Annotated in this window: 54 protein-coding genes (1 of these 54 only partly in view); 29 read left to right on the forward strand and 25 right to left on the reverse strand. The window is 65.3% G+C overall.

The genetic code is table 11. The annotated features are described in order from the left end of the window. The first annotated feature begins 478 nt into the window (after positions 1-478). The gene (locus ABZW16_RS10040) at positions 479-1549 is read left to right on the forward strand and encodes an acyl-CoA desaturase (protein WP_354954216.1); all 1071 of its coding nucleotides are present in this window, start codon (positions 479-481) and stop codon (positions 1547-1549) included. A 390-nt stretch (positions 1550-1939) separates the two neighbouring features. Here the strand turns inward: ABZW16_RS10040 and ABZW16_RS10045 are convergent, their stop codons facing one another. Continuing rightward, entirely contained in the window at positions 1940-3118 is a 1179-nt protein-coding gene (locus ABZW16_RS10045; RefSeq protein ID WP_354954218.1) for a GDSL-type esterase/lipase family protein, read from the reverse strand. A gap of 805 nt (positions 3119-3923) precedes the next feature. Here ABZW16_RS10045 and ABZW16_RS10050 point away from each other — a divergent pair. After that, positions 3924-4904: a hypothetical protein gene (locus tag ABZW16_RS10050; RefSeq protein ID WP_354954220.1), complete on the forward strand. Its 981-nt coding sequence runs from the start codon at positions 3924-3926 to the stop codon at positions 4902-4904. 169 nt (positions 4905-5073) lie between these two features. Here ABZW16_RS10050 and ABZW16_RS10055 read toward each other — a convergent pair whose 3' ends face one another. After that, the gene (locus ABZW16_RS10055) at positions 5074-5673 is read right to left on the reverse strand and encodes an ABATE domain-containing protein (protein WP_354954222.1); all 600 of its coding nucleotides are present in this window, start codon (positions 5671-5673) and stop codon (positions 5074-5076) included. A gap of 89 nt (positions 5674-5762) precedes the next feature. On the opposite strand from ABZW16_RS10055, the gene ABZW16_RS10060 reads away from it, so the two are divergent. Further along, positions 5763-6551 carry an MBL fold metallo-hydrolase gene (locus ABZW16_RS10060; protein ID WP_354954224.1) on the forward strand — a complete coding sequence of 263 codons (789 nt, stop codon included), beginning with the start codon at positions 5763-5765 and terminating at the stop codon, positions 6549-6551. 7 nt (positions 6552-6558) lie between these two features. Then, on the forward strand, positions 6559-7848 hold the full coding sequence (locus ABZW16_RS10065; protein WP_354954226.1) for an MFS transporter: 1290 nt from the start codon (positions 6559-6561) through the stop codon (positions 7846-7848). 118 nt (positions 7849-7966) lie between these two features. Here ABZW16_RS10065 and ABZW16_RS10070 read toward each other — a convergent pair whose 3' ends face one another. From ABZW16_RS10070 to ABZW16_RS10095, 6 genes are all read right to left on the reverse strand, one after another. Beyond that, positions 7967-8740: a methyltransferase domain-containing protein gene (locus ABZW16_RS10070; RefSeq protein WP_354954228.1), complete on the reverse strand. Its 774-nt coding sequence runs from the start codon at positions 8738-8740 to the stop codon at positions 7967-7969. Between the two features lie 337 nt (positions 8741-9077). Next, positions 9078-9293, reverse strand: coding sequence for a hypothetical protein (locus ABZW16_RS10075; RefSeq protein ID WP_354954230.1), 216 nt, complete (start codon positions 9291-9293; stop codon positions 9078-9080). 329 nt (positions 9294-9622) lie between these two features. After that, positions 9623-10066 carry a hypothetical protein gene (locus ABZW16_RS10080; RefSeq protein WP_354954232.1) on the reverse strand — a complete coding sequence of 148 codons (444 nt, stop codon included), beginning with the start codon at positions 10064-10066 and terminating at the stop codon, positions 9623-9625. 107 nt (positions 10067-10173) lie between these two features. Then, positions 10174-11067: a hypothetical protein gene (locus ABZW16_RS10085; protein ID WP_354954234.1), complete on the reverse strand. Its 894-nt coding sequence runs from the start codon at positions 11065-11067 to the stop codon at positions 10174-10176. Then, positions 10997-11374, reverse strand: a complete 378-nt coding sequence (locus ABZW16_RS10090) for a hypothetical protein (protein WP_354954236.1) — start codon at positions 11372-11374, stop codon at positions 10997-10999. Before ABZW16_RS10090 ends, ABZW16_RS10085 begins: the two co-directional genes overlap by 71 nt. Beyond that, positions 11364-11717 carry a hypothetical protein gene (locus tag ABZW16_RS10095; protein WP_354954238.1) on the reverse strand — a complete coding sequence of 118 codons (354 nt, stop codon included), beginning with the start codon at positions 11715-11717 and terminating at the stop codon, positions 11364-11366. The genes ABZW16_RS10090 and ABZW16_RS10095 overlap by 11 nt, the downstream gene beginning before the upstream one ends. A 1018-nt stretch (positions 11718-12735) precedes the next feature. On the opposite strand from ABZW16_RS10095, the gene ABZW16_RS10100 reads away from it, so the two are divergent. Beyond that, a complete protein-coding gene (locus ABZW16_RS10100; RefSeq protein ID WP_354954240.1) occupies positions 12736-13662 on the forward strand; it encodes an LppP/LprE family lipoprotein in 927 nt (308 codons plus the stop codon). Between the two features lie 123 nt (positions 13663-13785). On the opposite strand, the gene ABZW16_RS10105 is transcribed toward ABZW16_RS10100, so the two are convergent. Next, complete coding sequence (locus ABZW16_RS10105; protein ID WP_354954242.1) at positions 13786-14241, reverse strand: nuclear transport factor 2 family protein; 456 nt, start codon at positions 14239-14241, stop codon at positions 13786-13788. Further along, entirely contained in the window at positions 14238-15089 is an 852-nt protein-coding gene (locus ABZW16_RS10110; RefSeq protein ID WP_354954244.1) for an NAD(P)H-binding protein, read from the reverse strand. The genes ABZW16_RS10105 and ABZW16_RS10110 overlap by 4 nt, the downstream gene beginning before the upstream one ends. A gap of 75 nt (positions 15090-15164) precedes the next feature. On the opposite strand from ABZW16_RS10110, the gene ABZW16_RS10115 reads away from it, so the two are divergent. The 3 genes from ABZW16_RS10115 to ABZW16_RS10125 all read left to right on the forward strand — a co-directional run bounded on the left by ABZW16_RS10115 (position 15165) and on the right by ABZW16_RS10125 (position 17022). After that, complete coding sequence (locus ABZW16_RS10115) at positions 15165-16091, forward strand: AraC family transcriptional regulator (protein WP_354954246.1); 927 nt, start codon at positions 15165-15167, stop codon at positions 16089-16091. A gap of 140 nt (positions 16092-16231) precedes the next feature. Then, positions 16232-16639 carry a VOC family protein gene (locus tag ABZW16_RS10120; RefSeq protein WP_354954248.1) on the forward strand — a complete coding sequence of 136 codons (408 nt, stop codon included), beginning with the start codon at positions 16232-16234 and terminating at the stop codon, positions 16637-16639. Beyond that, positions 16636-17022 carry a hypothetical protein gene (locus ABZW16_RS10125; RefSeq protein WP_354954250.1) on the forward strand — a complete coding sequence of 129 codons (387 nt, stop codon included), beginning with the start codon at positions 16636-16638 and terminating at the stop codon, positions 17020-17022. The genes ABZW16_RS10120 and ABZW16_RS10125 overlap by 4 nt, the downstream gene beginning before the upstream one ends. Before the next feature lie 358 nt (positions 17023-17380). Here ABZW16_RS10125 and ABZW16_RS10130 read toward each other — a convergent pair whose 3' ends face one another. Beyond that, complete coding sequence (locus tag ABZW16_RS10130; protein ID WP_354954252.1) at positions 17381-17722, reverse strand: glycine zipper domain-containing protein; 342 nt, start codon at positions 17720-17722, stop codon at positions 17381-17383. Between the two features lie 793 nt (positions 17723-18515). Here ABZW16_RS10130 and ABZW16_RS10135 point away from each other — a divergent pair. Beyond that, positions 18516-19217 (forward strand): MarR family transcriptional regulator, encoded by a 702-nt coding sequence (locus ABZW16_RS10135; protein WP_354954254.1) that lies wholly within the window; start codon positions 18516-18518, stop codon positions 19215-19217. Here the strand turns inward: ABZW16_RS10135 and ABZW16_RS10140 are convergent. The 3 genes from ABZW16_RS10140 to ABZW16_RS10150 form a co-directional block, all read right to left on the reverse strand. After that, complete coding sequence (locus ABZW16_RS10140) at positions 19204-19368, reverse strand: hypothetical protein (protein ID WP_354954256.1); 165 nt, start codon at positions 19366-19368, stop codon at positions 19204-19206. The genes ABZW16_RS10135 and ABZW16_RS10140 overlap by 14 nt on opposite strands. Positions 19369-19418: 50 nt before the next feature. Further along, positions 19419-20234, reverse strand: a complete 816-nt coding sequence (locus ABZW16_RS10145) for a class I SAM-dependent methyltransferase (RefSeq protein ID WP_354954258.1) — start codon at positions 20232-20234, stop codon at positions 19419-19421. A gap of 132 nt (positions 20235-20366) precedes the next feature. Continuing rightward, positions 20367-21275, reverse strand: a complete 909-nt coding sequence (locus ABZW16_RS10150; RefSeq protein ID WP_354954260.1) for a sigma-70 family RNA polymerase sigma factor — start codon at positions 21273-21275, stop codon at positions 20367-20369. A gap of 118 nt (positions 21276-21393) precedes the next feature. Between ABZW16_RS10150 and ABZW16_RS10155 the strand changes: the two genes are divergently transcribed. The 3 genes from ABZW16_RS10155 (at position 21394) to ABZW16_RS10165 (ending at position 25055) form a co-directional block, all read left to right on the forward strand. Continuing rightward, positions 21394-22272, forward strand: coding sequence for a hypothetical protein (locus ABZW16_RS10155; RefSeq protein ID WP_354954262.1), 879 nt, complete (start codon positions 21394-21396; stop codon positions 22270-22272). 426 nt (positions 22273-22698) lie between these two features. Next, positions 22699-24174: a serine hydrolase domain-containing protein gene (locus tag ABZW16_RS10160; protein ID WP_354954264.1), complete on the forward strand. Its 1476-nt coding sequence runs from the start codon at positions 22699-22701 to the stop codon at positions 24172-24174. Positions 24175-24617: 443 nt separating this feature from the next. After that, positions 24618-25055 carry a GtrA family protein gene (locus ABZW16_RS10165; RefSeq protein ID WP_354954360.1) on the forward strand — a complete coding sequence of 146 codons (438 nt, stop codon included), beginning with the start codon at positions 24618-24620 and terminating at the stop codon, positions 25053-25055. 216 nt (positions 25056-25271) lie between these two features. Here ABZW16_RS10165 and ABZW16_RS10170 read toward each other — a convergent pair whose 3' ends face one another. The 4 genes from ABZW16_RS10170 to ABZW16_RS10185 all read right to left on the reverse strand — a co-directional run bounded on the left by ABZW16_RS10170 (position 25272) and on the right by ABZW16_RS10185 (position 30242). After that, the gene (locus tag ABZW16_RS10170) at positions 25272-26906 is read right to left on the reverse strand and encodes a serine/threonine-protein kinase (RefSeq protein ID WP_354954266.1); all 1635 of its coding nucleotides are present in this window, start codon (positions 26904-26906) and stop codon (positions 25272-25274) included. An 868-nt stretch (positions 26907-27774) separates the two neighbouring features. Further along, complete coding sequence (locus ABZW16_RS10175; protein WP_354954268.1) at positions 27775-28098, reverse strand: hemophore-related protein; 324 nt, start codon at positions 28096-28098, stop codon at positions 27775-27777. Positions 28099-28180: 82 nt separating this feature from the next. Next, on the reverse strand, positions 28181-29503 hold the full coding sequence (locus ABZW16_RS10180) for a HAMP domain-containing sensor histidine kinase (protein ID WP_354954270.1): 1323 nt from the start codon (positions 29501-29503) through the stop codon (positions 28181-28183). 55 nt (positions 29504-29558) lie between these two features. Beyond that, on the reverse strand, positions 29559-30242 hold the full coding sequence (locus tag ABZW16_RS10185) for a response regulator transcription factor (RefSeq protein ID WP_354954272.1): 684 nt from the start codon (positions 30240-30242) through the stop codon (positions 29559-29561). Between the two features lie 83 nt (positions 30243-30325). Here ABZW16_RS10185 and ABZW16_RS10190 point away from each other — a divergent pair, with 83 nt between their 5' ends. Both ABZW16_RS10190 and ABZW16_RS10195 read left to right on the forward strand, forming a co-directional pair. Beyond that, the gene (locus ABZW16_RS10190; protein ID WP_354954274.1) at positions 30326-31642 is read left to right on the forward strand and encodes a DUF1800 domain-containing protein; all 1317 of its coding nucleotides are present in this window, start codon (positions 30326-30328) and stop codon (positions 31640-31642) included. Between the two features lie 18 nt (positions 31643-31660). Beyond that, positions 31661-32854 (forward strand): DUF1501 domain-containing protein, encoded by a 1194-nt coding sequence (locus ABZW16_RS10195; protein ID WP_354954276.1) that lies wholly within the window; start codon positions 31661-31663, stop codon positions 32852-32854. A 268-nt stretch (positions 32855-33122) separates the two neighbouring features. Here the strand turns inward: ABZW16_RS10195 and ABZW16_RS10200 are convergent, their stop codons facing one another. Continuing rightward, positions 33123-33995 (reverse strand): aldo/keto reductase family oxidoreductase, encoded by an 873-nt coding sequence (locus ABZW16_RS10200; RefSeq protein ID WP_354954278.1) that lies wholly within the window; start codon positions 33993-33995, stop codon positions 33123-33125. A gap of 129 nt (positions 33996-34124) precedes the next feature. Between ABZW16_RS10200 and ABZW16_RS10205 the strand changes: the two genes are divergently transcribed. Further along, the gene (locus ABZW16_RS10205) at positions 34125-34568 is read left to right on the forward strand and encodes a helix-turn-helix domain-containing protein (RefSeq protein WP_354954280.1); all 444 of its coding nucleotides are present in this window, start codon (positions 34125-34127) and stop codon (positions 34566-34568) included. A 341-nt stretch (positions 34569-34909) separates the two neighbouring features. Here ABZW16_RS10205 and ABZW16_RS10210 read toward each other — a convergent pair whose 3' ends face one another. Next, complete coding sequence (locus tag ABZW16_RS10210; protein WP_354954282.1) at positions 34910-36022, reverse strand: acyl-CoA thioesterase domain-containing protein; 1113 nt, start codon at positions 36020-36022, stop codon at positions 34910-34912. A gap of 24 nt (positions 36023-36046) precedes the next feature. Between ABZW16_RS10210 and ABZW16_RS10215 the strand changes: the two genes are divergently transcribed. Together ABZW16_RS10215 and ABZW16_RS10220 are read left to right on the forward strand one after the other, a co-directional pair. Further along, positions 36047-36337 (forward strand): hypothetical protein, encoded by a 291-nt coding sequence (locus tag ABZW16_RS10215; RefSeq protein ID WP_354954284.1) that lies wholly within the window; start codon positions 36047-36049, stop codon positions 36335-36337. 134 nt (positions 36338-36471) lie between these two features. After that, entirely contained in the window at positions 36472-36999 is a 528-nt protein-coding gene (locus tag ABZW16_RS10220) for a DoxX family protein (RefSeq protein WP_354954286.1), read from the forward strand. A 46-nt stretch (positions 37000-37045) separates the two neighbouring features. Here ABZW16_RS10220 and ABZW16_RS10225 read toward each other — a convergent pair whose 3' ends face one another. After that, positions 37046-37423, reverse strand: a complete 378-nt coding sequence (locus ABZW16_RS10225; protein ID WP_354954288.1) for a DUF488 family protein — start codon at positions 37421-37423, stop codon at positions 37046-37048. A 151-nt stretch (positions 37424-37574) separates the two neighbouring features. Here ABZW16_RS10225 and ABZW16_RS10230 point away from each other — a divergent pair, with 151 nt between their 5' ends. The 3 genes from ABZW16_RS10230 (at position 37575) to ABZW16_RS10240 (ending at position 41283) form a co-directional block, all read left to right on the forward strand. Continuing rightward, complete coding sequence (locus tag ABZW16_RS10230) at positions 37575-38156, forward strand: TetR/AcrR family transcriptional regulator (RefSeq protein ID WP_354954290.1); 582 nt, start codon at positions 37575-37577, stop codon at positions 38154-38156. After that, the gene (locus ABZW16_RS10235) at positions 38153-39340 is read left to right on the forward strand and encodes an NADH:flavin oxidoreductase (protein WP_354954292.1); all 1188 of its coding nucleotides are present in this window, start codon (positions 38153-38155) and stop codon (positions 39338-39340) included. Before ABZW16_RS10230 ends, ABZW16_RS10235 begins: the two co-directional genes overlap by 4 nt. Before the next feature lie 86 nt (positions 39341-39426). After that, positions 39427-41283, forward strand: a complete 1857-nt coding sequence (locus ABZW16_RS10240; RefSeq protein WP_354954294.1) for an ABC transporter ATP-binding protein/permease — start codon at positions 39427-39429, stop codon at positions 41281-41283. Positions 41284-41288: 5 nt separating this feature from the next. Here ABZW16_RS10240 and ABZW16_RS10245 read toward each other — a convergent pair whose 3' ends face one another. Next, on the reverse strand, positions 41289-41771 hold the full coding sequence (locus ABZW16_RS10245; RefSeq protein ID WP_354954296.1) for an adenosine-specific kinase: 483 nt from the start codon (positions 41769-41771) through the stop codon (positions 41289-41291). A gap of 496 nt (positions 41772-42267) precedes the next feature. Here ABZW16_RS10245 and ABZW16_RS10250 point away from each other — a divergent pair, with 496 nt between their 5' ends. The 6 genes from ABZW16_RS10250 (at position 42268) to gatB (ending at position 49882) form a co-directional block, all read left to right on the forward strand. Continuing rightward, complete coding sequence (locus ABZW16_RS10250) at positions 42268-43152, forward strand: hypothetical protein (protein WP_354954298.1); 885 nt, start codon at positions 42268-42270, stop codon at positions 43150-43152. 175 nt (positions 43153-43327) lie between these two features. Continuing rightward, positions 43328-45193 carry a protein kinase gene (locus tag ABZW16_RS10255; protein ID WP_354954300.1) on the forward strand — a complete coding sequence of 622 codons (1866 nt, stop codon included), beginning with the start codon at positions 43328-43330 and terminating at the stop codon, positions 45191-45193. A 71-nt stretch (positions 45194-45264) separates the two neighbouring features. Beyond that, on the forward strand, positions 45265-46299 hold the full coding sequence (locus ABZW16_RS10260) for an ATP-dependent 6-phosphofructokinase (RefSeq protein ID WP_354954302.1): 1035 nt from the start codon (positions 45265-45267) through the stop codon (positions 46297-46299). 55 nt (positions 46300-46354) lie between these two features. Continuing rightward, positions 46355-46798 carry a hypothetical protein gene (locus ABZW16_RS10265; protein ID WP_354954304.1) on the forward strand — a complete coding sequence of 148 codons (444 nt, stop codon included), beginning with the start codon at positions 46355-46357 and terminating at the stop codon, positions 46796-46798. 66 nt (positions 46799-46864) lie between these two features. Beyond that, complete coding sequence (locus ABZW16_RS10270; RefSeq protein WP_354954306.1) at positions 46865-48247, forward strand: alpha/beta fold hydrolase; 1383 nt, start codon at positions 46865-46867, stop codon at positions 48245-48247. Between the two features lie 129 nt (positions 48248-48376). Further along, a complete protein-coding gene (gatB, locus tag ABZW16_RS10275; protein ID WP_354954308.1) occupies positions 48377-49882 on the forward strand; it encodes an Asp-tRNA(Asn)/Glu-tRNA(Gln) amidotransferase subunit GatB in 1506 nt (501 codons plus the stop codon). A 65-nt stretch (positions 49883-49947) separates the two neighbouring features. Here the strand turns inward: gatB and ABZW16_RS10280 are convergent, their stop codons facing one another. Further along, positions 49948-51054 (reverse strand): PQQ-dependent sugar dehydrogenase, encoded by a 1107-nt coding sequence (locus ABZW16_RS10280; RefSeq protein WP_354954310.1) that lies wholly within the window; start codon positions 51052-51054, stop codon positions 49948-49950. Between the two features lie 111 nt (positions 51055-51165). Between ABZW16_RS10280 and ABZW16_RS10285 the strand changes: the two genes are divergently transcribed. Next, complete coding sequence (locus ABZW16_RS10285) at positions 51166-52062, forward strand: DoxX family protein (protein WP_354954312.1); 897 nt, start codon at positions 51166-51168, stop codon at positions 52060-52062. A 203-nt stretch (positions 52063-52265) separates the two neighbouring features. On the opposite strand, the gene ilvD is transcribed toward ABZW16_RS10285, so the two are convergent. Next, positions 52266-54107, reverse strand: a complete 1842-nt coding sequence (gene ilvD / locus ABZW16_RS10290; RefSeq protein WP_354954314.1) for a dihydroxy-acid dehydratase — start codon at positions 54105-54107, stop codon at positions 52266-52268. 336 nt (positions 54108-54443) lie between these two features. Further along, positions 54444-55070, reverse strand: a complete 627-nt coding sequence (locus ABZW16_RS10295; RefSeq protein WP_354954316.1) for a PH domain-containing protein — start codon at positions 55068-55070, stop codon at positions 54444-54446. Positions 55071-55402: 332 nt separating this feature from the next. On the opposite strand from ABZW16_RS10295, the gene ABZW16_RS10300 reads away from it, so the two are divergent. Together ABZW16_RS10300 and ilvN are read left to right on the forward strand one after the other, a co-directional pair. Further along, positions 55403-57331: an acetolactate synthase large subunit gene (locus tag ABZW16_RS10300; protein ID WP_354954318.1), complete on the forward strand. Its 1929-nt coding sequence runs from the start codon at positions 55403-55405 to the stop codon at positions 57329-57331. Then, positions 57328-57465, forward strand: partial view of an acetolactate synthase small subunit gene (gene ilvN, locus ABZW16_RS10305; protein WP_040693551.1) — the 5' portion only. 366 nt of this gene lie beyond the right edge of the window; 138 of the gene's 504 nt are visible here — the first part of the coding sequence; its start codon is at positions 57328-57330; the stop codon falls past the right edge of the window. The genes ABZW16_RS10300 and ilvN overlap by 4 nt, the downstream gene beginning before the upstream one ends.

Raw genomic sequence — 57465 nt, forward strand, 5'->3', positions numbered from 1 at the left:
GCTGCCTGACGGGTGCGGGGTCGGCGCAGCTGGTGGCGGGGTCCTGTCCGGACCCTGCGACTGGGCCACCGACCGTCGAACCTCAGGGTCCGGCCGCATGGCCGTTGGGAAACGCGCGCCCAGCGGCACTACCGCTCACTCGCGCAGACCATTGCCAGGGTGGTGCGTTCGACCGGACCGCGCTCGATCCCGGGGCTCGTCTTCGGCCATGCCGTCGTGGACGGGGCCGTCGGCTACGAGGTCCGGATCTGCGCCCCGGACCCTCGGTCCGCGTCCGCTATCACACCGCAGTCCGATTCCATGTCATACCAAGGGGTTACATCGAACGAGAATCCGGCCGATAGTTTCGAATCGGCACCTCCGCCCCGACACGCCGAGCAGTTCTCGCTGAAATCAAATCTTCGATCGACGTCGACCGGCCGGCCGGCATCGAGGACGGGCGGAGGTGGTACATCCGACCCAGCTCTCAGGAAGATCTATGACGACACCGGCCTTGGTCCCAGAGTCATTTCCACGATCATCGCGGCGCGGCGGCGCCGACGGTGATTACGCCCGTCTGTTGCGCCGGATCTCCGACGCGGGACTGATGAACCAGCGTCCCCGCTACTACGCGGTCCGGCTCAGCCTCGTCGGGATCGCGTTCGCGGCCGGCTGGGTGGCGTTCGTCCTCGTCGGGGACTCGTGGTGGACGCTTATGGTCGCGGCGTTCATGGCCGTGACGTGCGCTCAGGTCGCTCTCGTCATGCACGATGTCGCGCACCGCCAAGTCTTCCGGCTGCGGCGGCCGACGGAGATCGTGGGCCGACTCGTCGGCAACGCCGGCATAGGCCTGGCGTACGGCTGGTGGCAGGACAAGCACACCCGGCATCACGCCAACCCGAACCACGAGGAACTCGACCCCGATGTCGCGCCCGACATTCTGGTCTGGTCACAACGGCAGGCGCGGGCGAGCCGCGGCCTGCCTCGTCTCATCGGGAGGGCGCAGGCATTCCTGTTCTTCCCCCTACTGATGCTGGAGGGCCTGAACCTCCATGTGGCCGGCGCCCGTGCGCTCAGAAATCGATCGGTCAAACACCGCGGATTGGAGGGCGCGCTGCTCTTCGGCCACTTCGCCGCCTATCTGGCCGCACTGTTCGCGGTTCTGCCCGCCGACAAAGCCTTCGCGTTCCTCGCTGTCCACCAAGCGCTGTTCGGCCTGTACATGGGCTGCATCTTCGCCCCGAACCACAAGGGCATGCCAACTCTGATCGGCGACGACCGCCCCGACTACTTACGCCGGCAGGTGCTGACCTCCCGCAACGTGCGGGGTGGCGTGCTGACCGACCTCGCTCTCGGCGGGCTCAACTATCAGATCGAGCACCATTTGTTCCCGAGCATGCCGACGCCGAATCTGCGTCCCGCCCAGGTGATCGTCCGCGACTACTGCGCCGAAATCGGCGTGCCATACCACGAGACCGGGCTGATCTCCTCTTACCACGAGGCGCTGAAGCACATGCACCACGTCGGCGCGCCGCTGCGCACCACCGACCGACACCAGGATGCCGGATGAACCCTTCCCCGACCGGGCTGCGGCGACACAAGAGCGCCGGGCCCGAGAGTTGGGTGTGGACAAGGACACTCGCGGATACTCGAGATAAGGCTCGACGCCTTGGCCGGCATTGCCCGCAATGTCGTTGCCGCGGGTGTTGTCGATACGCCCGCGGCCCGCTTGGATCTTCGCTGATGACGACGTGCGTAAGGCCGCCAAAGCCGCTGCGTCACAACCGCGGCAGTGAGGTCGTCCGCTCGCGAGCAACCCGATCGCTGTCGGTGCCGCACTCGAAGTTCTCCGCTGGTGCCGGTGACCTCACCGGACCGAGCAGGGGCTCGTGGCCGCTCCCACCCAGCGCCCCGACGGCACCTGCCCCGAAATCACGTGGCCGGGTGACTGCGGCCGGTGTCAGGCGCAGCGGGGCGTGAAGATATCGAGGTTGATCGCTTCGGCCATGGCCTGGTAGCCCGCGGCGTTGGGGTGGAGGTTGTCCGGGCTCGCATAGTGAGGGTCGAGGACGGTGGGGTCGGCGGGATCGCGCAGGGCCGCATCGAAATCGATGACGGTGTCGGCCAGCTGCTGGTCGCGGATCCAGGCGTTGATCCGCTGGCGGACCGGCTCGGCGGTGGGGAGAGTGAGGATGCCGTCGGCGAGGGCGTTGCTCGCGGGCATGAGGGTGCCCAGGTGTACGCGCAGCCCGGCGGTGTGCAGGCGTTCGATCACCGTGGTGTATGCGGCGATGACCTGCTCGTAGCCGGCGCCGACGGGTATGCCGAGGTCGTTGATGCCTTCGGCGACGATCACATCGGTGACCCCCGCCTTGTCGATCGCGTCGGCCCGGATCCGGGCGACGGCGTCGGGCCCGAACTGCGGGATGAGACCGTCACGGCTGACCCGGTTTCCGGAGATACCGGCATTGAGCACAGTGAACGGCTTGCCCGCCGCGTCGAGGCGGCGCTGCAGGAAGTCGGTGTAGCGCACGTTGCGGTCCACCACCGACATGTGTTGCTGGTAACCCAGATAGTTCGAGTCGACGTACCCGTCGGTGATCGAATCCCCGACCGCGACAATCGCCCCGACGTCACCGGGCGCCACTACATCGAGCCCTGAAACCAGCGGAATCGCGGTGGTGCGCAACGACAATGCCGCACCGGACGGGTCGGCGGCCTGGTCGCCGGCGAACGGCGGGCTGTAGAAGCTGGTGGCGTTCGCGACGAAATGCTCGGTCGGCAGCACCGCGGTGCCGGGCACGTACACCCCGATCGACAACGGCTCGAATGCATTGAAGGACAGCTCGATCGGATCGCTGACCAGGTCACCCCATGCAGGGATCGTCACACCGCGACCGCCGCCGAACGTCACTTCCCGCAGCGAATCCGGGTGCACGGCAGCATCGTCGGCTTGCGCGCCGATGGTCACGTGCCCGATCTCGATGGGTGACGGCCGGGTGCGGTTGGTCAGGTGCACGCGCATTGCCGAGCCGCCCAGGTGCGGGGTGACCACCAGTCGGAAAGTTTGATCGCCGGCCGACAACTGCGGCGCCAGAGACGGATCGATGACACCGAACGAATCCGATGGTGCGGCCATCCAGCTACCAACCCACTGAGTACCGTCACAATCAGCCGGGCCCGCAGTCTCGGCGCCAGCCATCGGCGAGCAGCCCAGCATCAGCATCAGCACCGCACTGGCCCTGGGCATCCACTTCTTCACAGCAACAAACTCCTGACATTCGTTTCGACACTCGAATTCACGGACCGGGGCCGGTCGGACAGCTTCGGCCACGGGGGACGCGCCTGGAAGTGCAGTGGCCCTTGCTTCTTCGGGCCGGGCCGCTCACTGCACACGTGGCGACCCCGCAAGCGCAACCACTCGGCCGTCGGCGGAAACGCCGCCCACAGCGACCGAGTGCGGCGGGGCAGCGGGATGGCGGCGATCGACCGCGAGATCAGTACGAACGAACGATCCAGACGCGAAGCCGACAGATCTGCTGATCGGCATAAAGACCTCCTTGACGGCGATGTCAGTGAGCTACGTCACTCAATTTCATGGCGCTGCACCACTTTAGGAGCCATTCGGGCACCTCGGCTATTGCATATCGCCACTGTTCGACCGTCGGCCTGATGCGAATTGTTCAACCTTCTTGACTGCGACCGAGCGGTTCGAGCAGGTTGCTCATCCGCTCGGCCAACCGCCGAAAACCTCTCCTGCATTGAGATTCCCCAGCTTTCTCGGAGAGGTCTGCGATTGTCAGTGGTGGGAAGTTGGTCGAGGCTCGGATGCCTAGTCTCGGGATGGGACCATGCCAGCCCCATCGTCATCGAATCGAACATCTCCGGGTACGTCGAGAGGCTGTTGTATGACTCGTTTTACGCCGCCACGTCCGGTTGATCTCGTGACCGTCTTTCCCGAGTTGGCGCCGCTGGTCCGCACCGCGACTCGCCTGCATCCGCGTCCGGGAACACCATCGGTACACGACAGTTCGATCGGCGGGCCTTTGTTGTGGCCGGCCAGCGAGCCATGGCCGCACTGCCACGCTGAGGACCACGACGCAGAACGTTTCCCGTCGATCTCTTTGGCGGACGCCAGGCTGGAGCGGCGGATGCGCGCGGCCAGAAGCAGTGCGGGCAGGGAATACACCGCGGAGGAAAGGGAAATCCTCGACCGGATGGAGGAGCGCCCGGCGGCCGACGGTCCGATAGCGATGCTACCGGTCGCGCAGTTGTACGTCCGTGACGTGCCCGGTCTGCATCCGCCCGAGGGAGCAGATCTGCTGCAAGTGTTGTGGTGCCCCTACGAGCACGACGACGATGGCATGCCCAAGACCGCACTGTTCTGGCGGTCCGCGGCGGCGATCACTGACGTTCTGGTGGATCCTCCGGAACCGGCGGAGTACGAGGAGGACCTCGTGCCCGAACCGTGCATGATCGATCCGGAACAAGTGATCGAATACCCGCACTCGGGGGAGCTCGAGGGGGAGCTTCGGCAACGAGTGGACCAGTGGACCATGGCCCAGATTCCCGGCGTCGAGTTCGGCGGTCTCGAGGACCGTGATCAGCCGTACAACTTCTTGTGTATCGCGCCCGGCTGGAAGATCGGCGGCTTTATCAAATGGGGCATGCAAGATCCTTATCCGAACCCCTGCCCCACCTGTGGCACCCCGACCGAGCCGCTGCTGACGATCGCCAGTGACGAGTGGCAATCTGATGTCCACCACTGGGTCCCGTACGAGGACCAGGCCGCCAATATCTCATGGGGCGCCGTACAAGGCGGCCCGAGCGAGCCGACCCAGATCTGTGTCTCCGACCGCAACAACCAGATCATCCGAGTCTGCCCGGCTTCACATGAACATCCGCACATCCAGTTGATGCAATAACCAATTGGTGAGAGCCGGACCCCAAACGACGGCGCTGGAGCCGTGGGGTACTGCCCAAGGCGCTTGATTGCGCGCCGGAAACCGCTCACTCGTCGGCATTATCGTGCGTTGAAATGTCGTGTGGCCGAAGCCATGTGGGCCGCGAGGACTGTTCGGTTCAATGGCATGGTCAGTCCACCTTCGACTTGGCGCGGGCGTAGGCGCGGGCTGCCCGAGCGCGGTCGCCGCAGCGCGTTGAGCACCAGTGACGGCGGCCGTGGCGGATCAGGTACCGATTGCACGGGGCGGAGTAGCAGATGGTCAGGAAATCGGCATCGGAGCCGGTGAGCAGGTCGGCCGTATCTGCGGCGAGCGTCGCGAGCGCGCGGTCGAGGATCTCGTTGGGCGGACACAGCGCAGCGCGGTAGGGGCCTTTCTTCTCGTCCCATTGCAGCAGGGCGGCCGTTGGGGTCCGGCTCAGCGCGTCGTTGACGGCGGACAGCGCTGCAGGCAATGCCGGTTGCCGCGCGACGCGGGCGGCGAATAGTGCCCTGATATGTTCTCGCAGCACGCGCAGCTGCGTCGCGCACATCTCCTGCACTCCGGCATCGGCAGGCGCGAGGCCGCGTTCGGCGAGCCACCGATTCGTCGATTCGGGGGTGCCGAGCAGGTCGATGAAGTGTCCGCCGGGCAGCGCATACGCGCTGTCGGCAAAGTCGAGAGCGAGGTACTGCTCGGCCCCGGGTGTGGGCGGTAATGCGGCGGTCGAGGTCTCTCGCACGACTCTCATAACTCTCATGTTACGACTTGCTTTTATCCGTGAGAACAACCTACCGTATCTCACGGATATGTGGAGTTTCATCCGTGAGGAGTTTGCTAGTGACTTCTGCAGGCACAACCGATCAGCAGGTCTGCGTCCGGGTATTCGGCGGCCCGACCGCCCTCTTCGAATACGGCGGGCTCAGGTTCCTCACCGACCCGACCTTCGACGCGCCCCGCGACTACCAGCAGTCCGGCGGCCTGCTGACCAAGACCGCGCCGGCCGCCGCTGCGCCGGCCGACCTCGGCCGCGTCGACGTGGTTCTGCTCTCGCACGATGAGCACCCCGACAACCTCGACGACTCCGGCCGTGCCCTACTCGCCGACGTGCCACTCACCCTCACCACGCCGGGTGGCGGGCAACGCCTCGGGAACGGGGCCAAAGGCCTGGTCGACTGGGAGTCGATCGAGCTGGATCGCCCAGGCGGCGGCACGATCACCGTGACGGGCGTGCCTGCGATCCACGGGCCGGGCGCACGCGAGGAGGTCGAACCGATCACCGGCCAGGTTGTCGGATTCGTACTGACCGGGGAAGGCCTGCCCACCGTCTATGTCAGCGGCGACAATGCCTCACTCGCCGCGGTCAAGGAGATCGCCGAGCGTTTCGCACCGGTGGATACCGCCATCCTCTTCGCCGGAGCGCCCCGCTTCTCCGTTCTCTTCGACGGTGCGCCGATCGTCCTCGACAGTACCCAGACCGCCGAGGCCGCCGAGCTCCTCGGCGCACGTCGAGTGGTTCCCGTTCATTACGAGGGTTGGGCCCACTTCACCGAGGGCCGCGCCGAATTGGTCGCGGCTTTCACTGCTGCCGGCCTCCGCGACCGCCTTGACCTGGGCGAGCTGGGCTGACTCTGTCGTGGCGACTTCAGTATCTGCCCGGATCGATGACCTCTCCGGCTCCCAGGCCCAGCGCCGTACCCTGTTCGTCCTGGTTGCCGCTCAGGCGCTGAGCGGTGCGGGGCTGGCGGCGGGCGTGACCGTAGGTGCACTGCTCGCGCAGGACATGCTCAGCTCAACCAGCCTTGCCGGTCTGCCCAGTGCGCTCGGCACCGCAGGCTCCGCGCTGGCGGCCGTTGCCGTCGGACGAATTTCGCAAGCCCGCGGCCGCCGCCCCGGCCTGGTCGCCGGGTATCTGACCGGTGCCATCGGCAGCGTTGGAGTCATTGCGGCCGCTGTCGCGGGCAATCCGATCCTGCTGTTCGTTGCGTTGTTCGTCTACGGCGCTGGCACCTCCACCAATCTGCAAGCGCGGTATGCCGGAGCCGATTTGGCCGGTCCGGCGCATCGCGCCCGTGCCGTGTCCACCGTGCTGGTCGCCACCACACTCGGCGGCGTGGTCGGCCCCAACCTCACCGCGCCGACCAGCAACCTCGCACACACACTTGGCATCCCCTACCTGGCCGGTCCGTTCCTGCTCGCTGGCGCCGCCTACGCGTCGGCAGCCGTGGTGCTGGCCATCTGGCTGCGCCCCGATCCGCTACTACTTGCCCGCACGCTCGAGGCCGGACGCATCGCCGCGCAGCCTGATGATGCCGACGGCCTGCCGCGCCGTGCGGTCGAAAGGCGCGGCTCCGGTGTGCTGGTCGGTGCGGTAGTTATGGTGCTGACCCAGTTCGTGATGGTCGCGATCATGACCATGACGCCCGTCCACATGCGCGACCACGGCCACGGCACCGCCGCCGCCGGCCTCGTCATCGCCATCCACATCGGCGCGATGTACTTGCCATCGCCGCTGACCGGCTGGCTCGTAGATCGCTATGGCCGCTTCACCATCGCCGCCGTCTCCGGGCTGACCCTGCTCGGCGCCGGAATCGTCGCCGCCTGTGCCCCCGGCGACTCCGTCGCCCTGTTGACGGCGGCACTCGCGCTGCTCGGTCTCGGCTGGAACTTCGGCCTCGTCGCAGGCACCGCGATCATCACCGACGCCGTGCCGCTGGCTACCCGTGCCAAAACTCAGGGCCTGGTCGACGTCACCATCGCCATCGCAGGTGCTGCCGGCGGCATGGCCTCAGGGCTGGTCGTCGCCGCTGCCGGCTACCCCAGGCTGGCCATCGGCGGCGGCATCCTGGCACTGGCCATCGTGCCCGCCGTCGCCGCCGCCGCACGCAAATCCCCACTTGGCTGGGCGGTGTTTCATAAGCAGTGAGGATGTGGGCCCGCCCTGTCGTAGCCATTGCGATCAGGCCAACGGTGGCGGCGAGATCTGTGGGTGCGCTCGAGAATGTCAGCCGTGGCAAGCTTCCTGCGCGGGGCGGACGAAAATATCAGTGTCCTGAACGGGGGAAACGGCCCACCAACAAATCAACCAAGTAGGTCTCTTCGACGGTGCCATCCGGGAAAGCAGTGCTCAGCAACCTGTGTTCCTCGGCAAGAAAGGCACGCCGTCGGCTTTCGTCGAGAACGAGGAACGCCGAGCGGCTACCGATGTTGGCCAGATGCGTGTCCAGAGAGACCGTGCGGGACCAGCGCATCTGGCGGCGCGCGACTCGCAGACCTGTCAGGCCCGCAAGTCGGATGGCTTCGGCGTCGTCGGGGCGCGCAGCGGGCCTGGGTTTCGTCCCGCTGTGGTGGGCGATGCGCAGGTGCTGCGCGTGGATCCACGGCACGTCGAAGGCCGTGGTGTTCCACCAGATCGCCAGTGCACCGTCGTTACGCAATACACGCAGCGCCTCGGGTACAGAGACCGCTGGGTCGGTCCATTGCCAAGACTGCGCGTAGGTGACGAAGTCGTGGGAAGTGTTGGCCAGTGGGAGAGCATTGCCGTCTCCGCGCACGACGAGCACGCCCGGAACCTCCCTACGACACTCAGCGGCCATCTCCGCACCAGGCTCGACCGCGGTGACCTCGGCTCCCCGCCCACGCAGTAGCGCCGTGGCAATCCCGGTGCCCGCGCCGATATCGGCAACGCGAGCACCCATCAAACTGTGACCGGCGAGTTCCTCGATCGCGTCGAAAAGCTCAGGTGGATAAGAAGGCCGGCTGGCCGCATACTCGGCGGCGGCCATATTGAAAGACTGGGCACGCGATCTGGTGGTCATTTACCCATCATCGACCCCACGCAGCGACGTCAGAGCGCCGAGTCCTACTGACAATTTCGTGCGATTCAGCCGCTGGCAATTTCGTGCGGTCTCGCAATTCCTACGACGTTCGGGGGGCATCGCGGGTCAGTCGTCGGATGAACCCGTTATCTTCTTCGCGCCGACCGATCGCGGTGCGGTGGACCGCGAAGTCCAGCCGGACACGGTCAACAGAGGTCAATTCGAGGCGTTCCACTGGTCAGCTCCCGTTCACTTGGCCTCTGGCGTCGATCACAGGCTGTCCATCGTTTAGTGCGACATCGCCGCGCTCAGCTCCCTCGCTGACGCAAAGCCATGTTCACAATCGTGCGTCGCCCGCGTGGATCGGATGGACAACCAGAGGGATTCTGCTGCGACCGCCGACCGCAGCTGAGCAGGCATCAGCGGCGACACCGCGACCGTAGCCGGTGTGCTCGAACTCCTGGCGCGCCATCGCGGTCTCCGAATCATCAGGCAGTTTCGGAACGACGCGCCCGGCCATCTCGCTCTCCGGCCACACCCATCGCTGATCCACTCGAGGCCCCTCCCACACGATTGGTAGTCGCATATCTGCCGCCACGCGCATCAACCCACCGGGCTCCCCGCGGCGTGATCGCTGAGTATGGTCGCTCGGGTAGGGATACTTCCTGGCTATCCGACAGGCGGTCGTCGACTCTTGGCCGGCCGGGTACATCCCCCTGATTCTCCGGCCGGACGAGACTCACCTGATCAACCTGGACGCCCTCGGCCGGTCGTTCAGCCCTTTCCGGCACGGTCATTCTCACCAGCACCTGCGCACCAGGTTGTTTTTCGCGTTCTACACGTTGGCCCTACGAGATTTCGAGCTCACCGGATCGCTATCGGTCAGCCAGCCAGTTTAGTTGTCAGCTCGGCAAGGAATTGGACGGCTTTGCGCTTGTCCTCATCGGTCAGGTGCAGTGTGCCGTTGGCTGTTCGAGTCTCGGTGTCCTGGACCTCGAGAACGGCGTTCCAGTTGTTGACGCGGGTAGCGAACCGAACTGTGTTCGAGGGGTTCCCTTTGTCTGTTCTCATGTCGTAAACCCACACGGCAACGCCGAGCTCTGGCGCCTTCGCGTACCCACGGCGACCCTCAGTCGGGTCCGAGTCGTTCGGCGCATTTCGCGCCATGTAGTTGCCAGCCGGGCTTTGCCCCTGAGCGACTTCGCATATTCCGCTGCCCGCAAGAGCGGTATCTGCGGAGATGACCGGGATGGTCCGCACTTCGACGGCGTGCAACTCGGTGGTAAAGAAGTTCATCACCACATTGCACAGCTCTCCCTGCGTCATCGCCGGTCGAGCCTGAGTCGACGTGGGTGTTCCAGATGGCGGCGACGAGGAACATCCAGTCGGCAGAATCAGGGCAGCAGCGGCGACCATCGTTGACAAGCCAATCCTCATTGACCCACCGTCCAGTCGGACTTGTCTCCGTCTTTCGTCGACGCATCACCGATCGCCGCCCGAATTCCTTCGATTCCTGGCCCATAGGATGCCTTGACACCGCTAGGCCACTTGTTATCAGGTAGACCTTTTTGAATCGACACAATCTGGGAGATCTTGTTTCCCTCGATCATATTATTCTTCGCGGAATCTGCCATGCTCCGTACGGTGGCCAGTATGAACGTGTTCACGGCCTCGCAGGCCGTCGTGAGCGCCTTTATCTGAGCGACTGCACCTCCGAGTGAAAAAATGTCCAGCAAAGCCTTGAGGTAATCGACCGTGGTTTCTTCAACCTTCGTTATAAGCTCCTGCGCCTTTGTCGCAAGATCGCCGTATAGTGTCAACTCGGATGAGGCAAGGGTCTCCAGGCTCACGGCGATCTTCTCGAATTCTAGCGGCAGACTGTCCAACGCATCTTTTTGTCTCGTGCGCATTTCTGCGTACCTGTTCGCTGCATCGCCTTGCCATTCGCCACTGAGAGCGGTTTCAAGGAAGTCGTTTCCCGCCGCAATCACGTTTCCTTTAAGGGTGCGCCACTCGTTCGCGACGTCGATGAACTTGACAGGAACCTCGAGGTCGGGATCTAGCTCCTTGAGCTTGTCCCAGGTTTGCCCAATCGCCTTGTTTATCTTATCGCGTTCGCTCCATATTTCGTCGACGGTATCTTCAACCGTGAGCGCTCCAATAGGGTTTGTTGCAACGCCAGCATACCCGTTGGTTCGGACGTGCATAACGAGGTATCCGGCGTATGTGCTCACCTCCTCCGGAAGATCGCCGATTCTATCCTTCTTCTCCCTGATAAATGAAATCTTGTCCAGTAGACTTTCTCGGTCCTCGGCAGTATTTGTCATATATCCCCTCGAGCTTGCGTAGTTTTCCTTTATTCTCGAGGTCTTCCGATTCGTACGTATCGTGCGCGTATTTGAGCACTGTGGCAATATCCTCGAAAACGGTGACACCTTCGTTCAGCCTGTCGCGGAAATACGCAGGGGCGGGCTGATACTTCGCCAAGGCTTGCGCAAATGTTCCTGCTTGAGTCGCAGTGATCTCAAGTTTCGAGGTCGTCTCAACTCCTGCCTTGAGATTCTTTGCGGCTTCACCCCATTCGGTGACAGCCAATTTCATCGCGTTCAACCCAACTGTCAGCTTATCGGCCATCATCCATCCTTTCATCTAGGAGTCGCAGGCGGTGGCGGTCCAACTGGTATTCGAGGTCGGCATCTGTAAAGCGTGAGTAATCCCCTTGCGCGGTGAATATTGGGCGCATGGAGCGGATCTTTTCCGCGCACCGCAGAATTTCGTCGCCGATCTTCTCGGGATGCGCGGTCGCGGCCCAACCGCTCCGCACATCGATCGACCGCAAATAGGTGCGGTCAGCGGTCACTGTGACGGGATGTTCTCCGTGAACCATAACTTGGCCCGATGCTTGGTATCGGCCGCTGTTGATCATGCTGCTGGACACAGTCGTGTATTGCTCCCAGGTCCGGGTTTCGAGCAGCACCATCAGGATTGTCCGGAGATCCGGAGTCTCCGCATCCGAAATTTCCTGCGGAGTTGGCCAACGACCAGAGGTGCACAGTTGCTGTATGCGCTGTGACACAGCGGCTCTGTAGGCCGCCATGAGCTCGTCGCCGACCTCATGGGGAGCTACATAACTGTTCCAACGCGGACTCATCGCAACACGGACCGGAAGACATCCGCGGTCGAGTTGCATTGAAGCGAACGATGATCCGACACGGGGTGGAATCACAGATGGGGCAGCTGTCTGGGCGCGGGCCTCGAACCGCGGTAGCACCGATTGTTGATGGGTGGATGAAGGTTTCGGCGCGAGAGGAGGCGGCGCCGAATCAGGTTGAGCGGCGTTGGACCTCTGCGGTACGAGAGGCTCGTCGTCCCAGAACTCATCCGGGTCGTCGAGGTGGTTGTAGAACCCACTCGCCATCACAGCACCTCATATTGGCATCTGGCGCCCCATGCAGGCACCGTTTTATTCTGGTGAACCGACATCTGAGACCCCCTCCATCGAACGGCTCGCCAAGGCGGTAGCCGCGACAACCCTCGCTGCCCATGGAAATTTTGTCAACCCGACATCTGCTTCGTGTGCGCACGAAAGCTGCTGCAACAGAGCCTACTTCGGCACGATCTGCAGCCGAAGAAGTGAACTGGCCGTGTGAAGCTGTGTTAGCTACCGGTATTCATACCAACCGCCTGTTCTGCGAAGCGCAAACGACTGGACCGAGCCGATCGGCCTAGTCATCGGCTGGGGCGTTTGGCGGTATCTCGGCAAAGAAGGATGCGCTGAGCTACAACAGGTCTCGCGTCGCGATTGCCCACTGTTGCCGATTCGGTCGGCGCGGGTTTGCTCGAATCCGATCCGGTAGGTCCCGGGTTGGGTGTCCTCGGTGGTGTCGCCGGCCGGTTGATGAGGACGCAGGGCGGTGTGCCCATGAAAGCAGGGGCGCAACGAACTTCGTCCGGGACGCGAAGTGTTCTGTAGTACCGAGGGGAAAGGGCATTCGATGAAAAGGATCATCGGCATCATCGTGGCGGTCGCGGCGGCGACTCTGGCGACGGCATGTCAGGACGGCGTGACGACGCAGACGTCCGGGGGGTCGTCGGTGTCGAGCTCGGCTACCGTTGCCGTGCCGGGATCGGCTCAGCCTCCCGTCACTGAGCAGTCACCGGGAGCCACGCCGCCTGCGGGTGAGAATGCTCCTGCTACTGCCGGAAACGCTAGATGCGTCGATCTGAAGTCGGCGGTGGTCACGGCGGCGCTCGGCAGACTCGGTAGCGGTGTCGGTGGCGACGGGTTCTATGCAGATAGCGGCACTGACGCCCCCGTCGGCGCCTGTCCCGCCATACTGTGGGTGCTCGCTGGGACTCCGCACGGCACCGCTAGCTCGCCCTGGCATGTGATGCTGTTCAACCACGCAGGTTATCTGGGCACCGCGACCAAGAGGTCGACTGCTTATACGCAGGTGGTCGGCTCGTCCGATCGCAGTGTCGGGGTCCAGTACCGTTGGCTGACGGGTAAAGACGCCAGTTGCTGTCCCTCGGGTGGGCCGGTCATTGTCACTCTCACCTTGGGCGCCGACGATCGCACGGTGACCCCGGATCGTGACTTCCCGACGGAGGTGATCGATCCGAGTTCAGCGAGCTCGCCGCCGGTGTGCCCGGTTACCAAGGCCGTTTTGCTGGAAGCGTTGCGGGGCACTGACATCGAGTCGCGGTTGGCGAGGCCGATCGAACTCGAGGATCGAATCGACTGTGCGGGTGAGTGGGCGATGGCCCATACGGGAACCCACAACAATACTGTCAACCGAGCCCAAGTCTTGTTCCACTACGTGGCGGCCGACGGAGGCTGGAAGCCTGTGGACCTCGGCAGCGCGCTGCACTGCACCGAGATCGGCGTGCCTGGCGATGTCGCAGCCAAGATCTGCCGCTGAATCGCACCCGCCGTCTTATTCTCGCTGCCCGGTTCGGTCAGCGCGATATGCGGCGATAGCGGATGTCGGCCTGGCGCAGGAGAAATCATCTTGTCAGGCCGCGGCGGTACTTGCGTTTCGTGTTCAGGTTCGCTCGTCGCCGGTGTCGGCGGGCCAGCCGATGGCGTCGAAGACCGCTAGCGGGTCGAGGTAGTCGCGCCAGTGCACGATCTTGCGGTTGGCGATGGTCAGTACCGAAATGTAGCGGTTGGCGTATGCGGCACCGGTCGCGACGGTCCGGCCTTGGGAAGCGTATTCGAGAACAACTACACCGGAGTCCTTGTCGTGGTGCACGGCCAGGTCGTGACAGCGGTCGAGGACGAACACCTCGCCGTAGGGTCGATACAGATCGGCGATGGCTTGCCGGCCGACCACCCGGCGCGGATAACCCGGAACCGTGATCACGTATTCGATGACGACGTCCTCGGCGAGCATGTCGAAGAAGTGGTCACCGTCCACGAGGCCGGCCACTCCCTGCTCGATGATCCGGAAGAACGGGTCCAAGGCACGGAAGTCGCCGAGATCGCCGATCGGAGTCATCGGGCAGCCTCGGTGGTCCAGGCCGCCGCCGTGCGGTGGGCGAAGTCGGTGAAACTCGTTGGTGCTGTTCCGGTGACCTTCTCCACATCGCCGGTCGGTTGCGCACCGTGTCCGGACGCGATGGTTTCGGTCAGCATGCGCAGCACCGGCGCGTACTCGGCCGGTATTCCGCCCGCAATAGCGGCGGCGATCCATTCGTCGCGGTCGATGTCGAAATAGTTGACCGCGGTGCCCGAGACGCTGCTGATGATGGCGGCCGCGTCGGCGACCGTGATCGCTTCGGGACCGGTGAGCGTGTACTCCGCGCCCGTGTGTGCCGCCGGATCGGCGAGAGTCGCGCTCGCGACCGCGGCGATGTCCTCCGCGTCGATGAACGCCTCCGCGCCGTTGCCGGTGGGGACAGCGATGACGCCGTTGATCGGAGCGAGGAAGGTTTCGCTGAAATTCTGCATGAACCACGCCGGACGCAGGATCGTGTGGCTGAGGCCCGCGCGGCCGATCAGGTCGAGTTCGACACTGCGCGTGGCCATTTGCGGTGGCGCGGCGTCCACACCGTAGGCGCTGAGATAGGTGACGTGACCGACGTCGGCGGTCTCGGCCTTGTCCAGGAACGTAGATACCTGCCCGGCGAAGTCGATACGCCCGACCGGACCGAGGAGATAGACCCGCTCGACACCCGCGAGTGCCGGTGCATAGGTATGCGGGTCGTCCCAATCGAAGTGCGCATCGGCGGTGGCTCGGGCGGCGGTGCGCACCGCAATCCCAGCCGCACGCAGCCTGCTCGCGACGCGCGAGCCGGTTTTGCCGGTGGCGCCGAGCACGAGCGTGAGAGCAGTCGAAGTCGTCATACGCCCATCCTGTCCTCCTCGATCGAGCTGATCAATGTGTGAAACTCTCCAATTCCGATGAGATACTCTCATCTAGTGGATATTCTGCAAGAACACCTGGCGTGTGCCCGCGCGTCGGGAGGTGTCTTTGCCCGCTCGATCGCGCAGCCCCCCTGGGGGCTGCAGCTGCCCGGCACCATCCAGCTGACCGTGCACACCGTCGTGCAGGGCCGCGCCTGGCTGTGGCTCGACGATCACGACGATGCGATCGAACTGACGCCCGGCGACCTGGTGCTGGTCCGCGGCGGCCGTGACCACCACATCGCACACGAGCCGCGCGCAGTCTGCATCTCACCGGAACGCTTCCGCGAACTTCACACCGACGACGAGCACACCGACCTCCGGAATGCGACGGTATTCCTCTGTGGCGCATATCGATTCGCTGGCGACGTCGGTCTCGGCCTGATCCGGACACTGCCCCCGATCCTGCTACTGCGCACCGCCGCCAACGACCCCCTGCACGATGTCATCGCAATGCTGTCGCGCGAGCTGAGCGGACCGGCCCCCGGACAACAAACCGTGCTCGATCGACTCCTCGACGTGCTACTGGTCTTGGCCATGCGCGCCTACTTCGAGCAGAACCCGACAGCGCCTGCATGGTACCGAGCTGCCAAAGATTCCCGGCTGGCCGCACCTCTACATGCCATTCACTCCGAGCCTGGTCATCCCTGGACTGTGCCCGAACTGGCCTCCCTGAGCCGACTTTCGCGCCCTGCCTTCGCCCGCCACTTCGAACGCGCACTCGGCCAGCCGCCCCTGCAGTACCTCACCGACTGGCGGATGACCCTCGCCCGCGACCACCTCCGCACCGGCGAACTGACCCTCGCCCAGATCGCCGATCGCACCGGCTACACCTCACCCAACGCCTTCGCCGCCGCCTTCCGCCGCCACCACGGACAACCACCAGGTCAATGGCGTCGAACCGAACTCGCCAGACCATCCGAGCCGATCCACGGAACGTAAACAGACGACGGCGATCGGACCTAGCACCTCACCAATGCCCGCTCATCGGCTGCATGGGACGCCGTAGGCCGACCCCGCCGAAGCGCTCACTCAGCGGCAAGAGCCGATAGTTGGGGCTCTGTGCGCAATACGCTGGCACCGTGCACGTGGAACTGGTCACGATCGTGGTTGCGGAGTACGACCCGGCCATCGACTTCTTCGTGCGAGCCCTCGGCTTCGACCTGATCGAGGACTCGCCTTCGCTGACAAACGACGGCCGCCCGAAGAGATGGGTTGTTGTGCGCCCGCCCGCTGCTTCCACGGGCATCCTGCTGGCCCGAGCCGATGGCGACTTGCAACTTCCCGTAATCGGCAACCAAGTGGCCGGTCGCGTCGGATTCTTCCTGCGCGTCGACGATTTCGATGAGGCATACCGCCGAATGACTGCTGCGGGAGTGGAATTCGTGATCAGGCCGCGTCGCGAGCCTTACGGACGAGTTGCCGTCTTTCTCGACATATCCGGCAACCGGTGGGACCTTCTCGGTCCAGCGCAGCCGTCCATGCCATGACCCGAAACGGCCCGCCGCTCCGCGGCAACCGCGCGCAGCGCGCCGTCGGCGAGCAGTTCGGCATCTTGCCGCAGGCACCAAAGCGCTGGGGCCGGGTCGTTGTCGACCGCACGACCGAGCCGGACGATCGCGTCTCCGAGCGCGGCGTTCACTGTCGTCGTGGAGCGAGGTTGGCGTGCCAGTCCTTTCAGGAATTCGACGTCGTCGCGGCCACCGGTCATACCCAGGGCCATGATCAGTTGATACTGCGACTCCCAGGTGCGTCGGTCCAGCATTTCACGTTCGAGCGCAGTGCGAATCTGGGCTGCTGTCGTCGGGTCGGCGAGTGCACGCAGCCGTTTGGCACCGCGCCGTCGCCGCGCCGAGAGCGGATCTGCCAGTAACGCCAATGCCTCATCTCGTGCCAGAACCATCCAGTCCGCCTCACCGTGCCTGCCTACGTTATCCATTGCGCATAGTTCCACGCTGGGGAGACAGCTCGCACTATTCTCGGCTGCAAATGTCCGCTCTTAGCCCCGACCGCGCTGACCGAAACGGCCGCACGGCCTCATCGGAAGATCAACGGAATCAGATCGTCTCGGGCCATTGGCCGTTCGTGGAACGTCCTGCATCGCCGATCGTTAGTACGAGCGGAACGCGGTGTCTATCCGCACCGCGAGGTGAGTGCACAGTCGGTGAACCAGTCGAGTCCGAGCAGCTCGAACTGCTCGGACTCGACGAAAAGGGTTGTGCCCTAGGGGATCAGGGCAGAATCTGGGGGACGACGCCAGGGGCGACCGCGCCGACGATCCCGCCGATCACGGCGCCGAGAAGGGTGGGCACGGGATCGATGAACGAACCGGTGGCGGAGCCGATCGCAGCGCCCGCAGCCGCGCCGTTCAGCACCGGATCGGGGTACTGCGCGTCGGGGTTGGTGGTGACCTCCAGCGGGAGCCCGGCGATCGGCTGGGCAACAACCGGTGCCGCCGCAGCAGCCTGATCCACGGAGGCGGAAGACGCGCCCGCGAATACGACGGCCGCAGCTAACGGCAGGGCACTCACCGCAAGGACGCGACTCGTCTTGACCAGGGCATAACGGAACATATTTTTCCTAACCTTTCGGACCCTCGGAACAACCGAGTTTCACTACTTCATCAGGGGGAGACTGCCTCTTGCTGCTCTGATGAATAGACAGCAATCGAGCGGCCACTATTGCGCACCGCGCCCGACGATACTGCGCTACATGCGAATTCGCACATTACTGACATCACAAAATGATCACCGGAGACCCGACCGTCCAGTCGGGATCATCGGATCAGGGGCAGCACCGGTGTGCTCGCGCGAATAGGCCGGTATGTGGCGAATTGGGGTCCGTGCATCGGCATTTCGGATGTTGGAGAGGGGTAGAGGCTCGGTCGAACGCGAGACGCCGACCTGACCCTGTTCGTCCAATCGCGGATATCTTCGGTGCATACCTGTGGCGACACGCCACCAGGATTCGCGAATAACTGCCGCCCACGGACAGAGCCACTTGGCCGAGCTCGCAAACCTTTTCGCTCGATGCTCTTGGCGGGTGGACACGGCCTGGAGGCAGGTGCAGGGCAACACCTGGCGGTCTCCTCCAGACCGTGCGTTCCCGTTTCCAGCCAGTCCCGCACGGCACTCGGTGGGCGGCAAGCCATGAGAGAGCCACGCCGATCACGCTGGCGGGCAGCCGCTTCGGGGAGTATCCCACCGGGTACTTGGACCAGATCCCGGCCGGGAGCCGGCCCTCACGCCAGGCTCGAGTAGCCGATGAGCGGCCTTTCTGCACGTCATTGCCTAGTTGCGGCGAAGCTGTTGGCTCAGTTCAGGGTTCAGTTGTTTGCTTCAGTGAAACAAGTGATTTATTTGCTTCATGGAAGCAAATAAGGAACAGGTGTCGGAGCTGGCGCGGATGACCTTTCGCTTCGCCGAGGCGATGCGGCTGGGTACCTCGCGGGCGTTCGACCCGATGCGGGTCGGGGTGCTCCAGCTCGCGGCGGAGTCCGGTCCGGTGCGGTCCGGTGAGATCGCCGAGCGGCTGGATGCATTGCCGTCGTCGGTCACCAGACACGTTCGCGCCCTGGTTGATTCAGGTCTGGCACAGACCTCGCCGGACCCGGCCGACGGACGTGCGGTGCTGGTCGAGGCGACCGACGCCGGCCGGGCCGAGCTCCAGCAGTTCCTGGACGTGGGAGACGAGGTATTCGGCGCGGTGATCGCCGACTGGTCCGCCGAGGACGTCGTCAACCTCACCCGGCTGCTCGACCGGTTGATCGAGTCCTGGGCCGCGGTCGGGGTTCGACACCAGCAGGCGATGCCACCCGTTGGAGCGCACGGCGGCAATACCGCATTGCGGGATGCGGCTCTGCTGGCAACCAAGCTGGAACATGCTGCCGTGCAGGGTGATCCACTCGAGCACGCGCTGTCGGCCTACCAAACCGAGATGGTGCCCTATGCATTCCGGGCAGTCGGCGACGCAACCAAACAACTACGCCGCCTGACCGGGAGCAATGCGGTGCAACGATGGGTCCTGCTGCGCGCACTACCACGGCTACATCGCGTCACCGTCCCCTGAGACGAGCAGCGACAGCCTCCTCGGCGGCCGTCCGAGCGCCGGAGCCCATCCGGGCGGACCGGCCGAGAAGGTGGGGCAGCAGCTCGAGAGCGTCCGGATCGACGAGCAACTCGACGTGGTCGGGCAGCTCCACCCGTGCCCAGGCCAGCACCACGCCGTGCTCCTCCCGGCCGGGCTCGTTGTGCCGGGTCCGTCGGCGTATCAGAACCGGAACCGCACGATGCGGGTGGACCGTTTCATGCCCGGTAGCAGGTTCAACAGGCGGAACATGCGGCGTACGTTTGCGGGCGCCTTGGCCATCAGCACCGGTGAGTCGTTCATCGGCGCCTCGTCGACGTATTCGAGGCGCGGGTGCCAATCGGCCAGCGCGGCAGGATCGTTGAAGCCGCAGTGGAATTGGGTGTCGTATTTGCGCAGGGTGGGGTCCCATTTCGAGGTGCGCCACGCCCAGACCGGCACCGTGTCGAGCTGTATTTGGCCGGTGCGGAAGGCGTCGACGATGCTGGTCAGCAGTCGCCGGACATCGGCTTCGGTCAGGTAGGGGACCAGTCCCTCGGCGATCATCAGCACGGGGCGGCTGCGGGGGATACGGTCCAGCCAGGTCAGGTCGGTGACGCTGGAGCCGATCAGGGTGTAGTGCGCTCGCGGCGGCAGGAATTGTTGCCGCAGTTCGATGATGGCGGGGTAGTCCAGGTCGTACCAGTCGACAGTGGCGGGCGGGTCGATCCGGTACACGCGGGCGTCGAGGCCGCAGCCAAGGTGCAGCACCACCGCGTCGGGGTGATCGGCGAGGAAGCTTCGGGCCCAGTCGTCGTGGGCCTTGGTGCGTACCACGGCGGCGAGGCCCATCTGGTTGGTGCCGAATCTGCGTTTGTCGTAGTCGGGGTCGAGGCGGCGCATTGTCTGCTCGGCGTATTTGTCGCCGAGGATCGGATCGGGCAGCCGGTTGTCCAGTGCTTTGGCCCTGAGGACGGGGCTGAAGGTCTTCTGCACTCCGACGAGTCCAGCGTCTTCCACGTCAGCGACACTACTCACATTTCACGAATCCACGGCTACAAGCCGATTTTCGGGTGCCGCGTGTACACCGAAAGGCAGTGGAGAGGGCGACCGTCGCGGCGCGCGAACGGTGCGCGCACCGGTAGGCCGTCCTCACGCCATGGGGATCGTCGGGTCGACGATCGCCTCGATGCCCGCCACGCGGTCGCCGCGCATCGTGAGCACGAGCATGCCGTACAGCACGCGGTTGTGGTACGCCAGGACGCCCACGGTTGCGGGTGCTGGGTGTGACACCAGCGTCGCGCCGGATCCGAAGTAGCTGAGCAGGTTCGACGCCACGGCCGTCGCGCCGTGGGTGTCCTCCGGGGTCGGCAGCGAGCCCGCAACGAAGGTCGCCGATCCCCAGGCGTCCGGGGCCAGCACGGTCAGCAGGGCGTTGAGGTCGCCGCCGGAGCAGGCCGCGATGAACCGGTCCAGGACGGCTCGGTGTGTTGATGCCGTGGCCTGATCGATTACCGGGTCGGCCGAGACGACCGCGCGATCAGCCGCTGCGATCGTGGGAGCTGCCGTCGCCCCGGTGATCTTCGTACGGGCCCGTCGCGCCAGCTGTCTGCACGTACCCGCTGGACGGCCCAAGATCGCCGCGATCTCCTCGAAGGGCAGCGCGAATACATCGTGCAGGATGAACGCCACTCGTTCGGGCGGATTCAGGCGCTGCAGCACTATCGCCAGTGCCGACTGGACGTGATCGTCGAGCGTGACCCGGTCCGCCGGGTCGACGCCCGGCGAGACCACCGAGTTCAGCAGCTCCGGGTCGCCGGGTTGCTCGCGCCGGGCCCGGGCACTGCCCATCAGGTCCAGGCACAGGCGGCCGGTCACCACGGTCAGCCAGCCGCGGACGTTGTTCAGTTCGTCCGCGGGGGTGCGTGAGAGGCGCAGGAACGCCTCCTGCGCAACGTCTTCGGCCTCCGCGATGTCACCGAGCATTCGGAATGCCAGGTCCACCAGGTAGGCGCGATGCGCATCCCACAGCGCGGTGAACTGGTCGCCATGAGTCTCCATACCGATTACGACGAGACGGCGGGGTGAAAAGTTACCGATCCGGCGCGGTAACTTTCCCGCCGCCCGCCTCGTCATAGTGCCGACCCGCAAAACACGAAGCATCATTCGAGGAGACCTCATGTTGCGCAGTTCGAGCCGACTCACCGCGATCGCAGCCCTGGCGCTGGCCGGCCTCGCGACCGCCCCGGTACCGGCCGGAGCGGATTCGACCGCGTCCGCCGAAACGACCGGATCCGTCGAAAAATACCTGGGCACATGGAATTACGACCAGCCGGACCACGTCACCAGAACCAACATCGCCACCATGGACCTGTTCGGATACCGGCCCGACATTCCGCAGATCGGCACCATTACCTTCACTCGCGGTGCCGACGGCGAGGTCCTTGGCCACACCGATCAGGGCTGCACCTGGCATTTCCGGCCCGTGGGGGACGCTCTGGAAATGACCTCCACCACCCAGTACTGCTTCAACCAGGTGATCGGATCCGGCTACAACATAGACCGCTGGCGCGTCACCGTCGATGACGGCATCGAGCGAGAAACCCTGCACGCCAACAGTTATCTCGGCCCGGGGACCTTCGGATTCGATCTGGTCGACGGCCGCCGCAGCAACGCCGCCGCGGGCACGCAGGCCGACACCGCGCGGCGTTTCAGCGGTACCTGGACCTTCGACCGCGCGCCCTTCCCCACCAACGCCGCCACCAACTCCTACTTCATTCCCCTGCCGTTCACGCCCGCTCCCATGTCCGGGCCGGTCACCTTCGCCCCGTCGGCGGGCAGCACCGTCACCGCGCATACCGCCGACGGCTGCAGCTGGACCTTCGAGGCCCATGGGAATACCGCCGAGCTGTCCCCGGCCACGCAGACCTGCGGCGCAACCACGCTGGCGTTCTGGTCGATCGCCGACGACGAGCGACATCAAACCGCCATCCTGGCGGGACAGGATCACAGCATCCCGTTCATGATGACCTCGGGCTCCCTGACCAGGAACAACTGACCGCAGTGATGGCCACGGCGGTATCTTTCTGCAGCAACCTGATAGCGAGTGTGTCTTATCCAGGACAATCCACTCAGCTGGCCTGACGTTCGACATCGGCTCGGGAATCCCCGCGCCGGGCCGCACGGCGCAATGCCCGCGCATCGGAGTAACCGAGCCGGTGTGCCAGTGACGATCTCGTGGCTCGGTGCTCGCTGTTGTGCAGGGCCAGCGTCTGCCTGACCGAATCCAGTTCGTGGCGCTAGGTTCCCTCCGCCGCAATGGATTCCTGCCGATCGTCGACCGCCGGGTCTGTCACCACGGGAATACGCGTACTGCGGCATCATCAGGAGGGTTTGAGTCGCAGTCGATCTCACCGCTCAGATCGCCCGCGGACGGGCCTGCGTGAGCGATGGCGGTGTCCGCACCATTCCGTAGCCTGGACGCGTGGGAACTGTGGACTTCGGCCGCGAGTCTGATGCGGGGTGGGATTTCGCAGGTCCGGCCGATGCCGTGCCGCTGGGAGCCGCGATCATCGGTTACCGCGATGCGGGTGGCGCCGGGGTGGATCTTCGGGTCGCCGGGACGGCGGCGATCACTGTGCTGATCGAATTCGGGGATCGCGGGCTGATCGTCGACGATGCTGTCGGGCGGCGAACGCTCGGCGGCTTCGTTGCCGGGCTTCCCATCGAGGCCATGCGTGTTCGTGGCGAGCGGGCAGAGTGCATCGAGGTTCGCTTGTCGCCGATACAGGCGTATTCGCTCTTGGGTATTTCCCCAACAGATTTGGGCCGGGGCGTTGTCGCCCTGGAGGACCTGTGGGGATTGCGGGCTCGGCGACTGCTGGCGACCGTCCATCGCGCGGGCATGCCCGGAGTCTTCGCCGAAGTGCGCGACGACGACCAAATCTGGTGCGGCGCAGCCGGAGTAGCCGATGTCGCCACCGGCCGCCCCGTCAAAGTCGAGATGCGACACCGCGTCGGCAGCATCACCAAGACGTTCACCGCCGCCGCCGTGCTGCAGCTGGTCGACGACGGCGAAATAGCGCTCGACACACCCATCGGCCACTACCTGCCGCGGCTGGTTCCCGGCGAACGAGGTGCGGCGATCACGGTCCGGATGTTGATCAACCACACCAGCGGCCTCGCCGACTACCTCCCGCATGCCTACCCGTCCCTCGCGGCATTCCCGGACCTGGCGAAAACGACACCGGCAAGCCTGGATGACAGCCGGTTCACCAGGTTTCACGCGACCGAGCTGATCGAGATGGGGGTGTCGGCGCCTGCCACCGGGAAGCCGGGTGGCACTCCGGGGGTGTATTCGAACACTAATTACCTGCTCATGTGCCAACTCCTGGAGTCGGTTACCGGTACCTCGGCGGAGAAATGCATCACTCGCAACGTCATCGAGCGCGCCGGGCTGCGGGACACCGAACTCCCAGCCGGACCGCATATCAACGGACCGCACTCACTGCACTACGAGGCGTGGTTCGGCATGATCGACCCGCCCCGCGACTACAGCGTCTACGACATGTCGTGGGTGGGGCCGGCGGCTTCGCTGATATCGACCGCCGCGGACCTGAACCGCTTCTTCGGCCTGCTGCTGGCAGGCGAAATCATCAGCCGAGCAGCGCTGGAGCAGATGCAACATACTGTTCCGGTCATCTCCTTCGAAGGTAAGACAATCGACTACGGTCTGGGCCTGCACAAGATGACGGTGCCCGGTCACGGCACCTACTGGGGCCATGACGGTTCGGTCTGGGGCGGCGGCGCGATATCCATGACCAGCGCTGACGGCAAGCGGCAAATGTCCATCGCGGTGAACCTGCAGCGATGGAACCGACTCGACTCGTCAGGAAAGCCGCAGTCCCATCCCATCGACGATGCGCTTCGGGCTTTCACCCAACTGGCGCTGTGCGGTTGATGTATGTCTCGGGCCGTAGGCGACTCGTCGTGCGGTAGTTATGAGCACGCGTTCGCGAGATCAACTGCTGGACAACGTTTGTCCCCGATTGAACGCGCGGTCGCGGCACTATCGCGAGTCGAACGCACTCGAGAGCGGTTGGATCCTCCGCGATGAGGTGCCTTCGTTGATGTGGGGCCGTCGTGTCGGGCCGCGCACCGCTGTCGATGATCTGGTGTCATAGGTAGTGCGGACCCGTGCCTGTTCGTCACCCCTTGTCCGCGGTGACCAGGCCGGACACCGTGTCAGTTGGCGTGTCAGGTCGGTGTCAGGTCGGTGACTGAACGGCTGGCGACAGTACTCATGTGAACAGCACAGCAATCGCCGCTTCCGGGCTGCGGAAAGCATACGGGGACACCACGATCCTCGATGACATCGCTACTATCGGTGCCGGCCCGTTCCGGATGCTGCGCACAGAATCGCTCGACCGTCTCGCCCGCGTGATGCGGTATCTGCGCGGTGATCACGCCTTCGCTCAGCTGATCCGCTTCGCCCTGGTCGGCGGCTCCAGCAACATTGCCTATGGCCTGCTGTTCATGGCCATGAACGGGAGCGGCCCGCTGGTCGCCAATATCGTCGGCTCGATCGTCAGCACGGTGATCGCGAACGAACTGCACCGGCAGCTCACCTTCCGCGCGGCCGGACGGGTCGGCTGGTTCAGCGCACAGTGGGAAGGCGGCGGGCTGGCACTGATCGGCCTGCTGATCAGCACGGCGGCGCTGGCCGGTCTCGAGTTCTTGGCACCCGGCCTCGGCGCGATCGCGCAGGCCGGCGCCGTGATCGCCATCATGGCCGCGGTCGGCGGTATGCGCTTCCTGGCACTGCGCGGCTTCGTCTTCTGAAAGGTCTTCTACGACAAGCCGACTCGGCCTCGGCATCGAATCTCCTGGGAGACGTCCAGGATGTCCTGTGCCGCTGTGTATCTCGCACGGCTGGACGCCCCGCGGCACTACCGCGCGTGCGGACAACGCCCGCGAGGGGCATCAGCGGATTGCGTGAGACTGCTGCCTGGTTGGTCAGGCATCCGCAGGAGCCAACACCCGTGCGCAAATGTCGACTCATCCACAAACGGGAGCCGACGGGAACCAGTTCGACGGGACATCCGCTATCGAACCCGCGACCGGACTCACAGTCACCAGAAACCTCGACCTGGTGGGGTCATCCGGGAACGCTATCACCGCACCGGCAGCGAGATGGGAGAGAAAGACCAGCGGATCCGCGACGCACCCAGAGTGCGCGAGCCGTCTGACCGGACCGTGGTCGCTACTCATGCCCGCGTCGATCCACTCCTTGGCGGCCTCGGTGGTTCCGAAATCCATCACCGTGTACACATGGTCTCCCTGGCTGGAGCTCGAACCCGGCGGCTGGCACTCGATCTCCCATATAGACACGTCGGGCACCCATATAGACACGTTGGGTTGAGTGGACGAGGAGAGACACAGAGCCCCTCGCCAGGAAGCTGACGAGCCCTTCTGGCTCGGGACCAGTTTCGGGAACGTGTCCGCAATTACCTGGTGTTCTGGTCCCCACGGTGAGGGCAAAATTGTTGTCGAAGGTCCCGCCGGCACCGCTCCAGGGGAGTCCGGGCCTGTCCTGACCGCCATCAACACCCCGGCCGTAGCGACTGCCGCGACAACGAGCAGGACGGCCGGGCCGAAGAATCCGATCTTCTTGCGAGCAGGCGGTTGCACCTGGCGGGGCGGCATCGGAATCTGTTGGCCATAGGGCGCCGCCGCGGTTGCCTCCGTGGCGGGATGTGCCCAGTCCTGGACGATCGTTGCCCGCTGGGATGGACTCCCTCCCACCGTCTCCGCGGCCACCGTCGATGCGTTGAGCCCGGTGGTCGGTTCAGCCGGATATCGGACGGCGTCGGCGACCGCCGCGGCGAATTCGCCGCAGCTGTCGAATCGTTGGCCAGGCTCCTTGGCCATGGCGCGAGCGAGGACTGCGTCCAGCTGCGCGGTGAGATCCGGCCGAAGTCGGACCAGTGACGGTACCGGTGAGCTCAGGTGCCCGGCCACGACCTGCCCGGGGTGGTCGGCGGCGAAGGGCGATCGCCCGGCGAGCATGCTGAACAGGGTGCATGCCAGTGAGTACTGATCGGCGCGGCCGTCGAGGGGCTGGCCGGTCAGCTGTTCGGGCGCGGCGTAGGCGATCGTCGCGACGAAGGTTCCGGTGGCGGTGACCTTGGTCGTCGCGTCCTGCAGCCGTGCGATGCCGAAGTCGGTGAGCACGGCACGTTCTCCGCGACCGGCATCGGGGGCGGCCAGCAGGATATTGGCCGGTTTGATATCGCGGTGCAGCACACCGTGGGCGTGGGCGTAGTCGAGGGCCGCGGCGACGTCGGTGATGATCCGCGCTGCCCGATCGCCGGTGACAGTTCGGCAGTCCAGGCGGCCGGCGTCGGATCCCTGGATGTACTGCATGGCGATCCACAGATGACCATCGTGAGTGCCACGATCGTAGATTCCCACGATATTGGGGTGCTCGAGCTGTGCCACAACGCTGGCTTCCCGCTCGAATCGCCGACGCAGCTCCGCGTCGCTGGAAACCTCACGGTTGAGCAGCTTCAGCGCCACTGATCTGGGCAGGCGAGGGTGGCGAGCAAGATAGACCGTGCCCATGCCGCCCTGGCCGAGTACGCCTTCGATGACATGCTCCGCGATCGTTGCGCCGATGCCGGGATGAGCCACGAGCCCCCCTTCCACCTGTCTGCAGCAAGCGATGCCGATGTCAGCATAGAGAAGGACCGCCGACCTCGAGAGAAGGAACTCGACGCACCCACTATCGAGGCTGGACCAACCCCACGAACGTCCGCTGATCGGGAAGTCATGAGCGGATATCTCGAGCCGCAGCGCATCTCGCCTGCCGAACACTCGGCGACCTGAGCGTGTGATCGTTGAGGAATCCACGTCCATCCGGTGCTGACGATGTCTGTTGTGCCCGCTGTAGTCAGTGCAAACGCTGCATCGCTGGCGGCTGTGTTCGCCAGGGTCACGCTCTATGTCTCCGGACGGCGCGATAATCGGAAGTGGTTGCGGGCGTTTCTGATTCATGCATGTGTGGAGTACCTGGACCCTACTAACCCCTCCAGATAGATTCCTGCGCTATGCAGTCCAAGTGCTCGCCGAACGTAGTGATATGGCGGTCGATTGTGGGGCGGATTCACCATTTGACTACGTTCGACGGAACTCCCTGGACCGAAGGCTCGATACGGCAGAAGCTGTCTGGACGCGGCACTTTCCGGTCCCGCGGTGCGTATGCACGCATCGCACGAGTTAGATACGTGGGCGCGAACATTCGTGACGCAGTCCCATGAGACGGTCGAATCGGCGCCGGAGATCCGAAGCGCTCGGCGCGTCGAGAGCTGACCCGGACGCGATGGCATTGCGGGTTGCCTTTCGCAACTCAGCGAGCCGCTCGAGTACTCGGTCCGATGAGCATCTCGAACGCCGGTACCGGCGGCAACAAGGCCGACTTGTGAAGCGGCCCAAGGGCGTTGTTGCTCGCGATCCGCACCCGCACCCGTGACACCGGGCGCGGGTGGCCGAGATCGATGGCTTACTTGTGGCAGGCCTGGCGGTAGTCGTGGATAGCCGCGCGCGCGGTCCTGAAGTCCTGTACGTCCTGCGGGTGCGCTTGGCGGTAGGACTTCCACTCCGCCTTGCGCTGATCCTTGGGCAGGGCCTTCACTTTCGCCACTTCCGCGGCGAAGTCCGGGTGACCGGCCAGGAATGCCGCGACCTTCGGAGTGCTGTCCGCCTTCGCCTGGGCCGCGGCCGCGGGGTTGCATTGCGGCCCGGGGTCGGCGGAGGCGGTCGCGGGCAGGGCGATGGCAAGTCCGGCGAGGCCGGCGAGGGTGGCGGCGACGAGACTGCGCTTCATTCTTACTCCAGTGGTCGGCGGGATATGTCCCCATCGAATCTGCCGACCCGACCTGCCGAGCGCACTTGTCGCGCCACTATCTTCAGGCGATCTTCAGCCGCAGCACGAATACGGCACCGTGTTGTCCGGGCGGAGGGTCTAGGCAGATCAGGTCGCCGCCATGGGCTCTGGCGATGCCGTGGGCGATGGCAAGTCCCAGGCCGGAACCGTCCGCGCGGCGATCGCGTGCCTGGTCGAGACGCACCAGCCGATCGAAGATCCGCTCGCGTTCGCCGGGCGGCACCCCCGGGCCGGTATCGCTGATCGTCACCTCGGCCAGGTTGCTGAAGGCGCCGACCCGCACCGTCACCGCGCCGCTATCCGGCATGGCTTGGCACGCGTTCTCGAGCAGGTTCAACAGCACCTGGTTGACGCGTTCGGGGTCGATGGCCGCGACCACGTGATCGCCCGCGAGTTCGAACTCGATATCGCCGTGTAGCAGCCGCATCCGACTCAACTGGGCATCGGCGAGGTCGTATAGATCGGTCGGTGTATGCCGCAGCGGCAGTCCGGCGTCGATGCGAGCCAGATCGACGAGATCGTCGACCAGCCGGCCCGCGCGCTGGGCCTCACGGACCAACAGCAGCTGCATCTGCAGGCTGGCGTCGGGATCGGCGTCGGGCGGCTGCTGCAGGACCGCTTCGGCGATCGCGCGAATTCCGGTGATCGGGGTGCGCAACTCGTGCGCGGCGTCGGCGACGAAGGTACGGATCTGTTCCGCGGACGCCTGTGCTCGGGCCTCGGCGCCTTCCAGTGCGTCCAGCATTTCATCGAAAGCCGTTGCGGTGCGCCCCAGTTCGGTGTCGGGTCGCGATGGCGACAACCGCCGCCCGCGTCGGCCGTGGGCGATCTCGCGAGCCAGCACGGTCATGGAATCCAAGGGTGCGAGGGCACGGCGGATACCGAACGGCAACCCGATGACGATCACGAGCAGCGCCGCGGCGGTGGTGCCCGCGAGCACGCCCACCAGCTTCGACTGCGCCCCCGCCAATAGTTTGGTGTCGAGTTGCAGGGTCATTCGCGCGTGATCCAACTCGCCTCGGCCATTGAGCAGCACGTGTCTGGTCTTCACCGTGGACTGGTCCTCGTGCTGGGCATTCAGGCTGCCGAAGGTGCGGCCGTCGGCGAGGACGAGCCGCGCTCGCACCGACCGCGCATCGATCCGGGTGAGCAGATCGGTGGGCGAAATGCCTTGGCCGGCAAGTTGCTGTGCCAGTTGAACGCGGTCGGCGAGCACCGCGTTCTGACTGCGATTCAGCGCCACCGCGAACAACCCGTGCACCACCAACGAAACGACGATCAGTACCGCACCGAGCACCGTAGCGGTGGTGAGCGTGACGCGCCTGCGCAGCGACACCGTCTTCATCGCACCCCGGCCGCCCGATGAGAGCTGTAGCGGTCACCAGGGCGGCGCTGCCAGCTCACTGGTCGCCGACCCGCAAGGTGTAGCCGAGACCGCGCACGGTGTGCAGCAGCCGCGGTCCGTGTGCTTCCAGCTTGCGTCGAACTGCGCTCACATTCACCTCGACCAGGTTGGGGTCGTAATCGTCGTATCCCCATACGGCGGTCAGGATTTGGGCCTTGGTGACCACCCGGTCGCGGTGCGCGGCGAGATAGCCGAGGAGCTTGAACTCGGTGAGGGTCAGCACGATGGTCTCGCCGCCGCGGTGCACCGCACCGGATTCCACGTCGATGACGAGATCGCCGATCGTGGTCTTGGTCTGGAGTCTGCCCATCCGCCGCAACAGCGCATCGACCCGGGCCACCAGCTCGGCCAGGTCGAACGGCTTGACCACATAATCATCCGAGCCGGCTCGCAGCCCGCGCAGCCGGTCCTCGATACCATCGCGGGCGGTCAGGATGACGACACCGGCCCCTGATCTGGCGCGCACAGTTTCCAGCAGGGTGAATCCGTCGCGTCCAGGCAGCATGATGTCGAGCACGACCACATCCGGCCGGAACTGCGCGAGATCGCGCTCCAACTGTTGGCCGTGCTCCCGGCTGAGCACCTCATGTCCGGCCGTGGTCAGCCCCGATCCCACCGCGACCCGGATGGCCTCGGCGTCTTCGATGACAAGTATTCGTCCCGGCTGCACAGGTGTCATTGTTGCGCCTCGGAGCTGAAGATTGCCTGAAAGGTCGCGATGAACGAGCCGATGAACGCCAGGGGCGGCGCGATACTCGGATCATGGGCAGCCAATCGGCGCAGTGGATGCGCACCGCGCGCGTGCTTCGTCGCGCCGGCTTCGGTGCGACCGGGGCCGAGATCGATGCCGTGCGTGCGCAGCAGCCCGCCGACTATCTGCGATCGGCATTGACCACCGACCCGGACGCCGATGCCGGCGCGCGGGCGACGCCGCTGCCGGTGTTCGCCGAGACCACCCCACCGGGTAAAAATGCGACGCCCGAGGTCCGCCGACGGTACAACGCCGAACGCAACAACGAACTCGCAATGCTGACCGCGTGGTGGTTGCGGCGCATGACCGCCGTACATCAGCCGATCCATGAGAAGCTGACCCTGTTGTGGCACAACCACTTTGCGACATCGGCGGCCAAAGTTCGCAATTCCGCCGCGCTGGCCGTGCAGAACCAGAAGCTGCGCACTCTGGGCACCGGCGACTTCGGCGCGCTGGCCTACGCGATGCTCACCGACGCGGCCATGCTCAAATGGCTCGACGGCACGAGTAATTCGGCGAAGGCGCCCAACGAGAATCTGTCGCGCGAGTTCCTGGAACTGTTCGCGCTCGGACACGGTAACGGTTACACCGAGACCGATGTGCGTGAAGGCGCGCGTGCGCTGACCGGGTGGACGATCGACCGCAGCGGGGTCGCCACGCTGAATTCCCAGCGGCACGATCCAGGACCCAAAACCTTACTCGGCGTGACGGGTTCGCTCGGCGCCCGCGAATTCTGCGATATCGTGCTCGGTCGGCCCGAGTCGGCTCGCTATGTTGCCGGGCGGATGTGGCAGCAGCTCGGCTCCGATACACCGCCGTCGCAACCGGCGATCGATCGCGCCGTGGCGGCCTACGGACCGAATCGCGACGCCGCGGGGATGGTGGTTGCGATCCTCACCGACGACGAATTCGCCGCTGTGCAAGACACTGTCGTGCACGGCCCGGTCGAATGGCTGATCGGCATGGTGCGCGCGCTGGCGGTCCCGATGGACAACGACGCCGACGTCAAGAAGCTGGCGGGTGTGCTGCGCAATCTCGGACAGCTGCCGTTCTACCCGCCGTCGGTCGGTGGCTGGCCGCACGGCCAGGCGTGGATGTCGACAGCCGCGGCGCGGATTCGGCTCACCGCGGCATCTGAGCTCGTGAAAAAGGCTGACCTGAGCCGGATTTCGTCCGCCGCGCCGGGCGATCGCCTCGATGCGGTCGGCTACCAGCTCGGCATCGGCGCCTGGTCGGACCGCAGCGCGGCCGTGCTCGCGGCGGTCCGAAACGATCCCGTTCGGCTCACCGCGATCGCCGTGAACACTCCCGAGTATCTGACCAGCTGACCGGAAAGTCATCGAACCATGGCTCGATTCAATCGCAGACAGTTCCTCGTCGGCAGCAGCGTACTGGGTGCGCTCGGGCTGGCCGGTGGCTCCGTGATCACCTGGGAGGAAGTGCACCGGCACGCGGCCACCGCCCCCCTGGCGCCGGACGCCGGAATCCTGGTCCTGGTAACGATGTACGGCGGCAACGACGGCGTCAACACGGTGATTCCCTACGCGGACAACGCCTATCACGATGCGCGGCCGGAATTGTCGTATCAGCCGCAGGAGGTACTGCACCTGGACGGCCACCTCGGACTCAATCCGGCGATGAAGGGCTTCGCGGACCTGTGGGGCAGCCACAACCTCGCGATCGTGCGCGGGGTCGGCTATCCGCATCCGGATCACAGCCATTTCCGCTCGATGGACATCTGGCAGACGGCCACTCCGGACCGCCCGGTCAATACCGGATGGATCGGGCGCTGGCTCGACGCGACCGGCGACGACCCGGTGCGTGCGGTCAATATCGGCCCGGTGCTGCCGCAGCTGGCGATGGGGGAAAAGCACACCGCAGCGGCGCTGGATCCCGCCTCGGCCCCGCTATCGCCGGAATTGTCCGCCGAATTGGCCGCGCTCGCCGCCACCGACCCCCGCGACAGTCCCGCCCAGGCACTCGTCTGTGCGGGCTATCACGCTGAACAGGCTGTGGCACAGACATTTTCCTCGATCGGCGCGAAACCCGCCGGTCCCGGTGGTAATCCGCTCGCCGCCCAGCTCGCGCTCGTCGGACAGTGCATCAAGGCGGGTGTGCCCACCCGGGTGTATTCGGTCAGTCTGGGCGGCTTCGACACCCATGCCGATGAACGCCGCACCCAGCAGCAACTGCTCGGACGGCTGGACCAGGCGGTGTCGGCGTTCTTGACGGATATGGCAGGGCATCCCCGTGGCCGCGACGTAGTTCTCATGGCCTACAGCGAATTCGGCCGCCGCGTCGCCGCCAACGCTTCCCAGGGCACCGACCACGGCACTGCCGGGCCGGTGTTCGTTGCGGGAGCGCGGGTCAAGGGCGGCTTCTACGGCGACGAGCCCAGCCTCACCGACCTGGACAACGGTGATCTGAAGACCACCGTCGACTTCCGTGACATCTACTCGGAATTGCTGCACCGCGTCGTCGCGACCGACCCGGGTCCCGCTGTCGGTACCGCTCGTCACGACCTGGGTTTCATCGCGTGAGGGAACGTTTTGTCGCTCAGGGCCCTCTGCCTCAGTTGGCATGGAGAACGCCCTAGTGGCTTCTGTGAATCGGACGTCTTCATCTTGGAGGTGCTGGCACACAACGGCTTCCAGCGCCCACCGCAGTCCACGGCGCGAGAGCTTCGCCCGCGGCGCCCGTTACCGTGAGCCCGAACTCGTCGAGCCGACAGAAAATGGTCAGACCAGCGCAATCGAAACCTGCGCCAGGGTAGCGACGTGCCTGACCCGGGCGCGGCCTGCATGTCGTTCAGTGGCCGATGCCGTCCAGGTCGGCCACATCCTCATCGGAAAGGACGAGCCCAGCGCCGACGATGTTCTCGCGCAGATGGGCTGTCGATGATGTGCCGGGGATGAGCAGGATGTTCGGTGAGCGCTGCAACAGCCAGGCCAACGCGACCGACATCGGCGTTGCCCCGAGCCGGACCGCAACCCTCGAGAGCGCATCGGACTGTAGCGGGGTGAAGCCCCCCAGCGGGAAGAACGGTACGTAGGCAATGCCATCGGCGGCGAGGCTGTCAATGAGGTCGTCGTCGTGGCGGTGGGCGAGGTTGTACATGTTCTGCACGCACACGATCGGGGCGATACCGCGGGCCTCGGCGACCTGCTCGGTGGTGACGTTGCTGACCCCGAGGTGACGGATCAGACCCTCTCGCTGGAGTTCGACGAGCGTCTCGAACGCCTCGGCGAGCGAACCAGGCTTGGGACCTTCGGCATCGCCCATGCGCATGTTGACCAGATCGAGGGTCTCGACCCCGAGAGGCCGGAGGTTCTCGTGGACCTGCTTGCGCAGATCTTCGGGTCGCCGGGCCGTGGGCCAGCCGCCTTGCGTATCTCGGTTCGCTCCCACCTTGGTGGCGATGAACAGCGACTCCGGGTAGGGATGCAGTGCCTCACGGATCAGCTCATTGGTGACGCGCGGTCCGTATGCGTCGCTGGTGTCAATGTGGGTGATACCGGCCGCGACCGCCTCGCGCAATACGGCCAGGGCGCCATCGTGGTCAGCGGGCGGCCCCATGACCCACGGGCCGGCGAGTTGCATTGCGCCGTAACCGAATCGGGTGACGGTTGAGTTGCCCAGCGTCCAGGTGCCCCCGGGAAGTGATGTGGTTGGCGCGTTCATCGTTGTGCCTTTCGCTTGTCGCCGTGGGTGGCGATTTCAGCCTCCCCGGACGAGTATTGGAGAGTTACTTCCCGTAGGGAAGTAGGCACTCTGAAGTGCGCAACTCACCACAGGCGAAAGACGAGATCAGTGAAGCCGACGAAGGCTGCCCAGAGAGCGCAGGCCAAGATGGAGTACAACGCGTTCCTGGCAGCATGCCCCAGCCGCCAGCTCCTCGACCGGATCTCGGACAAGTGGGTCGTGCTGATCCTGTGCGCACTTAGCGGCGACACAGCAGACAAATCCGACCAGCCCGGTGCATCGGATGCGGCACGAGCGATGCGCTACTCCGAGATCTCCCGCCTGCTGGCGGGAGTCAGCCAGAAAATGCTGACCCAGACCCTACGAGCACTCGAACGCGACGGCCTACTCGCCCGCACCGTGACGCCAACCGTCCCGATCACCGTCACCTACGAGCTGACCGACCTCGGCCTCTCACTGCACCACCTGACACGCGACCTCAGGCACTGGGCGCAGACCCACATGGACCAGGTCCTTACCAACCGCGACAAGCACGACGCTCGCACTTCCTGACCTGACACAACCAACCGTCCGACACTCATGCTATCGACCGGCGCGAACTGCGTACCGATGCGCAGAACACGGCATATGCCTGTGCCGCTTCGGTTTTCCTCGTCGCATCGAAACGCTCCGGACGGCCACCGATCCAGCGTCGACGCCGGCACCCACGTTACGAAGAGACCTACCAGCAGCCCTATCCCCATCAGCGGTCCGTCGACGCCCCAGCCCCGGCGACACCCACGGATCATGCGAACGACTGAGGCAAGAAGTCATATCGGGCCTGGCGACCGTAGTCCCGTGTCAGGGACCATGAAGAAGGTCGGGCAGCCAGGGGCAGCGAACTCGCCCCTGCGTCAGCGCGGTTCGCCGACGAGTGCGGCGGCTGTCGTGGTTGTGAAGTCGATTTGGCGGCGAGCGTTGGACAGCGTGGTCACCACGCAGGTGCCGACGGGCCCGGTGCGGTCGTAGAGGGTGGCGCTGCCGATGGAGATGCCGTCGGCAGCGATGGTGTTGTCGGCGCGAAGCCCGAGTCCGTGGCCGATCGGGAGCCGGGAGAGGGCCACGGTGACGTCGGTGTTGATATAGCCGGCGCCTTCGGATCCCCAGTGGCACACGTGGTTGGTGGCGTCGCCGAGGATCGCGGCGCGCTGGAACGGGGTGATCGGCTCACCGGCCACCAGCGGCGGCAGACTGTGCCAGGAGACCTTGCGCTCGCCGTTCTGATTGGCCCCGAAATCGGAAGTCCAGTCGTGCTCACCGCTTTTGAACAGTGGCGGTGACCCCTCCGGGGAAACGCAGCCTTCCGGAGGCGTCGGCAGGTCTTCGGCCCGGCTCCACACCTGTCCCGGGGGCTCGTCGCCAGTGGTCAGGAACACCGCTGATGCCCGGACCCGTTCCTGGCCTTCTTGCACCAGGGTGGCGTCGATGACGGCGATCCGTGAGCCCCGGCGGACCACCCTGCTGCGCATGTCGAACGCTGCGTCGGCCACCGGCTGGTAGAGGTCCACGGTCAGCCGCGCCGGAACGAATCCGTCGGGGCAGTGGCCCTCGAGCTCACGAGCGAGCAGACCGCACACGCCTGTTCCGCTCAGCTTGTCCGGTGCCCATGGGCTGAGCGCCAGCTTCTCAGCTATGAGCTGGTCGCCCTGTCTCACGAAGAAACTCATCATCGCGTTGATTCCCCTTCCGAACCCTCTGCTCGCACCCCAGAAGTGGAACACGTTACAGGAAGGCTGGCATGGTACGGGGCATACGGACACGCTAGCCGCCGGTGTCCTGATTGCCGCCGCGCTGATCGGATGGCTGACCATCGACACCGACTGTGCAAATTGCATATCGTCCGCACCGGAAGATGCACACGAGACCGATGTTGCGTGCACTACCAGCGATTCCGGCTCGATGTGAGGCTGTTTGTTGTCACCACGACGATGAAGGAAGCCTGGAACTCGCAGTTCCTTCACCCTCATTCGACCAGTAGTAAGGACTGCACCATGCCGGTGGTAAGGATTCATCACTATCGCGTAGCGGCCGACCGACTCGACGCGCTCCTGACACAGCGCGCCACGCTGATCGACGGAATCCGCAGGGCGAATCCGGGTTTGACCGAGACACGACTTACCCGGCTCGAGGACGGCAGCTACTCCGACACGTGGCGGTGGGAGTCGGCGGAGCAGATGCTGGCGGCGATCGGTGCCTCGCAAGGCTTCCCGCTGGTGGGCGCCACAATGGCGCTGACCCAGGACGCCACTGCGGAGACCGGCGAGATCGTCGACGAGCGATAGACCGGATGCGGGCAGTGTCCTGCACCGGACGCTGCCCGCATCGGCTCACGGCCGAATCCCCGCGCTTTCCCGCATTCTCACAGCGGTTTCGCATGGCCGCGCCGACACAACCTTTGTTCGAAAGGACATGAATCATGAACTCCCACCCGCAGGCTGCGCCCTCGATGTCAGGTGACCTCAATGCTGCCGCGACCGATCGCATTGCCGGACTGATCAATTCGCTGGCCGGTACCACCTGGGCGGAACGGGCGAAGTTCGCCGCCTTTGTCGCGACCACAGGTGTGGTGCTCACCGAATCCGTCGTCGGCTCCTATTGGGACTTGGCGCGCATCCCCTACGTCCAGGACACCTTCGCCCGTCTGCAGTACCCCATGTATTTCGCGACAATCCTCGGCAGCGCCAAGCTCCTCGCAGTGGGTGCAGTGGTGACCCCGGGATTCCCGCGACTGAAGGAATGGGCTTATGCCGGTTCGGTTTTCGTTTACGGAGGTGCAGCTGCCTCACATCTGAGCGTCGGTGATCCGACCGCAAAGTGGGGAGGTCCGCTGGTGTTCACCGCTCTGACGCTGACCTCGTGGGCTTTGCGCGCGCCCGCCCAGCGTGATCCGAAGTCGCTTCCGGCGGTATTTCGCTCACTGCGTCGCGCCCGCGGACTCGGCTGACCCGGCCTTGACGGGCATGGTTGCGATAATGTGTCGATACCAGTGCCTATTCCGGCGAATTTGCCTGCGTCGCAATCCAGTTCGCGAGAACTGCGGCCTGGCTGTGGTCGATGTCGCGGGTGGCGGTCAATAGCGTCACCGGATGTCGGCCGGCCATTTCCCGCAGTTGCGCGACCGCGTCCCGATGCCGCGCGTCCCGCAATTCGGCGAGATATCGGCGGCGGAATTCGGCGAACCGCTCCGGCCGATGGCCGTACCACTGGCGCAGTTCGGTCGAGGGAGCGATATCGCGCATCCACTCGTCCAGATGCGCATCCGTCTTCCGCATCCCGCGCGGCCACACCCGATCGACGAGCACCCGGGTCCCATCGGAGGGAATCGGCGCTTCATAGATTCTCCGGTAGCCGATGTGCTGACTCATCATGCTTCCATCCTGATCAGGGTCGTTTTCGCGGCGCACCGCGCCGTCGGAAACCCCGCCGGTATCGAGGTGGCCCAATGATAGCTCCGCGCCTTTCAATCATCGATTCAATCAATGCTTGAATCGATGATTGGAATCGTGGTTGACTCTGTGCATGACGGAGCGGACAACGGCGACGGGGACCCGGGAGCGGCTACTGCTCGCGGCTGAGCGGCTATTGCTGACCGAGCGATATGACGACGTCTCGGTGCGGGCGGTGTGTGCGGCGGCGGGGGCGAATTCGGCCGCGGTGCACTATCACTTCGGGTCGAAGGAGGCGCTGGTCGCGGCGCTATTGGAGGATCGCCTCGGATCGCTGTGGGCCGAACGGCTGACCGAGGTGACCGATGCGCACGGATCGGTGGCGACGGTCGTGGACGCGGTGATCGAGCCGTTCATCGGGCTGGCGGCCGATCCGGTCGGGCGGCTGCACCTGCGCCTGCTGGCCCAGGTCGTCCTCGGACGGCATCCGACGGTGTGGCATCGGCCGTGGTTCCGGATGGACGACTGGATCGGTTTGCTGCCGGAGGTGAGTGAATCCGAGAGTCGGCGGCGGTGGGCGTTGGCATTCGAATTGATCATCGTGCAGTTCGGCGGTGTCGGAACGGGGGAGCGTGAGATGTCGGACGAGGCGGTGCGCACACTGCGCGATTTCGTGGTCGCCGGACTCACCGCGACGACGGGACAGCAGAAATGAACGAGATATTCGCGCCGGCCACACTGGGCCCGGTCACGTTGCGCAACAGGGTGATCAAGTCCGCGACCTTCGAGGGACGGACGCCGGATGCGCTGGTCACCGACGAATTGATCGATTTCCATCGGGAAGTTGCGGCCGGTGGCGTCGGGATGACCACACTCGCCTACTGCGCCACGTCACCGGGCGGACGCACCGACCGCCATCAGATCTGGATGCGCCCGGAGGCCGTGCCGGGACTGCGCAAGCTCACCGACGCGGTGCACGCCGAGGGTGCGGCGGCCAGCGCCCAACTCGGACATGCCGGCCCGGTGGCCAATGCCGCATCCAATCGCGCACCCGCATTGGCGCCGAGTCGGATGTTCAGTCCACTCGGCATGCGCCCCATGCATGTTCCGGATCTGTCCGAAATTGAGACGGTCATCGCAGATTTCGCGAATGCGGCCCGACTGGCCGAGCAAGCGGGTTTCGATGCGGTCGAAATCCATTTCGGTCACAACTATTTGGTGAGTTCGTTCCTGAGTCCGCTGCTGAATCGGCGCAAGGACCGCTATGGCGGATCCCCGGTCAATCGGGCCCGACTCGCTCGCGAGGTCGCGCTCGCGGTGCGCGAAGCGGTGGGCGGCCGTTTGGCCGTCATTGCCAAATTGAATATGGAAGACGGCGTGCGCGGCGGACTTTCGGTTCCGGAATCGTTGCGGGTGGCGTCGTGGCTGGAGGCGGATGGTGCGTTGGATGCCCTGGAGTTGACCGCCGGTAGCTCATTGCTCAACCCGATGCTGCTGTTCCACGGCGCCGCACCGCGCAAGGAATTCGCGAAAGTGCTTCCCGCGCCCGCCCGATGGGGCTTTCGCCTGATGGGCCGGGCCTTCCTGCGTGAGTATCCGTATCGTGACGCGTACCTGCTCGAGCGCGCCCGCCGGTTCCGCAGTGAACTTTCGATGCCGCTGATCCTGCTGGGCGGTATTACCGACTTCGACACCATGCAACGGGCAATGGCGGAGGGTTTCGATTTCGTCGCGATGGGGCGGGCGCTGCTGCGCGAACCGGATCTGCTGCGCCGCATTCAAGCCGATCAGCGCACGCGGTCGGCATGTATCCACTGCAACGAGTGCATGCCGACGATCTACACCCGGACCCGCTGTGTGTTGCGAGTCGATCAGGATCCACCGAGTTTGCCCAGGTAGCAAGTAACGTTGGCATTCGCGCGCCCGATGCCGGGCGAATTCTCGACTGCTGTTTCGATGCTGCCCGGAAACGATCGGAGACTGCGGTGTCTGCGTCACGCGACTGGAGCGACGAACTCGCCGGGTCGGCGCGGTGGCTGCTCATTGCCTTCCCGATCACCGCCGTCGTCTTTCTTCTTGTCGCGGCATTATTGCTGCGGATCACCGTATGGGGTCGACATTTCCGGATCGTCACCAGCGGGTTTTTCACCGGTAGCGCGGCATTGCGCAGTATCCCGTTGGTCGCGGTGCTGATATTGAGTGCCATTCTATCGGTCCGGGTGCAGGTGCTGCTGTCCTATCAGGGCAATGACATGTTCTCGTCCCTACAGCGTGCCGCCCAGGCGATGGGGCGCCGTGACGGCCCCGGGCTCGATGCCGCCCAGAACGCGTTCTGGCATTCGCTCGCCATTTTCGCCTTGCTCGCCTCCGTCGAAGTGTTGCGCACTCAGCTGGATTTCTATCTCGGTCAGGTCTTCGAAATCGGCTGGCGCCGTTGGCTTACCGACCATCTCACCAAAACGTGGATCGAGGATCGGGCCTTCTATCGGACCCGATTTATCGACCATCCCATCGACAACCCGGACCAGCGCATCCAGCAGGATGTCGGCGATATGATCGCGGGTGCGCGGACGCTGTCGCTCGGGGCCGTCACCGCTGTTGTGTCGGTGGTGTCCTTCAGCGAGATCCTGTGGCACCTTTCGGAGCCGCTGTATCTCTTCGGCGTCGAAATTCCACGGGCCATGGTGTTCCTGGTGTTCGTCTACGTGCTGGTGGCCACGGCCGTTGCGTTCTGGCTCGGCCGTCCACTGATCGGGCTCGGTTTCCGATATCAGGCCGTCACGGCCGACTTCCGCTATGCACTGGTCCGATTGCGCGAGAACGCGGAACGCATCGCGTTCTACCGTGGCGGGGGTGCGGAAAGTATGGGATTGCGGACGCTATTCGCGGAAGTGCTGCGCGTCTACTATCGCCTGGTCCTGTTCACTACCCGTTTCATCGGCTGGAATGAGGCGGCGACGGAGACGGCCAAGGTCTTTCCGTGGCTCATCCAGGCGCCGCACTTCTTCGTCGGGACGCTCACACTCGGCGATGTCAATCAGACCGGTTCCGCATTCGGGCAGATCCAGGACTCGCTGTCGTTCTTCCGCAACAGCTACAGCCAATTCGCGGCCTTCCGCGCGACCATGCTGCGCCTGTACGGCCTCGTCGAGGCAAGTGCGCAATCGCGCGAACTGCCCACCATCGGCGTGCGTGCGTTGGACGGTTCGGTGGAGTTGACAAAGGTCGACGTGTCGAAGCCCGACGGCGTTGTCCTGATCGAGGAGTTGAATCTGCGGCTGCGCAGCGGGGACGCGGTGGTCGTCAAGGGGCTTTCCGGGACCGGCAAGACGACATTGTTGCGCGCCATCGCGGAGATGTGGCCCTACACCAGTGGTGTTGTCGGTCGACCGGAGGCCAGCGGCACCTTGTTCCTCTCGCAACTGCCGTATATCCCGCTGGGCGATCTGCGCACGGCCGTCACCTATCCCGCGGCACCCGAGAGCGCCACCGATGCGGAGCTGAGTGCCGCCCTTACCAAGGTACAACTCGGGCATCTGGCAATCAGATTGGACGAGGAGGCCGATTGGGCGAATATCCTCTCGCCCGGTGAACAGCAGCGATTGGCATTCGCTCGGATTATCCTGATCCGTCCCGAGGCGGCATTCCTGGACGAGGCGACCTCGGCCGTGGACGAAGGTTTGGAATTCGCCCTCTACACTCTCATCCGCACCGAACTCCCCGACATCATTTTGTTCAGCACCGCCCACCGCACAACGGTCGACCAGCACCACACCGCCCGGCTCGAACTCACTGGCGGTGGCGGATGGTTGTTCGCGCCGAATCACCCCGGTAAACGGTGAGCCGTTTACAACTTGTAACCGATCCGACGCAGCAACTGTTTGCGGTCGCGCTGATCGTCCGGACCTTCGACACCCAGCGGTGCGCCACCGTCGACAACGCCGAGAATCCCCCGTCCCAGCTCGGTCTCGGCAATCAGGACCTCAACCGGATTGGCTGTCGCACAATAGATTCCGCAGACCTCGGGAACTAGCCGCACCGCATTGAGCACATTGACCGGATACCCCTCGCGCAGAAAGACGATGAACGAATGTCCCGCGCCCAGCGCGACCGCATTCCTGGTGGCGAGTTCGGTCAGCTCATCGTCATTACCGGAGGTCCGGACCAATCGCGGCCCCGACGCCTCACAAAATGCCAACCCGAACCGCAGATGCGGACTGATCCCAACCAGTGCCTCGTGCAGATCCTCAACGGTCTTGATGAAGTGAGCCTGCCCGATGATGACATTGAGATCGTCCGGCTTATCGATGTGTACCGAAGTCAGCTCCATTGCCATATCCTGCGCCGCCCGCGCGCTTGTGCACCAGGGCGACACGCCCTTGCCCGCAGGACCGCCGGGACGGCGACCAGCGAAAAGGTGATCATCCGCGCGGTGGGTGTCGATCCTGGATGCCGACGCGGTCATGAGAGCCCTTGTCTGCGAACAGGTTCAGCGCAGGCGCGGTGCGGTGTCACATTTGCGTCATGCCTGGCAAAAGTGGGATGTGATCAACCGTCGAGTACGTTCTGAAGGATGAGTTCACGGGTGCGGTCGGCCGCCAGCGGCACGGGGGTGTCGCGGCCTATTCCGGCCGACCGATACCGACCGGGTGTGCAAGTCCCGGTGTTCATGCTGGTCGACCACGTCGTAAGCCGTTGTTGCTGTGCGCGGTTCGGCGACCTCGGCGCGGTTGCGGTGGGCGGCCAGCGCGAATGCCAAGTACGGTGTCGGGATGCCGTATTGACATCGAAACCCGGGGGAGTTCGAAACGAGAATGTGTCGAAGTATGTATTTTGATCGAACCCGGCGCCTGCGGATGGCAGTCGGCGGTACCGCGCTGACCGGACTGCTCGTCCTGGTCGGATGCGGTGCGGACACCGGTAGGAATTCGGTAGCGCAGACCAGCATCACCGCGGCCGCGGCGCATACCGACCAGCAGCAACTGTCCTTCACCGTGCCGGGCACGCTGGCGGCCGGATTCCAGGAACTGCAGGTGAGTGTGCACGGCAAGCTCGGCATGGCGGTCATGCCGGTCGGCGGCCAGAAGATGGTGACCTTCGGCGACTGGACCACCGGACCCGCCTGGTCGACGATGAAGGTTCCGTTGACGATCGCCGCATTTCGCAAGAGCTCGACGAGTTCGAGCTATGCGGCGACCGCTGCGATCACCCAGTCCGACAATGCGGCGGCGGATACCCTCTGGCAGTCGCTCGGTACCGGCCAGGATGCGGCCAAGGCGGTCGAGACCGTCCTGCGCGAGGGCGGCGATACCAAGACCACGGTGCCCGCCACCAAGGTCCGATCGGATGCCTCGGCATTCGGGCAGGCGGACTGGGCGCTGACCGAGCAGGTCAGATTCGCCTCCCGACTACCGTGTCTGCCACAGGCCGCGGGTGTGATCGACCTGATGGAGCAGATCACGTCGAGTCAGCGCTGGGGCCTCGGCGGGCTCGCCGGCGCGGAATTCAAGGGCGGCTGGGGCCCCGATACCTCCGGCTCCTATTTGGTTCGTCAGTTCGGTCTGATCGAGGGACCGGGCGGTCGGATAGCGATCGCCATTGCCGTACAACCCGATTCGGGCTCATTCTCCGACGGTATGAACATCCTGGATCGGCTGGCCACGGTGATCTCACAGCATCTCGATGAACTATCCGGTGGCGCCTGTTCCTGATCGGGCGCGGTGCCATACAACGGCGTTCGCCTGCGCGGCCTTGATGGCTGCGCAGGCGGCGACCTGAGCGCGCACACTGGACCGGGTAACGGCGGCACCCGACAATCCCGACTTATCGGATGAGGTCGCCGGACCACGACTGTGGGGTCGTGGCCGCGAGGTGGAGGTAAACGGGGTGGACGACACGGAGTCGCGGGCCGGTACGCGATTCGGCCCCTACGAATTGCGCGCCCTGCTCGGCCGCGGCGGTATGGGGGAGGTCTACGAGGCATACGACACGGTCAAGGACCGGGTGGTTGCGGTCAAACTGCTGCCGGTGGGACTGGCGGGCGATCCGCGGTTCCAGCGGCGGTTCCGGCAGGAATCCCGGGTTGCCGCCCGGCTGGCCGAACCGCACGTCATCCCGATCCACGACTGGGGCGAGATCGAGAGTGTCCTCTATATCGATATGCGACTGGTTCGCGGCAGTGATCTGCGCTCGGTGCTGCGGGACAAGGGTCCGCTGAGCCCCGCTCGCGCGGTCGGCATCATCGAACAGGTCGCGGCCGCGCTCGATGCCGCGCATGCCGAGGGTTTGGTGCATCGCGACGTCAAACCGGCCAATATTCTGGTCACTCCCTCGGATTTTGCGTACCTCGCCGATTTCGGCATCGCCCGCTCCGAAAGCGATCCGAGCGTGACCGCGACCGGCCAGGCCATCGGCTCCTATAGCTATATCGCGCCGGAACGATTCGATATCACCCCGATCGGCGGCACCGCCGACGTCTACTCACTGGCCTGCGTGCTGTTCGAATGCCTCACCGGCGCCCAACCTTTCCCATCGGACGGCATGAGTTCGCTTATCCGGGCTCATCTTTCGACACCGCCACCACGGCCGACCACCATGCGTGCCGAACTGCCCGCCGCACTGGACGAGGTGATCTCGCGCGGCATGGCCAAGGAGCCCGCCGATCGCTACCCGACGGCCGGTGCGCTGGCGGCGGCGGCCAGGGCGGCGGTCTCGGGCACATCGTCGCTGCCGAATTCGGAATTGCCGACCGCACAGATATCCCAGCGCCCGTCGCGCGCCCCGGCCACCATCGTATTTCCGGCATTCGGACCCGAATCGGCGGTGGGTCGCCAGTCGACAGGCGGACCGTCCTCGCCAGGAGGGCCGCGGTCGGCGGGTGGGCCGCAATCGGTGGCGGGATCGCCATTGATCAGTGGGCCACGACCGATCGCCGAGCCGCAGCCGACCAGGGGGCACCAGTCGACCAGTGGGCCGCAGTCACCCGGTGTGCCGCAGTCGACCAAGGGGTCGCAGTCACCTGGTGTGCCGCAGTCGACCAAGGGGTCGCAGTCACCTGGTGTGCCGCCGTCGACCAAGGGGTCGCAGTCACCTGGTGTGCCGCAGTCGACCAAGGGGCCACAGGCACCCAGCAGGCCGCATCCAACCGGTGGCCCACACCCGACCGGCAGCCCGCATTCAACCAGCGGCCCGCAGCCGATCACCGGGCTGGAGTCGACGATCGTGCCCCGGCATCCATCGGATCCGATACTCGACGCCACCACCGAGGCCCTCGCGAAAACCTCCGGCATGCCGATGCCCCAATCCGACGCACCGTATCCACCGGATCGGTCACCGACGTCCGCGCGCCGATCGCGGCGCGTCGGGTGGATCGTCGCGGCACTGGTGGTCCTCGTCATCGCGGGCGCTGTCGGCTGGTATGTGCGCAACGGTTTCGGCGAGCATTCCGCGCAGCCGACCACGACGACCATGTCCGCCCGCCTACCCCTACCCGCAGGGGCCAAGCCGTGCGCCCAGCTCTATCCGGCCCTCGGCCGCTTCACGTCGTCCGCGATCGGCACAACGGTCACCAGCTGCGCCTTCGCCGAGGAGGTACGCAAGGCGTACGCCGACGGTGGCGACACCGCCATCACCGACCGCTCGATCATTGCGCACAGCCCGGTCAGCAATCGCGACTACACAATGAATTGCACCGCTGGTGATCAATTCGCGACCTGTAGCGGCGGCGAGAACGCGATTGTCTATGTGTATTGAGGCATAGCCGTTACCCAAGGTTCATGGGGGTGCGGCTACATGATCGCGCAAAGCGGTGCAAGATATGCGCCATGCGCATCGGAGTCTTGACCGGAGGCGGCGACTGTCCAGGACTGAACGCGGTCATCCGTGCCATCGTTCGCACCGCGAACGGACGCTACGGCGACGCGATCATCGGCTTCGAGGACGGCTGGCGCGGCCTACTGGAAAATCGAAAGATCACCATCCACAACGACGATCGCACCGACCGCCTGCTCACCAAGGGCGGCACCATGCTCGGCACCGCCCGTACCAATCCCGATAAGCTGCGCGCCGGATTGGACCAGATCAAGCGGACCCTCGACGACAACGGCATCGAGGCGCTGATCCCCATCGGCGGCGAAGGCACGCTCACCGCGGCCAGTTGGCTGTCCGATGAGGGCGTCCCGGTGGTCGGCGTACCGAAGACCATCGATAACGACATCGACTGCACCGATGTCACTTTCGGCCACGACACCGCGCTGTCCATCGCCTCCGAGGCGATCGACCGGCTGCACACCACCGCGGAATCGCATCAGCGCGTCATGCTGGTCGAGGTGATGGGTCGGCACGCGGGCTGGATCGCGATCAACTCGGGCATGGCGGCGGGCGCACATCTGACACTGGTCCCCGAGGTGCCCTTCGATGTGGACGAGGTGTGCACGATGATCAAGCGCCGCTTCCAGCGCGGCGATAAGCATTTCATCTGCGTGGTTGCCGAGGGCGCGCATCCCGCCCCCGATACCGGTTTCGCGCTGCGCGAAGGGGGTATCGACGAATTCGGCCACGAGCGGTTCACCGGTGTCGCCCAGCAGCTCGGCCCCGAGATCGAACGCCGCATCGGCAAGGAGGTCCGCACCACGGTGCTCGGCCACGTCCAGCGCGGCGGCAGCCCGACCCCGTACGACCGGGTGCTGGCCACCCGCTTCGGATTGCACGCCGCCGAGGCCGTACATGCCGGGCATTTCGGTCAAATGGTCGCGCTGCACGGCACTTCCATCGATTTGGTGCCGTTATCCGAGGCAACCAAGCAGCTCAAGCGCGTACCCGAGGATCGATATCGCGAAGCCGAGGCGTTTTTCGGCTAGTTGTTGCACAATCGAGACCTGCCGAATCGGTTGTGGCACAGCTACTCTGGTCACCGTGGCTCAACTCCGGGTATCCGATCTGCCCACCGATGCTGTCGCGGTGTTCCGCCGCCGTGCCCGTGCCGCGGGTATAGCGGTCGAGGATGTCGTTCGTCAGGAACTGATCGCGATGGCGCGCAGGCGAACTTCGGTGGACACGATCGTGGAATTCCTGGAGTCCCAGGGCCGTGATCTGACCCCGGCATTCGACTCCGCGGCACTGACGCTCATCCAGGTATACGACCTGCCCGCCGACGTGCTCGGCATGTTCGGCCGCCGGGCTCGGGCCGCCGAACTGCCGCTCGGTGCCTTCGTGCGCCGGGAACTGCTGGCGGTCGCGCGGCGCGGCGGCGTACCGGATGCGCTCCTGGAATTCCAGGATGCGCAGGAGGACGACCCCACGCTGGAACTCGATATGGAAGCGATCGCCGCGGCGGTTCGATACGCGCGCGGGGCGTGAGGAGTGCGGTGCTGTCGGCACCGTGTTTTCGCCGGAACCGGTCGCAGGGGTCGGTAGTCTTGCGGCATGCGCAGTGGGCGATGGTTCGTCTCGGTTGTGTTCCTGATCGTCACCGTGGTGGTGGGGTGCTCGTCATCCGATAAGGGTGCGCCGCCCTCGCTCACCGGAGACTGGCACGGCGCCATCGAAGCGCCCGGCGCGCAGCTGTCGGTCGGGGTGAGCTTCGCCGATAACGGCAGCGCCACCATCGACATTCCGCTACAGGGTGTGCACGGCGCGCAGTTGAAAGATGTTTCCACGCAACCGGATCGGGTGGCATTCGCGATTCCCGACGTGCCGGGCGATCCGGCATTCGCGGGCAAATTCGACAAGGGTTCCGACCGTATCGTCGGCGAGTTCCGGCAGGCGGGGCAGAGCCTGCCGCTGACGCTGCAACCGGGCAAGGTCGAGCAGGCCACGCGCCCACAGGAGCCGAAACCGCCGTATCCGTATCGATCCGAGGATGTCACCTACCGCAATGGCGATATCACCATCGCGGGCACACTGACCGAGCCCGAGGGCAACGGACCGTTTCCGGCGATTCTGCTGATCTCCGGCAGCGGCGCACAGGACCGCAACGAAGAACTCATGGGCCACAAGCCTTTTCTGCTGCTGGCCGATACGTTCACCCGCGCGGGCTACGCCGTACTGCGCACCGATGACCGCGGCGTCGGCGGCACCAGCGGCAAACTCGACGACGCCAACTACACCGACCTCGCCGATGACGCCGCGGCCGGTGTGAAGTTCCTGCGTGCCCGTCCGGACATCGACCCGGCCCACATCGGCCTGTTCGGCCACAGCGAGGGCGGCTACCTCGCACCGCTGGTGGCCGCGCGCCCGGACAGCAGCATCGCCTTCGCGATCCTGATGGCCGGTCCGTCGGTACCGGGCTGGGAGGTGCTGATCGAACAGAACCGCGCACTGCTGACCGCGGCCGGCGCACCGCAGTCGCGGGTGGATGAGCAGGTCGCCTACATCACCGACTGGACCAACCTGATCCGCTCCGGCGATCTCGCGGGAGCCAAGGATCTCAGCCAACGGCACAACGAGTCCCTCCCGCCGGAGCAGCGCGCGTCCGCCGACGTGCTCAACGCCTACAACACGCCCTATATGGCGGCCTTCATCAGTTATGATCCGGCGCCCGCACTCTCGGCCCTGCACATCCCCGTCCTCGCGTTCTTCGGCACCAAGGACCTGCAGGTGCTCGCCACCCAGAACGAACCGCCGATGCGCGATCACCTCGCCGCCGATCCCGACGCCACCGTGCACGTGTTCCCCGGCCTCAACCACCTCATGCAACCCGCGAACTCCGGCCTGCCCAGCGAGTACACCACCATCGAAACCACCATCTCGCCCGAGGTCCTCGGCTACGTCACCGCGTGGCTGTCGCAGCACGCCCTGACCCGCTGACCAACCGCGTGGCGGGGCCGGTGAGCGGGTCAATAGACTGATCGCTATGAGCGAGCGCAGCGAGCGAACAATCGGCACAGCCGCCATGGGTGCGGTCATGACGGAGCCGAGCGTCAGCGAGGCGGAGTCATGAGTGCACCCACCGTCGACTTGATGAACTATGCCGATGTCATCGACCGGTTCGAGCCGGTGCTCGGTATGGAGGTTCACGTCGAGCTCAACACCGCGACCAAGATGTTCTGCGGTTGCCCGACCGAGTTCGGCGCGGCTCCCAACACTCAGGTATGCCCGGTATGCCTCGGTCTACCCGGCTCGCTGCCGGTGGTGAACCAGCAGGCCGTGGAGTCGGCGGTTCGGATCGGACTGGCGCTGAATTGCTCGATCACCCCGTGGGGCCGCTTCGCGCGCAAGAACTACTTCTACCCGGATCAGCCGAAGAACTACCAGATCAGCCAGTACGACGAGCCGATCGCCACCAACGGACACCTCGACGTTGTGCTCGACGACGGCAGTACCTTCCGCGTCGAGATCGAGCGCGCGCATATGGAGGAGGACACCGGCAAGTCCACCCACATCGGTGGCGCGACCGGTCGCATCCACGGCGCGAGCCATTCGCTGCTGGACTACAACCGGGCCGGAGTGCCGCTCATCGAGATCGTCACCAAGCCGGTCACCGGCACGGGGGAGCGGGCGCCGGAGGTGGCGCGCGCGTATGTGACCGCATTGCGTGAAGTTCTGAAGTCGCTGCAGGTATCCGACGTCAAGATGGAGCAGGGCTCGCTGCGCTGCGATGCCAATGTCTCGCTGATGCCCATCGGCGCAACGGAATTCGGCACCCGCACCGAGACCAAGAACGTCAACTCGCTCAAGAGCGTCGAGGTCGCGGTCCGCTTCGAAATGCGCCGGCAGGCCGCTATTCTCGCCGACGGCGGCTCGATCCTGCAGGAGACCAGGCACTTCAACGAGGCCGACGGCACCACCTCGTCCGGCCGGGTAAAGGAAACCTCGGAGGATTACCGCTACTTCCCCGAGCCGGACCTGGAACCCGTTGCGCCCGCCGAGGATTGGGTGCAGCAGCTGCGCGGCACCATTCCGGAGTACCCGTGGTTGCGCCGCGCGCGCATCCAGTCCGACTGGGAGCTGTCCGATGAGGTCATGCGCGACCTGGTCAACGCGGGCGCGCTGGATCTCATCATCGCCACCGTCGACGCGGGCGCCCCGGTCAACGACGCCAGGTCGTGGTGGGTCGCCTACCTCACCGAAAAGGCCAAGGAGCGTGAGGTTTCGCTGGAGGACCTGCCGATCACGCCCGCCCAGGTGGCCGAGGTGATCAAGCTCGTCGAATCGAAGACGGTGAACAACAAGGTCGCCAAGCAGGTTGTCGACTTCGTGTTGGCGGGTGCGGGCGATCCGGCGCAGATCGTCGAGGCCAAGGGCCTCGGCATGGTCAGCGACGAGACCGCGCTGCAGGCCGAGGTGCAGAAGGCACTGGAGGCCAATCCGGATATCGCCGAGAAGATCCGTTCGGGCAAGGTGCAGGCCGCTGGCAAGATCGTCGGTGATGTCATGAAGGCCACCCGCGGCCAAGCGGACGCGGCGCGAGTACGCGAACTCGTGCTCGCGGCGTGCGCCTGAGTTTCGGCTGCCGCCAACGCGACTGGACCGGTCCTTCGGGACCGGTCCAGTCGCGTATGGGCTTGCTAGTCCGGGCCGATGCCCGACGACGGCGGCGGGATCTTGATCACCCGATCGTCAAAGGGGCCGTGATTGTCGTCATTGTTGACCGTGGTCGCCCAGATGGTGCCGTCACCACCGGCCGCCGCCCCGCCGAGCCTGCCGTATTTGTCCTGCACGATGAAGGTCGGCGCGGCGGTCACCGCGTGGGTGTTCGCATCCGGATTCGCGATGGCGAGCGCCTTCGCCCCCGACATTGCGATGGCCACCACATCCGGACCGGCCGCGCAGCCCGCGACGCCGGGCCGGTCCGGCCAGGTCCAGGCGGTAGTGACGGTTCCGTCCTTGGCCAGGTGCTGCAGCCGGTCCTCGGTCGCGGTGCGGTCGGTGATCCAGACGCTGTCCTTGCCGTCATCGCAGAGATCGCCCGCGATGCCGAGACCGGAGACCACGACCTCCGGATTGGCGCCGGGTGACGGCGAGTTGATCCGCAGTACCTTGCCAGCCAGCGACGACGGAGCGCTGGCCAGACCGGGATTACCCGCATTGCCGGTCAGCACCAGCAGTTCGGTCGGCGAGACGAATTCCAGCGCACCGTGATTGCCGACGGACCCCTTCGGAATTCCGGTCAGGATGTCCTTCGGCGGGCCGTTCTCGGCGATGCGCACCACCCGGTTGTCGGTCGCGGTGGTGATGTAGGCGTAGATGAGTCCGTCCTCGCGGTAGGTCGGCGAGAGCGCGATATCGGTGATGCCGCCGTCACCGGAGCCGTCCACGTCGACCTGGTTGACCAAGACCGGAGGCGACTGCGGATCGCTCGGATCCACCGCGACGGTCTTGTAGATGCGACCGGTGCGCCGCTCGGCGACCATGGCGTCCTCGCCGAACGCGATGATCCCGCCGGTGGAGTCCAGGCAGGTCGTGATCACATTCGGGTCCGGATCGATGCACGGACCGGTCGGGCGCGGACGCGGCGAGGGATTCTGCTGCGGCGTTTTGGGCTCGGCGGGGCTGAAGGTCGGTTCAGGTGTGAAGGGGCTGGAGGCGGAATCGTCGAACCGAGCGCAGCCGACCAGCAGGACGGAGCCCAGCGCCAGGCTCAGGGCGATACGGCCCACGACAACCAAACTCATGGTTCAGACGTTACGGAAACCGCAGCCGATGTGCTGCTCCGGGTCGAGAAACGGACACGCCGTCGCATGCGCACCGCACACCGGCGCGCGCGGCGGCATAGGGTATCGACCGTGACCGAGAAGCCGAAAGACACATCCGCGCCCAGCATCGAGGGCGCGCTGACGGATGAGCAGTCGGCGGTGTCATCCACCGGTCGTGGCGTGACCAGCCCCTACGATTCACCCACCGGCGTGATGCCCAGACTGAACCTGCCCTCCGATACCCCGCCGAGCGGCCGAGGTCCCGAACTGACGAAAGACGTGCCGCGCACGGAAGAGGAGCTCGGTCTCGATCCCGAGATCCCCTCGGTCGGCGAACAAACCAGGGCCAATGACACCGCGAACGCCGCCTACGCCTACGCCAGCATCCCGCCCGCATCGAACGGTCCTGGCGAGCCGAGCCGCCCGCTGCGCCGCCGCAATGGCGATGTCCGCCGCGGCACACTCGATCTCGGCCTGTTCGTGCTGCGGCTGGTGGTCGGCGGCACCTTCATCTATCACGGCCTGCAGAAGCTCACCGGCTGGTTCAACGGACCCGGCCTGGACGGCACCCGCGACATGATGGCCGCTGGCGGCTGGGACCACGCGACGCTGTCCACCATCCTGGTCATCGCCGGTGAACTCGGCGGTGGCGCACTGCTCGTACTCGGCCTGGCCAGTCCGTTGGCCGCGGGCGCGGTACTGGCGGTGATCATCGACGCGTGGCTGTGGAAGCAGGGCATGGTTGCGGGCTTCCAGTACAAGTCCTCGGTCAAGAGCGGCGTCGAGCTGGAGTCCATCCTCGCGGGCACCGCCGTCGTCCTGCTGCTGACCGGCCCGGGCCGCCTATCCTTCGACCGCAACCGCGGCTGGGCCACCCGCCCCGCCTTCGGCTCCTTCGTCGTTCTGATCCTCGCGATCGCCGCCGCCATCGGCACCTGGTATTGGCTGCACGGCGGCAACCCGCTAACTGGCATTGGTCCGTTCTGATCCGCCTCCCCGAATATTCAGGCCATACCAGTTGGGTGCCCACGCGGCCCGCGTTCAGGTCCTGCGTTGGGTGCCCCGCTGGGTTTCGGGGGTACCCGACGAGTTACCCATGTCCTGACGAAATCAGTTGTCACTGAGATACGAACGGCGTTCCTCGCATGCACACGAGGAACGCCGTTCGTATTCAATTGAGCCGCACGGGTTTACGGTACCTGGCGAACCGCGCCTTTGTCGGCCGAGGTGGCCAGGGCTGCGTAGGCACGAAGGGCGGTGGTGACCGGGCGGATACGGTCGACCGGCTGCCAAGGGCGTTCGGAGGCATCCATTTTCGCGCGTCGCTCGGCCAGGGTCGCCTCGTCCACCAGTACCTCGAGGGTACGGGTCTTGACGTCGATGCGGATCTGATCGCCGTCCTCGATCAGGCCGACCGCGCCGCCCGCGGCGGCCTCGGGGGACATGTGGCCGATAGACAGGCCGGAGGTGCCGCCGGAGAACCGGCCGTCGGTGATCAGCGCACACTCCTTGCCGAGGCCCGCACCCTTGAGGAATGCGGTGGGGTGCAACATCTCCTGCATACCGGGCCCACCCTTGGGACCCTCGTAGCGGACCACGATCACATCGCCCGGCTTGATCTGCTTGCCGAGGATCGCCGAGACCGCGGCCTCCTGGGATTCGACCACCACGGCCGGGCCCTGGAAGGCGAACAGTTCCTCGTCGATGCCCGCGGTCTTGAGGATCGCGCCATCGGGAGCGATATTGCCGCGCAGGACAACCAGACCACCCTCGACGGTGTAGGCATGCGCCTTATCGCGGATGCAGCCGCCCTCGGCGTCGGTGTCCAGCGACGACCAGCGGTTGTTCGTGGAGAACGGCTCGGTGGTGCGCACGCCGCCGGGTGCGGCGTGGAACAGTTCGATGGCTTCCTCGGATGCCTTGCCGGAGCGAATATCCCAGGTGTCGAGCCATTCGTCGAGGCTGGCGGTGTGCACCGTGGTCACGTCGGTCTCCAGCAGACCGGCGCGGCGCAGCTCGCCGAGGATGGCCGGAATGCCGCCGGCGCGATGCACATCTTCCATGTGGTAGTCGGAATTGGGCGACACCTTGGACAGGCACGGCACTTTGCGAGATATCTCGTCGATGGTCTGCAGATCGAAGTCGATCTCACCCTCCTGCGCGGCGGCCAGGGTGTGCAGCACGGTATTGGTGGAACCACCCATCGCCACGTCCAGGGCCATCGCATTGCGGAAGGCCTTGGCATCGGCCACATTCCGGGGCAGCACCGATGCGTCGTCCTCGCGGTACCAGCGATTGGCGATATCGACGATCACCGTGCCGGCCCTCTCGAACAGCGCGTGGCGGGCCGCATGGGTGGCCAGCGTCGACCCGTTGCCGGGCAGCGCGAGTCCGAGCGCCTCGGTGAGGCAGTTCATCGAATTCGCGGTGAACATGCCGGAGCAGGAACCACAGGTCGGGCAGGCGCTGCGCTCGACCTCGCTGAGTCCTTCCTCGCTGACGTTCATATTGGCGCTGGCCGCGATCGCGGTGATCAGATCGGTCGGCGCCTGCGCGACACCGCCGACGACCACGGCCTTACCGGCCTCCATCGGCCCACCGGAGACGAAGACGGCCGGAATGTTCAGGCGCATGGCGGCATTGAGCATGCCCGGCGTGATCTTGTCGCAGTTGGAGATGCACACCAGCGCGTCGGCGGTGTGCGCATTGGCCATGTATTCGACCGAATCGGCGATGATCTCGCGCGAGGGCAGCGAGTAGAGCATGCCGCCGTGGCCCATCGCGATGCCGTCGTCGACCGCGATGGTGTGGAACTCCCGTGGCACACCGCCCGCGGCGCGCACCGCGTCGGCGACGATCTCACCGACATTCTTCAAATGCACGTGGCCCGGTACGAACTGGGTGTAGGAGTTCGCGATGGCGACGATCGGCTTGCCGAAGTCGGTGTCGGTCATACCGGTGGCGCGCCAGAGTGCGCGCGCGCCTGCGGCATTGCGGCCGATGGTGGTTGTGCGTGAACGAAGCGGTGGCATGTATCGATCCTCGGGAGGTCGCGGGGGCTGATGTGCGACTGCGCGGAGTTCGCTCAATGAGCAAATTCAACGACCGACCACGTTACTCCCGCGCGCGGGCGGGCTTTTCGTGGCGGTCGACGGCGCTGATCGCCATCGGTCTGTGGTTCGGGATGGTGTCGCCGCGAGGGTGTCGTCGGCGCGGACGGTGTCATCGGCCGTGTCCGCTCCGGCACCGTCGGTATCCACCGGTCCGGTGCGCGCGGGCGGGGATTGTCCGTCCGACGCGGTCACCGGACCGCGCATCCGTCAGCGAGCCTACCGGCGGCGGTGGCTCTTCCCGCTGCCGGTGAATCGCTACGAGTCGGAGTCGCGTGCCTCGGTCTGGGAGTCGCGTGCCTCGGCCTCGGCGGCAGATGCCTTGGTATCGGCGGCAGGTGCTTCGGTATCGGCGGCAGACGCCTCGGCCGTCTTCGCCTCGGACTCGCGCTCGGCCTCCCGCGCGGCGGCCTCCGCCGCGAACAGATCCGGAATCCGCCCGTTCGACGCCCGGATCAGATCGCGCAGTCGGTCATAGCTGACCGCGGGGAGTTTCACATCCCTGTCATCGGTGAGATGGGCACGCACGAACCCGCGCTTGGGAATGCTGACGCCCGCGACCTGTGCCCAGTCGAGGTGTCGCGAACCGAAAACAGTGCGCAGATCCAACCCGTCTTCCGACACCGTGGTGCGCGTGCGCGCGATCCACACCGCCGCCGCGACCGGCAGCAGCAGTAGCCACCACAGCCCGACCGGCCAGCCGACGAAGGCGAAGAATACGCAGAACAGCAAGACGACCACACCGAGATAGGCCATCTGTGTAATGCGGATGACCTGCGCCGTCTGCTTCGGCTCGGTCGGTTCCGGCGAACTACCCGTCTCCGATCCCGCCGCGGGCGTATGGGACGATTTAGCCGGTGGCACGGACTGATGCGGTGATGACACACCACCATCCTCGCATCATGGTGAACGGACTCGAGCACCCGCTCGGTCTCACATAATGAGACCTGTTTGACTGATCGACTCGCGCACACATACCGTCATGCGCGTGAATCGAATCGAGTTGCTCGTAATCGGCCGGCGCGTCCAGCGTTGAGCCTGACTACCTGAGTCGAATACGTCAGCTCGCGTTGCGACGCGCCACCCTCGAACAGCCCTGCGCTGTCGGGGGCTTTTTTGTGTTCGGGACAAAAGTCCTGGCACGTGGCCGCTTCGCAAGGCACCACGTGCAAGCACAATTGTCCGGGGTCTAGTACGAACAGTTAGGAACGAAGACGGTGAGTGCACCAACCGCACGGCCCGGGCCCTCGGCCCGCAGGCCAGCGCCTTCGGCGAATCAGCCGGCCGTGGCCGCTGGTAGTCCGACGACCGCGGCGAACCGCCGCCAGGTCCCGCCCGAGCGGGTCACCGGCGCGCAGTCCGTCGTCCGCTCCCTGGAGGAGCTCGGCGTCGACACGGTATTCGGCATTCCCGGCGGCGCGATTCTCCCGGTCTACGACCCGCTCTTCGATTCCACCAAGGTCCGTCACGTCCTCGTCCGGCACGAACAGGGCGCGGGTCACGCGGCGACCGGTTATGCGCAGGCCACCGGCAAGGTCGGCGTCTGCATGGCCACCTCGGGTCCGGGCGCGACGAACCTGGTCACCCCGATCGCCGACGCGCAGATGGACTCGGTCCCGATCGTTGCCATTACCGGCCAGGTCGGACGCGGGCTGATCGGCACCGACGCGTTCCAGGAAGCCGATATTTCCGGCATCACCATGCCGATCACCAAGCACAACTTCCTCATCACCGAGGGTGTCGATATCCCGCGCATCATCGCGGAGGCCTTCTACCTTGCCGCCTCCGGTCGCCCGGGTGCGGTGCTCGTCGACATCCCCAAGGATGTGCTGCAGGCACAGACCACCTTCAGCTGGCCGCCGGAGATGCGGCTGCCCGGCTACCGTCCGGTGACCAAGCCGCACGGCAAGCAGGTGCGCGAGGCCGCTCGGATGATCTCTGAGGCCAAGCAGCCGGTGCTCTACGTCGGTGGCGGCGTGATCAAGGCCGACGCGTCACCGCAGCTGCTGGAACTGGCCGAGCTGACCGGTATCCCGGTGGTCACCACCCTGATGGCGCGTGGTGCGTTCCCGGACAGCCACCACCTCAACATGGGCATGCCCGGCATGCACGGCACCGTCGGCGCGGTCGCCGCGCTGCAGAGGTCCGATCTGCTGATCACCCTCGGCGCGCGCTTCGACGACCGTGTCACCGGTCAGCTGGATTCCTTCGCGCCCGACGCCAAGGTGATCCACGCCGATATCGACCCGGCCGAGATCGGCAAGAACCGCCACGCGGACGTCCCGATCGTCGGCGACTGCCGCGAGGTGATCGTCGAACTGATCGAGACGCTCAAGGCCGACCCCTCCGGCCCGCCGAAGCTGGATCTCACCGATTGGTGGCAGTACCTCGACGGCATCCGCAAGGGCTACCCGCTCGGCTGGACGACGCCCAGCGACGGTTCGCTGTCGCCGGAGTTCGTCATCGAGGCGCTCGGTCGTCTGGCCGGTCCCGACGCCATCTACTGTGCCGGCGTCGGTCAGCACCAGATGTGGGCCGCGCAGTTCATCAAGTACGAAAAGCCGCGCACCTGGCTGAATTCCGGTGGTCTCGGCACCATGGGCTACGCCGTTCCGGCGGCCATGGGCGCCAAGATGGGCGCACCCGATAAAGAGGTGTGGGCGGTCGACGGTGACGGCTGCTTCCAGATGACCAACCAGGAGTTGGCCACCTGTGCCGTCGAGGGCGTGCCGATCAAGGTCGCACTGATCAACAACGGCAACCTCGGCATGGTCCGCCAGTGGCAGACCCTGTTCTACGAGGAGCGCTACTCCAACACCGATCTCGGCACGCATACCCTGCGCATCCCCGATTTCGTCAAACTCGCCGAAGCCCTCGGCTGCCACGGCATCCGGGTCGAGCGTGAGGAGGACGTCGAGGCCGCCATCCGCGAGGCGCAGTCCATCAACGACCGTCCCGTGGTGATCGACTTCATCGTCGGCAAGGACGCCCAGGTGTGGCCGATGGTCGCCGCGGGCACCAGCAATGACGAGATCATGGCCGCGCGCGGCATCCGCCCGCTCTTCGATGAGGACGAGCAGGCCGCCGAGCCCGCCGTCATCCATGAGGCGATGTCGCACGAGAAGAACAAGGGGACCGATCAGTGAGTACCACTCACACCCTGAGCGTCCTGGTCGAGGACAAGCCGGGCGTGCTGGCCCGGGTCGCGGCGCTGTTCTCCCGCCGTGGCTTCAATATCGAATCGCTGGCCGTCGGTGGCACCGAGATCCCGGAGATCTCG

Origin of the sequence: Nocardia sp. NPDC004604, from assembly GCF_040609795.1 — a bacterium.
GTDB lineage: Bacteria > Actinomycetota > Actinomycetes > Mycobacteriales > Mycobacteriaceae > Nocardia.

Coding starts and splice junctions, on each gene's coding strand:
- ABZW16_RS10090 (WP_354954236.1), bottom strand. CDS start 11,374: ATGGCCGATAAGCTGACAGTTGGGTTGAACGCGATGAAATTGGCTGTC.
- ABZW16_RS10055 (WP_354954222.1), bottom strand. CDS start 5,673: ATGAGAGTCGTGCGAGAGACCTCGACCGCCGCATTACCGCCCACACCC.
- ABZW16_RS10130 (WP_354954252.1), bottom strand. CDS start 17,722: ATGTTCCGTTATGCCCTGGTCAAGACGAGTCGCGTCCTTGCGGTGAGT.
- ABZW16_RS10245 (WP_354954296.1), bottom strand. CDS start 41,771: ATGGAGCTGACTTCGGTACACATCGATAAGCCGGACGATCTCAATGTC.
- ABZW16_RS10040 (WP_354954216.1), top strand. CDS start 479: ATGACGACACCGGCCTTGGTCCCAGAGTCATTTCCACGATCATCGCGG.
- ABZW16_RS10080 (WP_354954232.1), bottom strand. CDS start 10,066: ATGACGCAGGGAGAGCTGTGCAATGTGGTGATGAACTTCTTTACCACC.
- ABZW16_RS10125 (WP_354954250.1), top strand. CDS start 16,636: ATGACCCGAAACGGCCCGCCGCTCCGCGGCAACCGCGCGCAGCGCGCC.
- ABZW16_RS10215 (WP_354954284.1), top strand. CDS start 36,047: ATGCCGGTGGTAAGGATTCATCACTATCGCGTAGCGGCCGACCGACTC.
- ABZW16_RS10165 (WP_354954360.1), top strand. CDS start 24,618: ATGCTGCGCACAGAATCGCTCGACCGTCTCGCCCGCGTGATGCGGTAT.
- ABZW16_RS10175 (WP_354954268.1), bottom strand. CDS start 28,098: ATGAAGCGCAGTCTCGTCGCCGCCACCCTCGCCGGCCTCGCCGGACTT.
- ABZW16_RS10110 (WP_354954244.1), bottom strand. CDS start 15,089: ATGACGACTTCGACTGCTCTCACGCTCGTGCTCGGCGCCACCGGCAAA.
- ABZW16_RS10250 (WP_354954298.1), top strand. CDS start 42,268: ATGTATTTTGATCGAACCCGGCGCCTGCGGATGGCAGTCGGCGGTACC.
- ABZW16_RS10230 (WP_354954290.1), top strand. CDS start 37,575: ATGACGGAGCGGACAACGGCGACGGGGACCCGGGAGCGGCTACTGCTC.
- ABZW16_RS10150 (WP_354954260.1), bottom strand. CDS start 21,275: ATGGAGACTCATGGCGACCAGTTCACCGCGCTGTGGGATGCGCATCGC.
- ABZW16_RS10195 (WP_354954276.1), top strand. CDS start 31,661: ATGGCTCGATTCAATCGCAGACAGTTCCTCGTCGGCAGCAGCGTACTG.
- ABZW16_RS10045 (WP_354954218.1), bottom strand. CDS start 3,118: ATGGCCGCACCATCGGATTCGTTCGGTGTCATCGATCCGTCTCTGGCG.
- ABZW16_RS10085 (WP_354954234.1), bottom strand. CDS start 11,067: ATGACAAATACTGCCGAGGACCGAGAAAGTCTACTGGACAAGATTTCA.
- ABZW16_RS10260 (WP_354954302.1), top strand. CDS start 45,265: ATGCGCATCGGAGTCTTGACCGGAGGCGGCGACTGTCCAGGACTGAAC.
- ABZW16_RS10220 (WP_354954286.1), top strand. CDS start 36,472: ATGAACTCCCACCCGCAGGCTGCGCCCTCGATGTCAGGTGACCTCAAT.
- ABZW16_RS10280 (WP_354954310.1), bottom strand. CDS start 51,054: ATGAGTTTGGTTGTCGTGGGCCGTATCGCCCTGAGCCTGGCGCTGGGC.
- ABZW16_RS10270 (WP_354954306.1), top strand. CDS start 46,865: ATGCGCAGTGGGCGATGGTTCGTCTCGGTTGTGTTCCTGATCGTCACC.
- ABZW16_RS10190 (WP_354954274.1), top strand. CDS start 30,326: ATGGGCAGCCAATCGGCGCAGTGGATGCGCACCGCGCGCGTGCTTCGT.
- ABZW16_RS10070 (WP_354954228.1), bottom strand. CDS start 8,740: ATGACCACCAGATCGCGTGCCCAGTCTTTCAATATGGCCGCCGCCGAG.
- ABZW16_RS10225 (WP_354954288.1), bottom strand. CDS start 37,423: ATGATGAGTCAGCACATCGGCTACCGGAGAATCTATGAAGCGCCGATT.
- ABZW16_RS10155 (WP_354954262.1), top strand. CDS start 21,394: ATGTTGCGCAGTTCGAGCCGACTCACCGCGATCGCAGCCCTGGCGCTG.
- ABZW16_RS10100 (WP_354954240.1), top strand. CDS start 12,736: ATGAAAAGGATCATCGGCATCATCGTGGCGGTCGCGGCGGCGACTCTG.
- ABZW16_RS10210 (WP_354954282.1), bottom strand. CDS start 36,022: ATGAGGGTGAAGGAACTGCGAGTTCCAGGCTTCCTTCATCGTCGTGGT.
- ABZW16_RS10180 (WP_354954270.1), bottom strand. CDS start 29,503: ATGAAGACGGTGTCGCTGCGCAGGCGCGTCACGCTCACCACCGCTACG.
- ABZW16_RS10200 (WP_354954278.1), bottom strand. CDS start 33,995: ATGAACGCGCCAACCACATCACTTCCCGGGGGCACCTGGACGCTGGGC.
- ABZW16_RS10185 (WP_354954272.1), bottom strand. CDS start 30,242: ATGACACCTGTGCAGCCGGGACGAATACTTGTCATCGAAGACGCCGAG.
- gatB (WP_354954308.1), top strand. CDS start 48,377: ATGAGTGCACCCACCGTCGACTTGATGAACTATGCCGATGTCATCGAC.
- ABZW16_RS10105 (WP_354954242.1), bottom strand. CDS start 14,241: ATGACTCCGATCGGCGATCTCGGCGACTTCCGTGCCTTGGACCCGTTC.
- ABZW16_RS10135 (WP_354954254.1), top strand. CDS start 18,516: ATGGAAGCAAATAAGGAACAGGTGTCGGAGCTGGCGCGGATGACCTTT.
- ilvD (WP_354954314.1), bottom strand. CDS start 54,107: ATGCCACCGCTTCGTTCACGCACAACCACCATCGGCCGCAATGCCGCA.
- ABZW16_RS10235 (WP_354954292.1), top strand. CDS start 38,153: ATGAACGAGATATTCGCGCCGGCCACACTGGGCCCGGTCACGTTGCGC.